The 57671-nt window shown below is 44.3% G+C and carries 52 protein-coding genes and 2 pseudogenes (1 of these 54 running past the window's edge); 41 read left to right on the top strand and 13 right to left on the bottom strand.

Annotation, left to right across the window (positions count from 1 at the left end):
* The 3 genes from BAZ21_RS19945 to BAZ21_RS19935 form a co-directional block, all read right to left on the bottom strand.
* Window positions 1-2111, bottom strand: the 5' portion of a protein-coding gene (locus tag BAZ21_RS19945; RefSeq protein WP_068504428.1) for an alpha-galactosidase. It extends 166 nt beyond the left edge of the window; 2111 of the gene's 2277 nt are visible here — the first part of the coding sequence; its start codon is at window positions 2109-2111; its stop codon lies off the left edge, out of view.
* 85 nt (window positions 2112-2196) lie between these two features.
* Complete coding sequence (locus BAZ21_RS19940; RefSeq protein ID WP_068504426.1) at window positions 2197-3183, bottom strand: LacI family DNA-binding transcriptional regulator; 987 nt, start codon at window positions 3181-3183, stop codon at window positions 2197-2199.
* Window positions 3184-3391: 208 nt separating this feature from the next.
* Entirely contained in the window at window positions 3392-4300 is a 909-nt protein-coding gene (locus BAZ21_RS19935) for an AraC family transcriptional regulator (protein ID WP_068504424.1), read from the bottom strand.
* Window positions 4301-4495: 195 nt separating this feature from the next.
* On the opposite strand from BAZ21_RS19935, the gene BAZ21_RS19930 reads away from it, so the two are divergent.
* From BAZ21_RS19930 to BAZ21_RS19915, 4 genes are all read left to right on the top strand, one after another.
* Window positions 4496-4702: a hypothetical protein gene (locus BAZ21_RS19930; protein WP_068504422.1), complete on the top strand. Its 207-nt coding sequence runs from the start codon at window positions 4496-4498 to the stop codon at window positions 4700-4702.
* A gap of 127 nt (window positions 4703-4829) precedes the next feature.
* Window positions 4830-5813, top strand: coding sequence for an aldo/keto reductase (locus tag BAZ21_RS19925; RefSeq protein WP_068504420.1), 984 nt, complete (start codon window positions 4830-4832; stop codon window positions 5811-5813).
* 63 nt (window positions 5814-5876) lie between these two features.
* Window positions 5877-6863, top strand: coding sequence for an aldo/keto reductase (locus BAZ21_RS19920; protein ID WP_068504418.1), 987 nt, complete (start codon window positions 5877-5879; stop codon window positions 6861-6863).
* Window positions 6864-7337: 474 nt separating this feature from the next.
* Complete coding sequence (locus tag BAZ21_RS19915) at window positions 7338-8849, top strand: glycoside hydrolase family 43 protein (RefSeq protein WP_068504416.1); 1512 nt, start codon at window positions 7338-7340, stop codon at window positions 8847-8849.
* A 15-nt stretch (window positions 8850-8864) separates the two neighbouring features.
* On the opposite strand, the gene BAZ21_RS19910 is transcribed toward BAZ21_RS19915, so the two are convergent.
* Window positions 8865-9725, bottom strand: a complete 861-nt coding sequence (locus tag BAZ21_RS19910; RefSeq protein WP_068504415.1) for a helix-turn-helix domain-containing protein — start codon at window positions 9723-9725, stop codon at window positions 8865-8867.
* Between the two features lie 217 nt (window positions 9726-9942).
* Here BAZ21_RS19910 and BAZ21_RS19905 point away from each other — a divergent pair, with 217 nt between their 5' ends.
* The 9 genes from BAZ21_RS19905 (at window position 9943) to BAZ21_RS19870 (ending at window position 19478) form a co-directional block, all read left to right on the top strand.
* The gene (locus tag BAZ21_RS19905) at window positions 9943-11646 is read left to right on the top strand and encodes an ABC transporter substrate-binding protein (RefSeq protein WP_068504413.1); all 1704 of its coding nucleotides are present in this window, start codon (window positions 9943-9945) and stop codon (window positions 11644-11646) included.
* Window positions 11647-11675: 29 nt separating this feature from the next.
* On the top strand, window positions 11676-11804 hold the full coding sequence (locus BAZ21_RS28650; RefSeq protein WP_256022025.1) for a hypothetical protein: 129 nt from the start codon (window positions 11676-11678) through the stop codon (window positions 11802-11804).
* Window positions 11805-11856: 52 nt separating this feature from the next.
* Window positions 11857-13029, top strand: coding sequence for a Gfo/Idh/MocA family protein (locus BAZ21_RS19900; protein ID WP_068504411.1), 1173 nt, complete (start codon window positions 11857-11859; stop codon window positions 13027-13029).
* 31 nt (window positions 13030-13060) lie between these two features.
* Window positions 13061-13789, top strand: coding sequence for a ThuA domain-containing protein (locus BAZ21_RS19895; RefSeq protein ID WP_068504409.1), 729 nt, complete (start codon window positions 13061-13063; stop codon window positions 13787-13789).
* Window positions 13790-13952: 163 nt separating this feature from the next.
* On the top strand, window positions 13953-15059 hold the full coding sequence (locus BAZ21_RS19890; RefSeq protein ID WP_068504666.1) for a Gfo/Idh/MocA family protein: 1107 nt from the start codon (window positions 13953-13955) through the stop codon (window positions 15057-15059).
* Window positions 15060-15199: 140 nt separating this feature from the next.
* Window positions 15200-15460, top strand: a complete 261-nt coding sequence (locus tag BAZ21_RS19885) for a YciI family protein (protein ID WP_068504407.1) — start codon at window positions 15200-15202, stop codon at window positions 15458-15460.
* Window positions 15461-15633: 173 nt separating this feature from the next.
* A complete protein-coding gene (locus BAZ21_RS19880) occupies window positions 15634-17388 on the top strand; it encodes a hypothetical protein (RefSeq protein ID WP_256022018.1) in 1755 nt (584 codons plus the stop codon).
* A gap of 413 nt (window positions 17389-17801) precedes the next feature.
* Window positions 17802-18842: an NAD(P)-dependent alcohol dehydrogenase gene (locus tag BAZ21_RS19875; RefSeq protein WP_068504662.1), complete on the top strand. Its 1041-nt coding sequence runs from the start codon at window positions 17802-17804 to the stop codon at window positions 18840-18842.
* Between the two features lie 243 nt (window positions 18843-19085).
* The gene (locus BAZ21_RS19870; protein ID WP_256022015.1) at window positions 19086-19478 is read left to right on the top strand and encodes an ester cyclase; all 393 of its coding nucleotides are present in this window, start codon (window positions 19086-19088) and stop codon (window positions 19476-19478) included.
* 94 nt (window positions 19479-19572) lie between these two features.
* Here the strand turns inward: BAZ21_RS19870 and BAZ21_RS19865 are convergent, their stop codons facing one another.
* The gene (locus tag BAZ21_RS19865; protein ID WP_068504402.1) at window positions 19573-20964 is read right to left on the bottom strand and encodes an aminotransferase-like domain-containing protein; all 1392 of its coding nucleotides are present in this window, start codon (window positions 20962-20964) and stop codon (window positions 19573-19575) included.
* Between the two features lie 107 nt (window positions 20965-21071).
* On the opposite strand from BAZ21_RS19865, the gene azlC reads away from it, so the two are divergent.
* A complete protein-coding gene (gene azlC, locus BAZ21_RS19860; protein WP_068504401.1) occupies window positions 21072-21803 on the top strand; it encodes an azaleucine resistance protein AzlC in 732 nt (243 codons plus the stop codon).
* Window positions 21784-22116, top strand: coding sequence for a branched-chain amino acid transporter permease (locus BAZ21_RS19855; protein WP_068504399.1), 333 nt, complete (start codon window positions 21784-21786; stop codon window positions 22114-22116). Before azlC ends, BAZ21_RS19855 begins: the two co-directional genes overlap by 20 nt.
* Window positions 22117-22226: 110 nt before the next feature.
* On the opposite strand, the gene BAZ21_RS19850 is transcribed toward BAZ21_RS19855, so the two are convergent.
* Window positions 22227-22577, bottom strand: coding sequence for a winged helix-turn-helix transcriptional regulator (locus BAZ21_RS19850; RefSeq protein WP_068504396.1), 351 nt, complete (start codon window positions 22575-22577; stop codon window positions 22227-22229).
* 131 nt (window positions 22578-22708) lie between these two features.
* Between BAZ21_RS19850 and BAZ21_RS19845 the strand changes: the two genes are divergently transcribed.
* Genes BAZ21_RS19845 through BAZ21_RS19825 form a run of 5 tightly spaced genes read left to right on the top strand, consistent with a single transcriptional unit; the run spans window position 22709 to window position 26632 of the window.
* On the top strand, window positions 22709-23332 hold the full coding sequence (locus BAZ21_RS19845) for an ABC transporter permease (protein WP_068504394.1): 624 nt from the start codon (window positions 22709-22711) through the stop codon (window positions 23330-23332).
* 9 nt (window positions 23333-23341) lie between these two features.
* Window positions 23342-24253, top strand: a complete 912-nt coding sequence (locus BAZ21_RS19840) for a glycine betaine ABC transporter substrate-binding protein (protein ID WP_084011771.1) — start codon at window positions 23342-23344, stop codon at window positions 24251-24253.
* Window positions 24254-24267: 14 nt separating this feature from the next.
* The gene (locus BAZ21_RS19835; protein WP_068504392.1) at window positions 24268-25038 is read left to right on the top strand and encodes an ABC transporter ATP-binding protein; all 771 of its coding nucleotides are present in this window, start codon (window positions 24268-24270) and stop codon (window positions 25036-25038) included.
* Entirely contained in the window at window positions 25035-25661 is a 627-nt protein-coding gene (locus BAZ21_RS19830; RefSeq protein ID WP_068504390.1) for an ABC transporter permease, read from the top strand. The genes BAZ21_RS19835 and BAZ21_RS19830 overlap by 4 nt, the downstream gene beginning before the upstream one ends.
* 5 nt (window positions 25662-25666) lie before the next feature.
* Entirely contained in the window at window positions 25667-26632 is a 966-nt protein-coding gene (locus tag BAZ21_RS19825) for a zinc-binding dehydrogenase (RefSeq protein ID WP_068504388.1), read from the top strand.
* A gap of 88 nt (window positions 26633-26720) precedes the next feature.
* Here the strand turns inward: BAZ21_RS19825 and BAZ21_RS19820 are convergent, their stop codons facing one another.
* Complete coding sequence (locus BAZ21_RS19820) at window positions 26721-28637, bottom strand: right-handed parallel beta-helix repeat-containing protein (protein WP_068504386.1); 1917 nt, start codon at window positions 28635-28637, stop codon at window positions 26721-26723.
* Window positions 28638-28754: 117 nt separating this feature from the next.
* Here BAZ21_RS19820 and BAZ21_RS19815 point away from each other — a divergent pair, with 117 nt between their 5' ends.
* From BAZ21_RS19815 to BAZ21_RS19790, 8 genes and pseudogenes are all read left to right on the top strand, one after another.
* Window positions 28755-29510, top strand: a complete 756-nt coding sequence (locus tag BAZ21_RS19815) for a helix-turn-helix transcriptional regulator (protein ID WP_068504385.1) — start codon at window positions 28755-28757, stop codon at window positions 29508-29510.
* 59 nt (window positions 29511-29569) lie between these two features.
* On the top strand, window positions 29570-29761 hold the full coding sequence (locus tag BAZ21_RS28645) for a hypothetical protein (RefSeq protein ID WP_141695007.1): 192 nt from the start codon (window positions 29570-29572) through the stop codon (window positions 29759-29761).
* 402 nt (window positions 29762-30163) lie between these two features.
* Complete coding sequence (locus BAZ21_RS19810; protein WP_068504383.1) at window positions 30164-32047, top strand: beta-glucoside-specific PTS transporter subunit IIABC; 1884 nt, start codon at window positions 30164-30166, stop codon at window positions 32045-32047.
* A gap of 26 nt (window positions 32048-32073) precedes the next feature.
* Window positions 32074-33501: a 6-phospho-beta-glucosidase gene (locus BAZ21_RS19805; protein WP_068504381.1), complete on the top strand. Its 1428-nt coding sequence runs from the start codon at window positions 32074-32076 to the stop codon at window positions 33499-33501.
* A 39-nt stretch (window positions 33502-33540) separates the two neighbouring features.
* On the top strand, window positions 33541-34455 hold the full coding sequence (locus BAZ21_RS19800; RefSeq protein ID WP_218061432.1) for a MurR/RpiR family transcriptional regulator: 915 nt from the start codon (window positions 33541-33543) through the stop codon (window positions 34453-34455).
* Window positions 34456-34937: 482 nt separating this feature from the next.
* Window positions 34938-35366: a DsbA family oxidoreductase gene (locus BAZ21_RS19795; RefSeq protein ID WP_256022002.1), complete on the top strand. Its 429-nt coding sequence runs from the start codon at window positions 34938-34940 to the stop codon at window positions 35364-35366.
* Between the two features lie 101 nt (window positions 35367-35467).
* The gene (locus tag BAZ21_RS29095; protein ID WP_176718182.1) at window positions 35468-35605 is read left to right on the top strand and encodes a hypothetical protein; all 138 of its coding nucleotides are present in this window, start codon (window positions 35468-35470) and stop codon (window positions 35603-35605) included.
* Window positions 35595-35989 (top strand): annotated as a pseudogene (locus BAZ21_RS19790) (nuclear transport factor 2 family protein). The gene BAZ21_RS29095 and the pseudogene BAZ21_RS19790 overlap by 11 nt, the downstream one beginning before the upstream one ends.
* 434 nt (window positions 35990-36423) lie before the next feature.
* On the opposite strand, the gene BAZ21_RS19785 reads toward BAZ21_RS19790, so the two are convergent.
* The 3 genes and pseudogenes from BAZ21_RS19785 to BAZ21_RS28095 form a co-directional block, all read right to left on the bottom strand.
* Entirely contained in the window at window positions 36424-37608 is a 1185-nt protein-coding gene (locus BAZ21_RS19785) for a MalY/PatB family protein (RefSeq protein WP_068504375.1), read from the bottom strand.
* 247 nt (window positions 37609-37855) lie between these two features.
* Window positions 37856-38044 carry a MarR family transcriptional regulator gene (locus tag BAZ21_RS29830; RefSeq protein ID WP_068504372.1) on the bottom strand — a complete coding sequence of 63 codons (189 nt, stop codon included), beginning with the start codon at window positions 38042-38044 and terminating at the stop codon, window positions 37856-37858.
* A gap of 118 nt (window positions 38045-38162) precedes the next feature.
* Window positions 38163-38510: pseudogene (locus BAZ21_RS28095) on the bottom strand (L-fucose/L-arabinose isomerase family protein); the annotation flags it as partial.
* Between the two features lie 581 nt (window positions 38511-39091).
* Between BAZ21_RS28095 and BAZ21_RS19770 the strand changes: the two are divergent.
* From BAZ21_RS19770 to BAZ21_RS29825, 9 genes are all read left to right on the top strand, one after another.
* On the top strand, window positions 39092-40891 hold the full coding sequence (locus BAZ21_RS19770; protein ID WP_068504368.1) for a cache domain-containing sensor histidine kinase: 1800 nt from the start codon (window positions 39092-39094) through the stop codon (window positions 40889-40891).
* Window positions 40869-42047: a response regulator gene (locus tag BAZ21_RS19765; protein ID WP_068504365.1), complete on the top strand. Its 1179-nt coding sequence runs from the start codon at window positions 40869-40871 to the stop codon at window positions 42045-42047. Before BAZ21_RS19770 ends, BAZ21_RS19765 begins: the two co-directional genes overlap by 23 nt.
* Window positions 42048-42265: 218 nt before the next feature.
* Complete coding sequence (locus BAZ21_RS19760) at window positions 42266-43750, top strand: DUF5605 domain-containing protein (RefSeq protein ID WP_068504658.1); 1485 nt, start codon at window positions 42266-42268, stop codon at window positions 43748-43750.
* Between the two features lie 19 nt (window positions 43751-43769).
* Window positions 43770-45047 (top strand): ABC transporter substrate-binding protein, encoded by a 1278-nt coding sequence (locus tag BAZ21_RS19755; protein WP_068504656.1) that lies wholly within the window; start codon window positions 43770-43772, stop codon window positions 45045-45047.
* A 90-nt stretch (window positions 45048-45137) separates the two neighbouring features.
* Window positions 45138-46013, top strand: coding sequence for a carbohydrate ABC transporter permease (locus BAZ21_RS19750; RefSeq protein WP_068504363.1), 876 nt, complete (start codon window positions 45138-45140; stop codon window positions 46011-46013).
* 24 nt (window positions 46014-46037) lie between these two features.
* Window positions 46038-46874: a carbohydrate ABC transporter permease gene (locus BAZ21_RS19745; protein WP_068504362.1), complete on the top strand. Its 837-nt coding sequence runs from the start codon at window positions 46038-46040 to the stop codon at window positions 46872-46874.
* A gap of 1047 nt (window positions 46875-47921) precedes the next feature.
* Entirely contained in the window at window positions 47922-49178 is a 1257-nt protein-coding gene (locus BAZ21_RS19740) for a cytochrome P450 family protein (protein ID WP_068504360.1), read from the top strand.
* A gap of 533 nt (window positions 49179-49711) precedes the next feature.
* Window positions 49712-51121 carry an MFS transporter gene (locus tag BAZ21_RS19735; RefSeq protein WP_068504357.1) on the top strand — a complete coding sequence of 470 codons (1410 nt, stop codon included), beginning with the start codon at window positions 49712-49714 and terminating at the stop codon, window positions 51119-51121.
* Between the two features lie 423 nt (window positions 51122-51544).
* A complete protein-coding gene (locus BAZ21_RS29825; RefSeq protein ID WP_007432370.1) occupies window positions 51545-51649 on the top strand; it encodes a DUF6254 family protein in 105 nt (34 codons plus the stop codon).
* A 429-nt stretch (window positions 51650-52078) separates the two neighbouring features.
* Here BAZ21_RS29825 and pdxR read toward each other — a convergent pair whose 3' ends face one another.
* Window positions 52079-53569: a MocR-like pyridoxine biosynthesis transcription factor PdxR gene (gene pdxR / locus BAZ21_RS19730; protein ID WP_068504355.1), complete on the bottom strand. Its 1491-nt coding sequence runs from the start codon at window positions 53567-53569 to the stop codon at window positions 52079-52081.
* A gap of 130 nt (window positions 53570-53699) precedes the next feature.
* Between pdxR and BAZ21_RS19725 the strand changes: the two genes are divergently transcribed.
* From BAZ21_RS19725 to BAZ21_RS28085, 4 genes are read left to right on the top strand one after another with little or no spacing between them, the layout of a single operon-like run.
* Window positions 53700-54500, top strand: a complete 801-nt coding sequence (locus tag BAZ21_RS19725) for a PhzF family phenazine biosynthesis protein (protein WP_068504353.1) — start codon at window positions 53700-53702, stop codon at window positions 54498-54500.
* Between the two features lie 56 nt (window positions 54501-54556).
* On the top strand, window positions 54557-55462 hold the full coding sequence (locus tag BAZ21_RS19720; protein ID WP_068504351.1) for a DMT family transporter: 906 nt from the start codon (window positions 54557-54559) through the stop codon (window positions 55460-55462).
* Between the two features lie 26 nt (window positions 55463-55488).
* Window positions 55489-55734 (top strand): alpha/beta fold hydrolase, encoded by a 246-nt coding sequence (locus BAZ21_RS30280; RefSeq protein WP_084011767.1) that lies wholly within the window; start codon window positions 55489-55491, stop codon window positions 55732-55734.
* A 52-nt stretch (window positions 55735-55786) separates the two neighbouring features.
* Window positions 55787-56047 (top strand): aquaporin, encoded by a 261-nt coding sequence (locus BAZ21_RS28085; protein ID WP_084011765.1) that lies wholly within the window; start codon window positions 55787-55789, stop codon window positions 56045-56047.
* Window positions 56048-56123: 76 nt separating this feature from the next.
* On the opposite strand, the gene BAZ21_RS19715 is transcribed toward BAZ21_RS28085, so the two are convergent.
* Both BAZ21_RS19715 and BAZ21_RS19710 read right to left on the bottom strand, forming a co-directional pair.
* The gene (locus BAZ21_RS19715; RefSeq protein WP_068504349.1) at window positions 56124-56603 is read right to left on the bottom strand and encodes a nucleoside deaminase; all 480 of its coding nucleotides are present in this window, start codon (window positions 56601-56603) and stop codon (window positions 56124-56126) included.
* A gap of 161 nt (window positions 56604-56764) precedes the next feature.
* The gene (locus BAZ21_RS19710) at window positions 56765-57670 is read right to left on the bottom strand and encodes an EamA family transporter (RefSeq protein ID WP_068504348.1); all 906 of its coding nucleotides are present in this window, start codon (window positions 57668-57670) and stop codon (window positions 56765-56767) included.
* Window position 57671: the final 1 nt, after the last annotated feature.

The raw sequence follows: 57671 nt of genomic DNA, 5'->3' as shown, positions 1-57671 counted from the left end.
TCTATAGTGCTGCCCGTTGCTCCGGTTTCGATGATATACTTTTTCTCCGGGTTAAGTCCTTTTAACGTTAATCTCCGTATTGGTCCGTTCGGCTCAGCCAGCACGCGGAAATAAGCGACAAAAGCTTCGGCCTGGTCCTCGCTAACAAACATCCAGGCCGTATCGCCTCGACCCTCAAACGGGCTCAGGAGTCGATACATATTCCCCTGCTGTACAAGGGAGCGAATTTCCTTATACTGGGCGATTTGTTTGGCAGCGAGCTCCTTTTCTTCTTTTGTAAATGCAGTGAGGTCAAGCTCGTAGCCAAAGTTGCCGCTCATGGCCACGTCACCGCGAATGGCGAGGGAGGTGATTCGTCCCACCTGGTGGTTCGGTACGCTTGATACGTGTGCCCCCATGGTGCTGGCCGGATACACGATGCTTGTTCCGTACTGGATAGCCAATCTTTCAATCGCATCGGTATCGTCGCTGGTCCATGTTTGCGGCATATAGTAGAGCATTCCGGGATCGAACCGTCCGCCTCCTCCAGAGCAGCTTTCGAACAAGATGTTCGGGAAGCGGGAGGTCAGACGTTCCAGCAGATCGTAAAGGCCGAGCATATAACGGTGCGCGGTTTCCTTTTGCCGTTCGCTAGAAGCTGTAGCCGAAGCAATCTCCGTCATATTACGGTTCATGTCCCACTTGACATAAGTAATTGGAGCGAGCGAGAATACCGAGCTAAGCGTATCGTACAAATAGTCGCATACTTCCTTGCGGGATAGATCAAGCACCAACTGAGATCGACCTTCCGTCTGCCGCCGACCTACAGCATGCAGGCACCAATCGGGATGCTTGCGATACAATTCACTATCAGGAGACACCATTTCCGGCTCTACCCACAGCCCAAACTGTAATCCTTGTTCATTAACTCGTTTGGCCAGGTCAGCAAGACCTCCGGGCAACTTGCGGCGGTCCTCAAACCAGTCTCCAAGCGAATTATCGTCATTGTCGCGTTTACCAAACCAACCGTCGTCAAGAACAAAGAGCTCAATACCAAGGGGACCCGCTTCTTTAGCAATCGCTTCGATTTTATCGGCGTCGAAGTTGAAATAAGTGGCTTCCCAATTGTTTACGAGAATAGGGCGCTCTTTGTCACGGTAAACACCCCGGCACAGACGTGTGCGGTAGAGTCGATGATAGGTACGCGACATGCCCCCAAGACCTTCTTCGGAAAAGACCAGTACGGCTTCAGGGGTCTGGAATGACTGACCCGGTTCAAGTCGCCAGGAGAAATCAAAGGGATTGATTCCGATACTTACACGGGTTTGGTTGAACTGCTCTACTTCTGCCTGTGCGACGAAGTTGCTGCTGTAGACCAGACTGAATCCGTATACATCTCCACGATCTTCAGTTGCATCAGGACGAAGCAGTGCGAGAAAGGGATTCATCTGATGACTGCTGGAACCCCGGCGACTTTCCAAGCGAATAGCCCCGGGCCCGAGGTCGCGGCGCTGGATATGTCTTTCACGCACCCAGGCTCCGGACAGGTAGAGAGCTTGGTAGTTGGAATCTCCGAAATCGACAGAGGCGCTCATGGCTTGCTCAATACTTATGACAGCGCTTCCTTTATGCTCAAAAAGAGTAGACCGCGCAATAGCGCTGTGATTAGCAAATACGGTATAGAGCAGTGTGGCCTTAAGACCCGAGTATTGGTCCTCAAGGATCAAAAAGAGGGTTGTCGCTTCATCATCCGATTCGGTGTAGACGGCAGGAAGCCCTTCGAGCTTTGGTTTACCCGGTACAATGCGGTAGCCGCTATATTTTAGCTCCGTAATCCGACTTCCGTCTGCAAGTGCAACCTGGTAAGCGGGCTGACGAAAGTCACTTGTTCCATACTGAGGATATTCCTGGGGAAGCGTGTCCAGGGAAATCGTGCGGTTGGAAGGCACAGGATTGGGGGAGAAGGAGCAGCGCTCCCTGAGCTCCAGTATATTTGCCAGACTTTTATCATGATGAAGTCGAGCCCCCCAGTAGACATGTGCGGGATATCCTTCTACAAGCTGGATAATATAGCTGCAATCTTTGGACTGCAGGTGGAACAAGCCAAGCGCCTCATTTACATGAATGTTCATGATATTCACTCCTTAGGGGTTCATCATATCGATTGTTTTACGTAAGGATACTTATCTATGACAAGAAGACTTTCAAAAACTGATGTTAGCTGTTTGCGGATGAGCTCTCCCGTATGACAAGCTTGGTCCCAATCACGCTGTGCGCAGGCGCTTCACGTCCTTCAAACCGTTCAGAGAGCAGTTGAACGGCAGCCTTTCCCATTTGTTCGGGATAGGCGCGCACAGTGGTTAACGGAGGCTGTACAAAGGCAGCCATATCAATGTCGTCAAAGCCGACGATAGCCATATCCTCCGGTACCTTGACTCCATGTCCATGAAGGGCGCGAAGGGCACCGATGGCGAGCGGGTCGCTTGCAGCGAAGCAGGCCGTCGGTCTTTCCTGTCCGGCAAGGAGCTCGTTCATCATCCGATATCCATCTGCGGTACTCCAGGCGCCTACACGGACGTATTGAGGATTGTACAACCCCCGTTCCCGCATGAACCGTTCAAAATAATGCGCCCGTCGCTCTCCGTCGCTTCTCCCGCCAATAAACCCGATTTGTCGGTGGCCCAGCTCGATCAGATGTCCGAGTGCCTGATCAACTGCTTGCCGGAAATGGAGGCGTACGGAATCGTACTCCAGCTGTTCATCGTACTGGTCGACCAGGACAATGGTGTCCTGGTCAGGATGCAGCTTGATCACCTCTTCAGGATCAACGCCGCCCACAACAATCAGACCGTCCGCCTTCTGCAAGGTAGCGATGGAAGAGCGGCCTCGCAGAGTCTGTCCCAGCGTCAGGCCAAGCTCTTCACAGCGCAGCTCAATACCACGGCGGATCGAGGCGTAGTAAGGATCATCCCGTTCCTCTTCAATGGAACACCAGAGCAGGAGGGAGACCGTTTTCCCGGCACGCTCCGTGTTCTGCTTTAATTGCCTCAACCGGGAAGGCTTGTATTCAAGTTGTTCAGCAATCGAAAAAATTCGATTCTTGGTGTCTGGACTCACGGACAGAGACAAATCGTTATTTAAAACCCGTGAAACGGTTGCGGCAGACACACCCGCTTCACGGGCAATGTCTTTAATGGTTGCCAAAGAGCTCACACCTTTTAGTTAATAATTTTACTAAAAATTTGATTTCATCCTAGCACATCCGAATGATCTTTTCAAGATGGCAGTTGAAACTTAAGATTACTTTTGATCTACCGTAAAAGGATAAATAATGATAAAAGCAATTGAATCTGGAGAATGATCGTAAAAAACTCCGCTGATTCAATTGCTTTTTACTTGTAGCGAAAAGCAGCTATTCGATATGAAAATGTTCCTTCAAACGCTTGATGTCCGCTCTCGGAGGAGAACCGAACATACGGGAATATTCACGGCTGAATTGAGACGCGCTTTCATAGCCGATCCGGAATGCGACATCAGCGGCATCTGCCGACTCGGATAATAAAAGACGACGGGCCTCCTGCAGGCGCAGCTGCTTTTGAAATTGGAGTGGACTCATGGCCGTTACCTCTTTAAAGTTCCGGTGAAATGATGAAACGCTCATACTGGCTACCTCAGCAAGCTCCTCGATCCGCAGAGGCTTATCATAATGATGAATAATTTGTTCAATAGCTTCTCTAATTCGGTACGTATTGCTGTCCTCCATAGCAATCTGTCCCAGTGTAACTCCATACTGCCCTTGTAAAAGCCTGTATAATATCTCCCTTACAAACAGAGGAGCCAGAAACGGAATATCCTTTGGTTGGTCCAGCAGACGGGCTAATCTGAGGATCGCATCCATTAAATCTGACTCCATCTGGCCGACAAACAGAGCCCGCTTCGCATTTTCCTTTGGCATAGGCTGGATTTCAGAATTATTTAAAACCTCTAAAATCTGACTCTGTGTAAATTCAAGCTTAAAACTCAAGTAAGGCGCATCGGGAGAAGCTTTGATGACTTGGCCGACCACCGGCAGGTTCATGGATGCAATCAGGTAATTGGCAGGGCCATACGTAAAACGTTCCTGTGCGAGAAATACTTCTTTCAAGCCTTTAGCTATAAAACAGAAAGAAGGCTTATATATTCTGTAGGCCGGCTCAGTCGTATGGGAATAGCGGATAAAAAACAAAGTTGGGATTGCCGTCTCATGAACTCCCTCCCGAAGACAGTGACGCTCAATCAGATCAGCCAGCTTATTTTGCTGCTTATGTATTTCCTCAGGCATGAATACCTCCTTATTCGTTGGTTAATGCTCATTATAAACAATCAATATGGATGATGCTATTGCCCATAAGAGGATTAGGCAAGGATTTAAGATAAATAAGATAACGGTTTACTTTTCAATTGCTGCATAATAAAGTTACACCTTATGAAATTATAAAAGCAATTGAAATCCTATATCCATTAGGAGCTGAATAAAATGGAAAAAATAATTCGATGGTATGAGAAAATTCTGATTAGAAGATTGCGAGTCCTTGTCGATTCAGAAAAAGAAGCGGTTTTTAGGGAGCTGTATCAGGAATATTTGAATCACCTTTATTCTAAATATGGTAGACCACCGCATCATCCAGAGTATGCAAAAGCCAGCATCAATAAGAATATAGGAGCGACAAGATCTGTATGGTGAGAAATCGATTATTCATCATATAACAATGTGTTAACGTCCTTTTTGTTTATGAATGCGTTCTTGTTGCTGTAGTCAGATTATGATGATCAGATTCATAAAAAATTATAACAGAGGAGTGTATAGAGTTATGGAATATGTAAAACTTGGCCGTACCGGCCTGGAAGTTTCCCGTTTGTGTCTGGGCTGCATGAGCTACGGAGTGCCTGAACGGGGAATAGCACCATGGTCACTGAATGAAGAAGAGAGCCGACCATTTATGAAGAAGGCACTCGAATCAGGAATTAATTTCTTTGATACTGCCAATATATACTCTGATGGAACCAGTGAAGAAATTGTCGGACGCGCTTTAAAGGAAATGACCCGCCGGGATGAGGTGGTTATTGCTACAAAAGTATTCTTCCGTATGCATGAAGGTCCAAATGGTGCAGGGCTTTCCCGTAAGGCGATCATGAACGAAATCGATAACAGTCTGAAACGCCTGGGTACAGACTATGTTGACCTGTACCAGATCCACCGTTGGGATAATACTACACCTATTGAAGAGACAATGGAGGCACTCCACGATGTAGTCAAAGCAGGCAAGGCCAGATATATTGGAGCATCTTCAATGTATGCCTGGCAATTCATAAAGGCACAGCATGTGGCCGAGCGCAATGGCTGGACCAAGTTTGTGTCCATGCAAAACTATTTGAACCTGCTGTACCGGGAAGAGGAAAGGGAAATGTTGCCGCTCTGCCGTGAGGAGGGAATCGGTGTCATTCCTTGGAGTCCGCTGGCAAAAGGGCGATTAACCCGGGATTGGGAAGAGACAACTGCGCGTTCAGAGATCGACGAGATTGGAAAGACACTTTACTCCAGAATGGCCGATGCGGATCGTAAGGTTGTCGAGAGAGTAGCCGAAATTGCTGCCCAACGCGGTATTCCGCGTGCCCAGGTTGCTCTTGCATGGGTGCTGCAAAAAGAACCAGTCACTGCACCAATCATTGGGGCGACCAAGCCTCATCATCTGGACGATGCGATTGCCGCACTGTCGGTGAAGCTGAGTGCGGATGAGATCGCGAGTTTGGAGGAACCTTATGTACCTCATCCAGTTATGGGGAATCTGAGCTAAAGAACGGGTGGCTACACCGCTTCGCTGTAATCGTCTAATTTTACATGGAAAGGAAGAAAAATGATGCAAAAGCGAGTACTTGGAAAAAGCGGTTTGGAAGTATCTGCAATCGGTCTCGGTTGCATGGGGATGAGCTATGGTTATGGCCCTGCTTCAGATGAGCAGGAGATGATTTCAGTTATTCGGGAAGCCGTTGAACGCGGCGTTACCTTCTTTGATACTGCTGAAGTGTACGGACCATACATTAATGAGGAGCTTGTAGGGGAAGCGCTTCTGCCTGTCCGGGATCAGGTGGTGATTGCCACGAAGTTCGGCTTTGACATTCAAGACGGCAAGCAGGCCGGAATGAACAGTAGACCGGAGCATATCAAAAAAGTTGCCGAACAATCGTTAAAACGGCTTAAAATCGAAGTCATTGATCTGTACTATCAGCACCGGGTAGATCCGGATGTACCGATTGAGGAAGTGGCGGGAGCAGTACAGGATTTGATCCGGGAGGGCAAGGTTAAGCATTGGGGGCTATCCGAGGCTGGTGTGAAGACAATCCGCCGCGCACACACGGTTCAACCGCTGGCCGCAGTCCAGAGCGAATACTCCCTGTGGTGGAGACGTCCTGAGGAAGAGCTGCTGCCGACCCTGGAGGAACTGGGTATCGGTTTTGTTCCTTTTAGTCCTCTAGGAAAGGGATACTTAACGGGTAGCTTCAATGCAAATTCATCCTTTGCGGATGGGGATCTGCGCCATATTCTTCCGCGCTTTACTCCAGAGGCTTTGACGGCCAATCAGGCTCTGGTAGATCTGCTGAAAGAAGTAGCTGAGCGGAAAAATGCAACTCCTGCTCAAATTGCGCTCGCTTGGCTGCTTGCTCAAAAATCGTGGATTGTTCCGATTCCGGGCACCAGAAAGCTGAATCGTCTGGAAGAAAACCTGGGAGCAGCTAATGTTGAGCTAACACCGGAAGATTTACATGCGATCGAGTCCGCAGCCTCGAAGATTACACTGGTAGGGGACCGATATCCGGAAGAGCTGGAAAGAAGAACAGGGCTCTAAGCGGAGGAAAACAGCAAGCAAACTTAACGTATGATAAGGGTAGAAAAGTTTCTCCTCATATCTAACGACATGGGGTCAGTCCCCTTTAACGATCATTTTTTCGCTGTAGCCTTTTTAAGGACAAAATCCCTCCTTTTGTAACTCTATTTCAACTTGGTCTAAATAACAAAAGCATGGCTGATAGGTGCTTGTTAGAGAAAGTTAATATTCCTCAAACCTGTAACTGCTCTCGTCGAGAGCAGTTATGCCTTTATTAGGGCTAATCTCAGCGTATAACCTAGATTTTGTCTACATAGTGCTATACTCATGACTTGATTCTTATGGTTGAACATAAAACAGTGAAATAGAATAGTAAAAGGGTTCGGACCAACAGAGCATAGAAAGCGATGGAGATAGATAGTAATAGTAAATAAGTAAATAAGTATATGTTGAGATTCGAACAATAAAATTTGTGATGGTTAGGAGTTGTATTGGATGCAATATAACAATCCCGTAATATCGGGCTTTTACCCCGATCCGAGTATTTGCAGGGTTCGCGATGATTATTATCTGGTTACAAGTTCATTTGAATATTTTCCCGGTGTACCTATTTTCCATAGTAAAGACCTTGTCCATTGGAACCAGATTGGTCATTGTCTCACTTCAGAACAACAATTGCCTTTGGCCAATGCCTGGAGTTCAGGAGGCATCTTTGCGCCGACAATTCGATATCACAACGGCTGGTTTTATATGACAACGACCAACACAAGCGGGATTGGGAATTTTTATGTGAAAAGTTTGCAGCCAGGCGGTCCTTGGTCTGATCCGATAAAGGTTGATCAGTCCGGCATAGATCCGTCCCTTTTCTTTGACCAGGATGGTCGTGTGTATTTTCAATCATCAGCCACGGAAAGTGAAGGTCATGGCATTTATCAATGTGAGATTGATATTGAAACTGGAAGAAGGCTGACAGAGACTCGGCTGATCTGGAAGGGAACGGGTGGGGCACACCCCGAGGGACCTCATCTCTACAGAATGAATGGGTATTATTATCTCATGATCGCAGAAGGCGGGACAGAGTATGGCCACATGGTGACGATTGCGAGAAGTACAGATCCGTATGGCCCATATGAGCCATGTCCGTACAACCCTATTCTTTCAAATCGAAGCTTGCATAGCAGCATACATGCGACCGGGCATGCAGATTTGGTACAGGCACATGATGGCAGCTGGTGGGCTGTTTGCCTGGGGATCAGGCCCGTTTCATATCCTAGGCGTCATCATTTGGGCAGAGAGGTATTCCTTGCACCGGTTAACTGGACAACGGACGGCTGGCCTCTTCTAGGTAACAATGGAAGGATTGAACCTGTCATGGACGCACCGCAGCTGTCTGCGTTCCCATGGGCCAAAAATATAATAAGAGATGACTTCAATCGTTCAGACTTGGACATGGAATGGATATTTTTGCGAAATCCCAAGCCAGATAGCTGGACGTTGAAAGAGCATCCCGGATATCTGACCCTTCGTGGTAACGAGATGACTTTGGATGATACGGGCTCTCCTGCATTTGTAGGTCGTCGGCTTTGCCACTTCACATGCCATATTGCAACCTTGTTGGAGTTTGAACCTGTGAACGATGGCGATGAAGCGGGATTAACTGTCTATATGAACGAAAAATACCATTATGATCTTGCCATTACTTTAATGAATGGACAGAAAAAAATGGTACTCCGCAAAACCGTAGGTTCATTGCAAGTGGAGAAAACATATGATTGCCTGCAAGGGCCTGTCATTTTGCAAGTAGAGGCTCAGCCCGAACAATTTAAATTCTCTTTTTGTCATCCGAAGCTTGAAGCTGTTGAGGTGGGAAAGGGGGAAAGCCATCTGCTTTCAACCGAGGTTGCGGGCGGTTTCACTGGAATAATCATTGCCATGTACGCATCTTGTAAATCCGGATGGCCTGCTCCGGCACGATTTGACTGGTATGATTATGAACCCATAGAGTAAGCGTTTGCAGGCATGTTATTGATTTTTTCGATATGATATTGGTGACATGCCATAGTTTTTTCTAAATTGACGAGCGAGATAATTGCTGTCATTGAACCCACATTGGTAAGCGATCTCTGTAATGGAAAGGCAGGTATTTTTCAACAGCATACAGGCTCGCTCCAACCGAAGTCGTTGAAGGTAAGCAATCGGTGAAGTCTGGTAATCGTTTTTAAAGATTCGGTTCAAATGCCTCACAGAGATCTCGGATTGGCCTGCAATTTCGTCAAGCGTAATGGATTCGAGATAGTGATCTTCAATATAGGAGATCGCGTTGGCCAGATGCATCAGGTGACTCTGTACGCCTGTTTCCTGATGATCATATTGCCTTGACAAATAAACGATGAGTTCCATAAATCGTGAAGCCAGCATGGTTTTGTAGCCCTGATGTTTCTTTTGATATTCTTCAACCATGATGGATATTAGCGAGGTAACGTACTCCAGGCTCGTAATACTCAAGTTTAGCTTGCTTTCAAATGAGTGGATATTGCGATAATGTGGTTCTAGGATGAAGAGGGCCTGAAAACCTTTTAAGGTTCTAAGATCAGGTCCTGCAAGTTTAAGCATTTCAGGTCTAAACATAATGTTACAGATTTTCAGGTCATGAGGATCTAGATAAGCATGAGAAGTTCCGCCATTAATAACGAAAACATTCCCCTTTTTGATAAATGAGGTTTCGTGATTCACGACATGTGTAGCATTGCCATGGAGCACGATCACAAGCTCAGAGAAGTCGATATGTCTATGCTGCTCTGTATTTTCCTGATGTCCGCCGTATTGTATAAAAAAAGGAAACTGTTCATCGGTTGTAAACCATTCCAGATATACGTTGTTCAAAATTAAACCACCCAATGTTGTCTGATGTCTATATCATGCTATAAAAGGGACTTAAAAATCAAGGTTTAACCGCGGAGCGTCAATTATATTTTACATATAACTGGTATTTGACAGTGTATTCTATTATCAGGCGGTCCTTTTTTTATTTCATTGTAAACGCATTCATTAATGGTTTAGTGGTTCATCATTCAGACCAAGACAAGGAGGAAAGATAGTCATGAAGGAGATCACCAGAAACAAGCTGGTAATGTTACTGCTGGTCAGTATATTAATCGCTTCTGCAGGCTGCAGCAGCTCAGGGGATAAAGCAAGGCCTGGAAATTCGCAGGAAAGCAATGATTTGAGTCCAATCACGTTTACATTCTTTGGAGCAGATGCAAGTCCGAACTGGAATAAAATGCAGGATGCCGTAGGCAAAAAAATTACAGAGCATACGGGTGTAACCATTGATGCAGAGTATGATATAACAAGCGCCGGGGGAAACGACCGAATTTCATTGATGGCGGCTAGCGGAGATTACCCGGACTTGATATATCCTAAAGGCAACTTGTCCAGATTGGTGGATGCAGGTGCGATGATTGATTTAACGGATTTAATTGAGAAGCATGCGCCTAACCTGAAAAAGGTGTACGGAGAATACTTTAATCGTCTAAAATACAGTAATGATGATCAGGCTATCTACTGGATACCGACGAACGGAGCTGTGAATCAGACCTCATTTGATGCTAGAGGTGGATTTTCCATACAACATCGAGTAGTGAAAGAACTCGGGTATCCCCAAATGAAAACGATTGAAGATTTTGAAAACATACTTCGTGAATTTTACAAGAAAAATCCGACAACAGAAGATGGACAATCAACAATTCCTCTTACCTTGGTTGCTGATGGGTGGAGAAGAATGGTTACCGTTACAGATCCGGCGGTTGATGCCACCGGTGCACCGGGAGACGGTGAGTATTATATAAACCCGCAAACTTACGAAGCGATGCTGCATTACAAACGTCCTGAAGAGAAGAAATATTTTCGGTGGCTGAACAAAATGTTTAATGAAGGGCTGTTGGACAAAGAGAGCTTTGTTCAGAAAGATGACCAGTATAAAGCCAAAATTGCCAGCGGTCGTGTTCTGGCTCTTATAGATCAAGACTGGGCTTATGGTGATGCAGAGAATGCGCTGAAAGCTGCTGGCAAGGATGATAAGACTTATGGACACTATCCAGTCTCACTGGATAAAAGTTATAAACGGACTGATTTCCAAAAGATTGGTTTTGATGGTTACGGCATAGGAATAACTGTAAATTGTAAGGACCCTGTACGCGCCATTAAATTTCTGGACTGGTTGGCTTCCGAGGAAGGACAAATTTTGCGTAATTGGGGTATCGAGGGCGAACACTATGTGGTCGAGAATGGAATCCGGAAAATTCCGGAAGACATTCAAAAGCGTAAAAATAAAGACAATAGTACTTTTTCTCGGGAGACTGGTATCGGGTTGTATTATGTATTTAGTGCGCATTATGGAGACGGAGTCAAGGATTCAACGGGCAATTATTACACGACAAACTTCCCTGAACAAATTCAGGCCAATTACTCTCAAGCTGAAAAAGAAGCTCTTGCTGGATATGGAATCAGCACATGGAAAGAGTTGTTTCCTTCAGAAAGAGAATTTCCGGTAAAAGAGTGGGGGGCCGCTTACAATATGCCTGTTCCAACAGATAGCGGTGACTACAATGTTATTTATCAGAAAATCCAGGATATTATCCAAAAACGCATTCCTGAAGCTATTGCCTCATCTCCTGGCCAATTTGACACCATTTATGACAATATGCTAAGTGAGATCGACAAGGTAGGTGCAGTTAAGATGGAGCAACAGTATACAGAGTGGATCAAGGATAGGGTAAGACTCTGGACGGGCAAGGATATTTAAAACATCGCTATAAGAGCTATGGCTAGCATATGCTGGCATCGAAGCTTATACCGGATTTTCTGGACCTTATTCCAGCCCTGGAACTGACCGGAAGCGCCTCGGTAAGAGAACTCCTGTCCACAGAGCTGATTATCAGGGCGTCATCCATTCGTCAATAATCCCATTCGTCAAAAATCCGTTGGAACTCAGACCCATAAGGAGGATAACGACATGTCTAATCGTCTTCGTATCGGAATGGTTGGCTACAAATTTATGGGCAAGGCTCACAGCAACGCTTACCGCAGTCTGCCCATGTTCTTCCCAGATGCCCCGCTGCAGCCGGAGATGTCCGTCATCTGTGGACGCAACGAACAGGGGGTTCAGGCGGCTGCCCGCCAGTTCGGCTGGACCGAGAGTGTTACCGATTGGCGTGATCTGGTGAAACGTAACGATATTGATCTTATTGACATCAACGCCCCGAGTGATGCCCATAAGGAAATTGTCGTTGCGGCTGCCCTCCATGGCAAGCATCTGTTCTGTGAGAAGCCGCTTGCGCTCTCGCTGGCGGATTCCCGTGACATGCTGCAGGCAGCAGAGGAAGCGGGTGTCAGACATATGATCGGCTTCAACTACCGCTTTTCTCCGGCTGTCCAGCTGGCAAAGCAGCTAGTCGAGAGCGGTCGTCTGGGCAAAATCTATCATTTCCGTGCCTTTTTCCTTCAAGACTGGGTCATGGACCCGTCCTTCCCGCTAGTATGGCGGCTGCAAAAGGAAGTGGCCGGTTCTGGCGCTCATGGTGATCTTGGCGCCCATCTGATTGATCTCGCCCGGTTCCTGGTCGGCGAGTTCCATGAAGTGATCGGCATGAGTGAGACATTCATCAAACAACGCCCGCTGGCTTTGGAGATGAGCGGACTGAGTTCCAAGGGGAGCGCCGAGGCGAATGCACCGATGGGAGAAGTGACAGTCGATGATGCCACGCTGTTCCTGGCACGCTTCGCCGGAGGTACGCTGGGCAGCTTCGAGGCCACACGCTTTGCTGCCGGACATCGGAGCACAAATTCATTCGAGATCAACGGGAGTCTGGGCAGTGTGCGGTTTGACTTTGAACGAATGAACGAACTGGAAGTGTATTTCACACAGGATGAGGAGAACGTTCAGGGCTTCCGCCGCGTGCTCGCCACCGATCCGGCACACAAGTACTCCGAAGCCTGGTGGCCTGCAGGACATACGATCGGATTCGAGCATACCTTCACCCACGAGATGCTTGAGATGTTGAGTGCCATCTCCGAAGGACGGCAACCTGTGCCGAACTTCCACGACGGTGTCGCTTGTCAGGCCGTGCTTGAAGCGGTGGAACGATCCATAGAGGAACGACGCTGGGTATCCATTGAAGAAATGTAACATTACATTCCGAAAGGTGAGTGGATTTCAGATGAGCAAGGCACTAATTGTATGGGGTGGATGGGATGGACATGAGCCAGAGCAGGTGGCGGCCATTTTTGAACGTATTCTGAAGGAAGTGCGGTTCGAGGTAGAGGTGTCTAATACCCTTGAAGCCTACCGGGATGCGGAGAAACTGCTTGGCCTGGACCTGATCGTTCCGCTGTGGACCATGGGACAGATTGAGCAGGAACTGGTCAATAATGTCTCAGCAGCGGTTCAAAGCGGCATAGGTCTGGCAAGCTGCCATGGCGGCATGTGTGATGCCTTCCGGAACAATGTAGACTGGCAGTTCATGACAGGCGGGCAATGGGTTGCACATCCCGGCAATGACGGGGTGGAGTACATGGTGAACATGAAACGCGGCTCCAGCCCGCTTCTAGACCATATTGAGGATTTTCAGGTCAAAAGCGAGCAGTACTACCTCCACGTAGACCCGGCAGTTGAAGTGCTGGCAACCACACGCTTCCCGGTCGTACCAGGACCACATTCGGCCAATGGGCAAGTGGATATGCCTGTTGTATGGACGAAGCGCTGGGGGAACGGCCACGTCTTCTACAATTCGCTGGGACATCACGCGGATATCATAGATATGCCTCAAGTGACCGAGATGATGCGCAGCGGGTTTCTGTGGGCTGCGGCAGGCAAACAGGCGGCGGCTGCTCGGGGTAGCTCCATGGCAGAGGGTTATACGGGCATGGCAGACAGCCAGCAGCAGTAGCGTGAACAGGATGAAGTGGCAGGCCACTGGCAGAGATTTTGGCGGCCTGTATCCTCCATGGTAGGAAAGGGACTGAGTGCAGAAGGGCAACAGACAAGACGGTATCGGATGCAGTAAGGGAATGCCATTATCCATTTTTTCTGAAGGAGAAGGGAGTCCAGGCATGAACAAAATGAAAGTGGGCATTATCGGTTGTGGTAAAATCAGCGGGATTTACATGGAAAATTGCCATCGCTTCGACATTCTGGAGCTGTCTGCAGTAGCGGATCTGGACCATATCCGGGCAGAGGAGCAGGCGGCAGCGTACAACGTTCCGAACGTATATTCGGTAGATGAGATTCTGGCTGATCCGGAGATCGAACTCATCATTAATTTGACCATTCCGGCCGTTCACGCCGACGTAAGCCTCAGAGCCCTTGAGACAGGCAAGCATGTCTATGTGGAGAAGCCGCTTGCGGTCACCCGTGAGCAGGGCCAGGCTGTTTTGGAGCTGGCCCGCCACAAGGGACTGCTTGTCGGCTGCGCACCAGAGACCTTCTTCGGCTCCGGGATACAGACGTCATTGAAGCTGATTGAGGACGGGGTTATTGGCAGTCCGGTAGCTGCTACGGCCTTCATGATGAGCCGTGGACATGAACATTGGCATCCCGATCCTGAATTTTATTATACTGTCGGCGGTGGCCCGATGTTTGATATGGGGCCTTATTATTTGACGGCCCTGGTGCAATTGCTTGGTCCGATTGCCACTATCTCCGGCATGACAAGCAAGGCGATGGACCAGCGTACTATTACGAGCGAGAAAAAGAGAGGGCAGACCATCTCGGTCGACATTCCGACCCATGTGGCCGGATTGCTACGCTTCGAGCAGGGGGCTGTCGGCACGCTGATTACCAGCTTTGACATCTTTGGTGGAAGCACTCTGCCTCCGATCGAGGTATATGGTACTCATGGCACGCTGCAAGTGCCTGATCCGAACACGTTCGGAGGGCCGGTTCGCTACAAGCTGCTGGGCGAGCAGAAATGGACAGATGCCCCGCTGCTGCCGGGCTACCAGGAGAACACACGTGGCATCGGCGTTGCCGATATGGCCTACGCTGTCCGCACCGGACGGCCTCACCGCGCCAGCGGTGAACTGGCCTACCATGTGCTGGAGGCGATGTGGGCGTTCCATGATTCCTCCGATGAGCAAACGTTCTATCCGATGCAGAGCACATGCCTGCGCCCGGCTGCTTTGCCGGAAAACCTGCCCTTGTATACGTTGGATGCATAAAGTATCCTATTATTACCAGAATTTTGGACTGGAAGAAACGGAGTGAAGCGAACGCGACGGAGCTATCTGAGTTTGATATGTCCGCCATGCATGTAAAAATGTGTGGTTTATAAGGTATGTTTATCCGGGGAGGTGTAGAGATGAAATATTATGCTGTGTTTTTAACTATGTTGGACCAGGAAAAAAGCCAAGCCCATCGTGACGAACATCTTGCTTATTTGGAGGAACAACGCTCTAAAGGACGCATCTTTGCAAACGGCCGCTTTGCAGATGGATGGGGAGGTATGGTTATTTACAAGTCGGAATCAATCGATCAAGTTCAAGAATGGGTGGAAAATGATCCTTACGTCATCCGAAAAGCGAGACGTTACGAGATGCATGAGTGGGAAATGGTAATTTGATGTTATGTGGCATGAAAAACTGTCCGATCTTCCGGCGATATCGATTAGCCCCGAATGGTATTGCTACCCGGAAAACAAAAGGCCTTGAATCTCAGAGAGAGTGGATTCAAGGCCTTCTCTATTCGTTTTAAAATGTTAAGCCCGATCAGAAAACCATGAGTAGGGGGATTAAAATGACGATAAAAGACACAGTGGCCCGAGCGATTGCCAGGAAAGCAGACGCTAAAGTAGGAGAGATAATAGGTAAAACTACCACCAAGGTAGCTGAGGAGATTACAACCCCGATACCTTCCGATTGGGCAATGGGTGGACTGACCAGCGCTGGTATGGAGACGAGCGTTACGAATAGTTATAGGTCTGGATACATCGACGTGTCTAAGGTGAAGAGACTCAGACTGGAAAATAACACAATTATGTATAGGATTAACTTGTACAACGCGGTGAAGCAGATGCTGCGGCAAGCTGCGTTTGATATTAATTATTACACTGTCGATGATGACGTTTACTTTGTAAGAATTGTAGTTGCCGGTACAAGTAAAACATCTTACCAAGTCTACGCCATAGACATCACAACTACGACAGAATCTATATTTGTACCTAGCGCACTTAAATTTGGATTTATGCCAAGTAATGATGCGGCAACTAACGCGGTTGCACTACAAAGGGCCGTTGATGCGGGAGGCACGATAAGGGTAGAACAGGCAGGCATCTACGATATCGATAGAGCGATAAAGATCGGGGACAACGTCACTCTAGATTTTGGTCCAGGTGTCTTTTTAAGGCGCACCACATCAAACGGGTACGTACTCGTCAATAAAGGGGCATTTACTCGTAGTTACAATAAAAACATTGTAATTAGAGGTTTAAAGCTAATATGCAACGGTAAAGAATCCACTGCGGGCTCAGACTTAATTACGGGATTGAGAGGTCAAATCTCTTTTTTCTACGTTAAAAATCTCACAATCGAAAACTTCGAATGTCTCGACCTCCTATCCTATAGTTATTGCGTACAGATATGCACCTTCGAGGATGTGACCATAGACAAGATACGAGTAGAGGGCGGCAAGGACGCGGTACACTTTGGTAGAGGCAGTAGCTTTGTGGTCCGTGATGGAAAATTTAAAACGTACGACGATCCTATAGCGCTTAACGGGCATGACTACGATACAGGAAATCCACAGCTTGGTTGGATCGAGAATGGCTTAATAGAAAACTGCTACGATTTAGCCGCTGCATCTACGACTGGATACTTCTTACGTGTTCTCGCCGGCGCTTGGGTTGATTGGTTTTCCGGCATGGAGCTGCAAAAGTCAGACACAGTGGTAAGTAATGGGCGATTGTACCGAGTTGTCGCAAACCCTGACGGCACTAAGTACACATCCATGACGGCACCTACACACACAAGCGGGACGGTTACACTCGACGGTAATATTAAATGGGCAATGATACAGGACGATGTTACCTACACGGCAGGCTGTAGAAATATCCACTTGCGAAATATCTATCTACAGAAAAATAGACCCGTTGCTGTTAGTATCCACTTTGACAAAGACAATTACTCCCGTAGTTACTACCCAAACGCAATACCACCCATCCAAAAGAGTATCATTTTGGAAAACATACACATGCAGGCTGACGTGCCCCGATTAATCACAGCTACTACTCCCGTCGACACAATAAAGCTTATAAATAGTGAGATAATGAATACATCAATCGTGCTTAATAATATAATCACCACTGGTATGACTTACAGCAACACCAACCTTATTATGATGGGTGTGACGTTCAAAGGTACTGGAGGGCAGAGGTTAGTAAATTGCGCGGGCGGCAGAACGGTATCTGTTAAGATAGTCGGGAGCGTCGTAGAGAATGCAACCTACGCACCTACTTTTTCGTCTGGCGTTACGATCATATCTAGGGATATATAGGCCACAAACTAAGCGGCCAGCTAGAATTTAGCCGACGGGTGAATGTCGGCGCGCAGATTTGCATGAGCGGTGAAGGTGATGGTTGAACCATCGAAAATGGACGGAACAGATCGAGTGTACCGTACTCGTGTGTGAGGCGGAGAATGACCACTTTTTTGCGGGCCAGCCAGAGCGACTCTATCACGCTTTAAAGGGACCCAAAACGTATCAAATCTGGTCCCTCTCTTTTCGTTGTCACAAATTTGCTCCTTCGGTTGTCTATAAATTCTTTGTTGTTAAATTCACCAATTGAATTCATTTAACAACTGATAATATAATGAATACAGACTGTAGGACAAGAGAAGAATCGATCAATGTGTGTCTATCTTAACCAGTCGCCTCATTTTTCAAAGGCAAAGGAGCTGAGGAAACATATGTGTACAACCCATGTTCTAAGTGTTCCAAGCGCAAAAGCACCTTTCGAAAAGACAACTATTGAGCGTAGAGAATTACGGCCTAACGACATTTTAATCGATATCAAGTATTGCGGGATTTGTCACTCAGATATTCACATTGCCCACAATGATTTTGGCAATGGGGTTTATCCAATGGTACCAGGGCATGAGATTGCAGGGATCGTGACAGCAATAGGAACAGAAGTTACAAAATTCGTTGTTGGGGATCGCGTTGGTGTCGGTTGCTTTGTTAACTCTTGCGGAGAATGTAAATTCTGCCTCAGAGGTGAAGAGCAATTTTGTACAAAAGGCGTAGTTATTGTATTTAATTCAACAGACTACGATGGAAATCTTACTTACGGTGGATATAGCCAAAAAATTGTTGTAAAAGAACATTTTGTTGTTCGTATCCCAGACAGCTTGGATCTGGCTGTAGCAAGCCCGTTATTATGTGCCGGTATCACCACTTACTCTCCATTAAAGCACTGGAACGCAGGTCCTGGTAAAAAGGTGGCCATTCTGGGGATGGGCGGACTCGGTCATTTAGCCGTTCAATTTGCTCATGCCATAGGCGCTGAAGTTACTGTCTTGAGTACAAGTACGAGTAAAAAAAATGAAGCCTTGAGCTTTGGGGCAGATCATTTCTATGCTACCACTGACCCCGCAACATTTAAGGAATTGGCTGGTCACTATGACATCATCATAAACACAGTGTCTGCAAATATTGATGTTGATGCATATCTATCCCTGCTTGAAGTAGATGGATCACTTGTAAATGTTGGTCTGCCAAACAAACCAGAACAGTACAATATTTTCTCCCTATACGCAGGACGTCGCAGCATTACTGCTTCAAATGTTGGTGGAATTCAAGAAACACAAGAGATGCTCGATTTTGCTGCTCAGCATGGTATTGCTCCTAAAATAGAGGTAATCCGTGCCGATCAAGTGGATGAAGCATTTGACCGTGTGCTGCACAACGATGTGCGTTATCGGTTCGTGATTGACATGGCCACTTTATAAATAATTAAAAGAGCCCGTAAACATAAAATATTCGTGTTAAACATCAGCATTATGCTGATTTTGATTTTTTCGAATATATGGTTGATGGAATGAATGAATAAGTATTATTAGTTACCAAATGGTTAGTATAAAACATTAAGGTGCCTACTTCACAAATAACACGAGTGTACTTATTATGGATTTGAAAACCAAGTAGCAGGTGAAAGGAATTGGACGATGACAATTGAAGCGAATAAACAACAGATGCACCGGTTTACAGAGTTCATTAATACAGCTAGCGTAAAGCTGGCAGAAGAACTCATTGCTCCAGATGCGATTTTCTATGTCCCCGTACAGGAAGATGCGATGAAAGGACCGGATGGATATCTTGCAATTATCCAAATGATGCGAACTGGCTTCCCTGATATCCAATGGACACTGAAGGAGATGGTTGCTGAAGGCGATACGGTGGCTGCGCGATTCATTATGCGAGGTACACACCAAGGCAGTTTCTTCGGTTTTCCTCCAACAGGGAAAACCATCGAGGTTCAAGCGATGAATTTTTATCGATTCTCTGGTGGACAAATTGTAGAGGAATATGGTCAACCCGATATGCTTGGATTACTTCAACAGATTGGCGCTGTTCCAAGGCCGTAAAACATTTGTTCGTCTTAAAATGGAAGGCTGCAAAGAAAGCCTTCCATTTTAGACGAACAGCCCTTGAATGAGCTATACGCATCAAGACATCGATTCATTCGAGGCTCTCTCTTAAAATCTCCAATCCTCTTCTTAGTTCCTCTAAAGAACTAGTGGATGAAAGCGCTATTCTTAGATAGTTATCTTCCGCATTCCCCCCGCTCAGAAACCGATTGGAATGAAATACACGAATCCCTTTTTCCAGGAAAAAACCTTCAGAATAAGCTTCGTCCATAACTTTTGGTAAAGGAAGCCATCGATAAAAACCCAATGGATGTCCCCCGTGGAGAGTATTTGGGAAGAATTCAGCAAATAACTGATTGGCCGTCTGGGCCAGTTGTTTTTTCTCTGCAACTATCGTATTCGCTTTTCCTGACAAAATCAGCTCGGTTATGATCTCTGCGTCCAAAGAGGATGTCTTGACGTTGACGTTGTATATGGCCTTCATCATTGTGTCTTTGAATACTTCGTTAAACACGATATAGGCCACTCGAAGACCTGAGCAGATGGATTTGGCGGTGCTACAAATATAAACCGTTTGTTCAGGGAGCAGCTGATACATCGGCTGACCATAATGATCTATAATGCCCGCTGACAAAAAGGCATGAATGTCGTCCTCAATCAGGATCAAACGATGTTTTTGAATGACCTGAGCTAATTCTTTTTTTCGCTTTTCCGGAATTATAATGGTCGTGGGATTAGCGCAGGAAGGCATCAAAAACACACCATGTAAATTCGATTGAGAACATTGGTCTTCCAGAGCTTCAGGTAACATCCCATACTCATCACCGGCAATGGGGACTAGTTTGATACGAAACATTTTGGAGACTTCAATAAAATTGGCATACGTATACAGGTCAACCGCAATTCGATTTCCGGGTTCAAACAGTGCAAAGAGTGTAATAGCTAATGCATTTTGCGCTCCCGAAACGATGGCCATATGTTCAGTATCGGCCTGGATGCCAAAAGCCTTCATCCAATTGAGTGCAGCCAGTTTCTGATGCGGGATACCTGCAGGATCATTGTAATTCAATAGCTGCTCCAGATAACTTTTCTCCACCACGTGCTTTACGGCCTCAGTTACCAGATCATTGGTTTGCTCAAATGAGGCAACAAAGCCAAGGTCAATATATACGTTCGAAGATGGATCTTTTGAAATGGTGACCGACCGAGCCGCGTTGGCTGAAACAAAGGTGCCGCTTCCGGTCACGCCATGAATTAAGCCTTTAAGTTCGCAAAGCTTGTATGCGCGTGTAATCGTTGTGAAGTTCACATCCAAAAAGTCGGCCAGCTCCCGCTGCGGGGGAAGTTTTGTACCCGGAGCCAAAAATCCATGTCTGATGTCATGCTCCAGCAATAGGGCGAGAGAGCGATAAAGCGGTCGTTGCAATCTATCCCTGTCAGGTTTCCACGACATCGGATAATGTTCAAACGAATTAAATGGCATAGCACACCTCACAATATTGTAATGCATACAATTGTATCATTGATTGTATGGATTTACATTGCTAAACTAACGAAGAAAAGTAAACTTGTCAAGGAGATGTAGCAAACATGATACACAGAAGTAAGCTTCAATTGGCCTTTAAATCAGCTTTTCCTCCCACACTTCCCATACTGGCTGGATTCTTGTTTTTAGGGATTGCCTACGGCATTCTTATGAATATATCTGGCTTTGGTGCGGGGTATGCGATCCTTATGGCCCTATTTATTTTTGCTGGATCAATGGAATTTGTTGCAGTGCATTTACTGCTCGGTCCGTTCAATCCACTAGGTGCCCTGCTAATGACCTTAATGGTGAACGCCCGGCATTTATTTTATGGCATATCCATGCTTGAAAAATACAGAGGCACCGGATTCAAAAAGTTCTATCTGATTTTCGGACTATGTGATGAATCGTTTTCAATTAATTACACGGCAAAGATCCCCAAAGAAGTGGATAAGGGATGGTACATGTTTTTTGTAACCCTGCTTAATCACAGTTATTGGGTACTTGGCGCTGCCATTGGTGGAATTTTCGGATCACTGGTGCGCATTAATATGGAGGGGCTTGAGTTTGTGATGACAGCGCTTTTTGTTGTGATCTTTATTGAACAATGGATGAAAGAGAGCACACATCACAGTGCATTATTGGGTTTGGGAATTTCGATCCTTTGCCTGCTTATTTTTAACAGCGAGAATTTCATTGTTCCATCCATGATAGGTCTGCTCATCGTGCTCTCCTTCATGAGAAAATCACTAGATAGAAAGACAGGTGAGACACATGATGTCCATGACTTTGCTTGAGAACATCATAACGATAGGGATGGTCGTCTTGGGAACGATGATGACCCGATTCATTCCATTTATTTTGTTCCCTTCGGGGCGTCCCACACCCAAATATGTGCAGTATCTCGGCAAAGTGCTTCCCTCGGCTGCTTTAGGACTACTGGTCATTTACAGCGTTAAGGATGTTACTTTTCTCTCTGGGTCTCATGGTGTGCCCGAATTGATTTCCATTGTCGTCATTATGATGCTCCATCTCTGGAGAAGAAACATGTTGATATCCATCGCTGGCGGTACACTGCTCTATATGTTCCTGGTCCAATTTGTATTCTAAAGTGGAACGGGAGAACTACACTCACCTAATGGGACAACCCAAGCAGCAGTAGACTTTATGAATCAGTTCATTGTGAAAGAGGTGATTGCTAAAGCTATATTCAAGGCAGCTTATTCCTTCATGTTACGGGGAACTTCCTCATTGAGCTTTTGATATTCCAAGCCCCACGTTTCCATCACATTAATGATGGGTCTTAAAGTATTCCCTAAATCACTCAAGCAGTATTCGACTCTAGGCGGTACTTCGGCATAAACGGTTCGAATGACGATACCATCCTCTTCCATAGACCGCAAATTTTCGGTTAGTACTTTTTGACTGATTTCCGGAATACTTTTACGAAGTTCACCAAAACGTTTGGTTCCTTTCAATAGGTCTCGCATTATAAGCAACTTCCATTTGTTGCCTATTAACCCAACTGTTGTCGCCACGGGACAAAGAGGCAACTCTTTTTTTGTAATCATTCAGTCTAATCCTCCAATAGTTACTTTTTGGTTCCTACCTAATAAAAAGGTGCCTACTTTCAAAACGATTATATTGCTTATATTATAGAGCGGGCAAGGAAAAAGCAAATTGAACGAAAGGTGGAGAAACCTTGGATGACAGCTTATGGGTGGTTTTTTTAACTTCTGGGAAAGAGCATATCATAATAAGTTTACTAGCTTTGCTTTGCTCTGCATCCATTGGAATTGTGTTGGGTTACGTAACCCTCAAGTACAAACGAACGGAAAAATGGATCGTATCCTTATTCCAAGTTCTACGGATTATGCCTAGTTTAGCTGTTCTACTCCTTTTGATTCCTATTATGGGGACGGGAACAAAACCAGCTTTAATTGCCCTGATATTGTTAGGAATTCCCCCTGTATTAATGAATATGATAGCCGGTTTAGAGACTGTTCCCTCTTTTTTACTTGAGGCTGCTCATGGAGTGGGGATGTCAGATCGACAGGTAATGTGGCGAGTCAAATTCCCACTAGCTGCGCCAATGATTCTGACAGGGATCAAAATGGCTGCCATTGAGGTCATTGCGAGTGCTACCCTGGCTGCCAAAATAGGAGCTGGTGGATTGGGGGAAATCATCTTTATCGGTTTAGGACTTAATCGAGTGGATTTACTTTTGGTTGGTGGGTTTTCGGTGGCAATTTTAGCAATTACAGTTGGGGTAATGCTTGATATGTCCGAGCGTATTTTGTTTAAATATAGATTTTTGAAAAGGTAGGCAAAAGATATGTCTAGAAAAAAGGGAAAACTGTATTTTTCAACTTCAATTTTTCTTGTTTTGTCGCTCATTCTAAGTGCATGTGGTGATAAAGCAGAAAATGCAGAAGATAAAGGAGCAACGATACGGATCGGTACGAAAGATTTCACTGAGAATTTGATTGTGGGTGAACTTTACGCTTTGGCTTTGGAGGATGCGGGGTATAAGGTAGAGCGAGTACCCAATATTGCGGGCTCCGTTATCCATTCATCCATTGTTAACAACGATATCGATATGTATCCAGAATATACGGGTACCGGTTTATTAAGCATATTGAAAATAGACATGATCACCGACCCTGACGAAGTTTATAAGAAAGTTAAGGAAGAATATAAAAAGCAATTTAAAATTACGTGGCTAGATTACTCTAAGGCAAATGATGGGGCAGGGCTTGTTATTCGTTCGGAAGTTGCTAGAAATTTAGGGATTACTACAATTACGGATCTGCAAAAACATGCAAGTAAGCTTCGATTCGCCTCACAAGGAGAAGTTGACCAACGTGCAGACGGAATCCCAGCCCTGGAGAAAGTGTATGGTAAGTTCAATTGGAAGTCATCTAAAGTATATGATAACAGCTTGAAATATGAAGTACTTAAAAACAATGAAGCGGATGTTGCTCCAGCGTACACAACAGAAGGGCAACTAGTTAATAAAGATCAGTTCACACTGTTGAAAGATGACAAACAAGTATGGCCTCCATACAACTTGGCTCCTGTTGTTCGTGATCATGTACTGGATACAAATCCAGAGATAGCTGAGGTTATTAATAAGGTGAGTGCGGCACTGAATACGGAAACCATAACCGCCTTGAATGCAAAAGTGGACGTGGATAAAAAAGAATATGAAGATGTGGCAAAAGAATTTTATGACTCAATGAAATGAGTGTGGAGGATAACATGAGTCTTATAGCAATTGAATTCCAAAATGTGTGCAAAACATATCCAAACTCCAATGACTTTGCTGTTGATCATGTCAATCTGTCCATTAGGGAAGGCGAATTTATAACCATACTGGGTTCGTCCGGATCAGGAAAAACCACACTATTGAAGATGGTAAATCGTTTAGTTGAACCTACCCAAGGGAAAATAAAACTATTTGGTGATGACATTGCTGAAATCGATCCTGTAGCGCTGCGAAGAAGGATTGGCTATGTTATTCAGCAAGTGGGGTTGTTTCCTCATATGACCATTGGACAAAATATTGCTACTGTGCCCCGGCTTTTGAAATGGGAAAAAACGAAGATTGATGAAATGGTGCACAAATTGTTACTTTTGGTTGGGTTAGATCCAGAAAATTACCCCAATCGTTACCCTTCTCAACTATCGGGAGGCCAGCAACAGAGAATTGGACTAGCCAGGGCCTTGGCAACCAATCCTAATATCATGCTGTTGGATGAACCTTTTGGAGCTATAGACGCCATTACTCGTCTAAATTTGCAGGATGAACTTCTGCGAATTCATGGGGGAGTTAAGAAAACCTTTCTATTCGTGACGCATGATATCAATGAAGCATTTAAGCTGGGAACCAGGGTTATGATCATGAATCAAGGCAAAGTGTGTCAGTTTGATACGCCAAGAGAAATTGTTGCTCATCCAGCAAACGAATTTGTCGCATCGCTTATTCAATCTTCAAGAGAGCAAGAACGCTTCTGGGAGGGTTTAGGGTGATTGACTATGCCATTAAGCATCCGGATAAGTTAGGAAGTGCATTACTGGAGCATGTGGAGATGCTAATTGTAACCATGCTGATCTCCATTGTCATCGCAGTACTCTTATCGATTTTAGCCCTGACCTCAAACACGGTATCCAGGTTATTCATTTATATCTTTTCGATTCTTTATTCAATTCCCAGCTTGGCGCTGTTCGCAATCATGATACCCGTGACAGGTTTGGGTAAAACGACAGCGATCACGGTGCTCATTGCATATAACCAATATATCCTGCTACGTCAGTTTATCGCAGGTTTGAATCATGTTGAACAGTCTATTATTGAGGCAGCCACTGGGCTTGGTATGAGTCGTATTCAGGTATTGCTTTATGTTCGGGTGCCTTTGGCAATCCAAGCACTTTTTACAGGATTAAGGCTAGCATCCGTATCTACGATTGGAATGGCAACTATAGCGGCGTTTATAAATGCAGGTGGGTTAGGCACGATATTAAATGATGGCTTGAGAACCATGAATATATATAAGATTCTGTGGGGGAGTGTATTGTCAGCGTGTCTCGCTATTGGAACGAATGCATTATTCATTCAGTTTGAAAAACGAATCTACGTTGGATCGGAGAGATAACTTTTATGAAGGCTGTTGTACTGGAAGGGGCCTGTAAACCTGAAGAATTAGAGATAAAAGAAGTTCCCGTCCCCAAAGTTAAACCAGGTTGGGTACTTGTTAAGATCAAAGCTTTTGGAATAAACCGCTCTGAAATGTTTACAAGACAGGGACATTCTCCATCCGTCAAATTCCCACGGATTATTGGTATAGAATGCATAGGGGAGATCGAAGATCCATCGGACAGTTCATTTCAAAAAGGGGAGTCTGTTGCTTCATTAATGGGGGGATTAGGCCGAGAATTTGATGGAAGTTATGCTGAATATGTTGTGATTCCTTCAAAACAGGTTTATTCCATTCCCATTGAAATGAAATGGACTGAACTCGCTGCAATTCCAGAAATGTATTATACGGCGTATGCGTCCTTATTCGAATGTCTCCAATTAACTGCTGGCGAAGTGCTTCTCATTCGCGGTGGGACGAGCTCTGTTGGTCTGGCTGCCCTTCAGCTAGCCAAAAGTGTAGGCGCCACAGTCATTTCGACCACTCGGAACAGCGGAAAGCTAGCATATCTTCAGCAGGCGGGGGCAGACTTTGCTTTACTTGATGATGAGTATTTTACGAAAGAAGTTTATAAAATCGCTCCAAATGGCGTAGATAAAGTCCTGGAGTTGGTGGGTACCGTCACATTAAAGGAGTCATTGCAACTGGTTTCCGAGCAAGGAGTCTTATGCATGTCAGGGATACTGGGAAATGAATGGACACTTGATTCCTTTGAACCGTTAATTGATATACCGACAGGTGTTTATTTTACGGCATTTACAAGTGAAGTTATCAAAGAAAACGTACTATTCGACCTGTTCAATCATATTAAAGACCATGGAATTGTTCCGCCAATTGCTAAAGTTTTCAAGCTAGAAGATATCCGGGAAGCTCATCTTTTAATGGAGAGCAATAATGCGAATGGTAAGATTGTAATTTTGAATGATTAGTGCAATATATTAAGGTTTCAAGCGTTATCAGTGAAAGAAAGCCTTACACCATGATTTATAAAGGTGTAAGGCTTCTTCTATAAAAGAATTACCAAACTTTAATATAATTCTTACCTTTTTTCAAAAGTGCAATCGGCCCTAATGGACTTTTTTCTACTCTCTGCAGATCCAGCAAATCAGTATCCAGGATCACTTCACCGCCATCGGGACGCTCAAATTCAGCGTCAACAATACGTACACGTGCTAGTGTTGCTGTTGAATGTACTTCACCGAGAAAATGATCAAAATTTTCGGGCAGTTCACAGGAAAGATAAACTTCTTCTCCCTTATCAACTATACTGAAGTTTGGATGAAAGCTTTTATCAACTAATTTGTCTTCTTCTCTTTCAAACGGCTCTGCTCCAGCAAAATACGCATTGTTATTAATATAAACAGGTTGTTCCACCAAGTTAAATATTTCAGCATCGCCAGGCTTTTTGTGTACGCTTTCAATATACTCTTCTAAAGATGCCGTGTAGCTATTATAATGGGACGTTCCGACTCCTTCCAATCCATCAGCTCCAATGAAAATATTATTATAAAAACGGTCATCTCCTCCGTAAACAAAAGAAAAGCCTGCGATTTTGGTGCTATGCGGGAGGTGATACTGTGTGGAACGAGTCATTTCTTTCCAATGATTCATCTTGCCGCAGATTAGGTTGTTTATATAAGCTCCACCCTGTGACACATTGTCCATGGCATACTCAGAAGCCAATATATTGTGATCAACAATATATGGCCCATGGCTTACTTCTACAAACAAATCACGGTTATTGCTGTAGAATACATTCCTACTAATCTTTGTTCCCTGTGTCTGCCAATCTGACCATAATCCTAAGGAGCAGTCATGGATACGGTTATGATGAATCTGGACATCAATGGCTGCATGGAGCTTGATTCCTGCAATTTCGTGACCGTAGAATTCACGTTTCAGAGCAATATTATAAATATGGTTGTGATGGATCTCACTAAAGACACCGCCTAAGTGGCCCACAATTCCATTTTGACCGCAATCATAAATCGTATTATTACGGATAATATGGGAACCGATTTTTTCCTTGCACCAGCCATTACGTTCAGCAGAAAAGACAGATTCCAGCTGGTACTGGTATCCGGGTTTGTCTTTGCGGACGGAGCGATAATTATGCCCGGTGGAGGCTTCTTTACCAATACTGATGGCACTGCATTTTGCATCATGAATGATATTGTTTTCAATAATCCAGCCCTTGCTCCAATTGGCGCCAAGCAGTCCAGGCTGATCCGCTGTCGGAGGTGCCCATGGTGTTGCGGCCTGCGCCATTTCAAAGCCTCTTACCGTAATATAATCAATCCCTGTCTCTTGGGGATAGAAACAAGATCTGCGAACGTTAATCTCAACAAATTCCTTGTTCGGATCAACGCCTTGGAAATTTGCATATATGGTTGTATTGTCAGCATTCACTTCTGCAAACCAGACATATTTTGTCTGTTCCTGATTATGAACAGGGACAATTTCTCTTGTCCAGTGGTCCAATATTTCTGTTTTGACCTCCGGATCAATCAGTTGTTCAAAGCGGCTGACTTCATAAAAGGACATACCATTTAAATAAACGTCTCCTAAATGCTTGGTTTCCTCAATTGTGACGAGCCAATCCCCGGATACTTCAAGAGCATATGGGTTGTAGTTGCTGAAAAACTCATTCGGCAATACAACCTTCCAAACGTTCCCTTCGGCATGCTGCCAACCTTGAATGTGCTCTGAGCCTTTGATGATTACTTTTTCACCTGCTGCGGCTTGATACGTAATTCTTCTCTTGTTGCTTAACCCTTTAAACTTTGGTTTTACCCATTCACGATATACCCCTTCATGGACAATAACCGTGTCACCTGCCACAGCAGCAGAAGCTGCTTTATTTATTGTCAGAAATGGATCTTGCTGACTCCCCTGGCCGTGATCTGAACCAGTTTTTGCTACATGATACTCCATAGTCTTATACCTCCTTTAAATTCAATTTATTTTATTGTAGGAAATAATATTTGTTAGTTCTATCCAAAATGTAGTAAACTTTAAGACAATATTAGTGTTCTGGCAAAGGAGGATTGTATGGTCTTATTTGAAAAACATGGAGTGGAGGGAAAAGAATTCTTTCATTTTTTTCCATTGAAAAATTATAACTTTCCCCTTCATTTTCACCGCGCATATGAAATGATCTATGTTAACGATGGACAGCTATATGTATCCATTGATCAAAAAGAGTATCTGTTGAAGGAAAATGATTTGGTCTTTATCTTTACAAATCAAATGCATGAATTTAAGACCATTGATTACTCTGATATTACAATCATCCTTTTTTCTCCAGAATTGATCGGCGACTTTTTCATGAATTTTAAAGGCTTAATTCCAAATGACAGTGCACTGCATTTGGAGAGAGCGATTGACCTTAGTAAGCTGAATTCGATCTATAGCCAGAAAAGTTTTTTATATGCAGTTTGTGCTGATCTGATAAATCAGAAATCGTTTACCCAGGTTAAGCAATCACCTCAAACAAAGGTGCTCTATAAGATGCTGCTCTATGTAGAGGAAAATTATTCTACTGATTGCACATTAAAAGACGTTGCAAAACATCTGCAGTATGACTATCCTTATCTATCAAAGTTGTTTGTTCAACAGATGAACATGACCTTCACGGACTACTTAAATCATTATCGGATTTCACAGGCATGCTATTTGCTGAAAAATTCCCAGCAGGCGATTGGTGAAGTTGCAATCAAGTGTGGTTATAACAATTTAAGAACCTTTCACCGTAACTTCAAGGAAATAACCAGTAAAGCGCCTAGAGAGTATCGAGCAATGGAATAAGAAAGATAAAGCGGGAACCTTGTGGAGCAAGATCAGCCGTAGCGGAGGGCTGTTCATTTATGATTCAAAGAAGAAATCAGCCTGTCGGTTGTTTTGAGGACTTAAGGCTTGATCGCTGCCCGCCAGAGCCGGGCGGTTTGCCGCAGCTTTGTTTGCGGATGCATGCAGCTACCTGCAAGAGCAGTGGCAGCAGCAGGAACAGCACGAAAGTAACCAGTAAATCGCCCAAATCCCACAGAATACAACATTGAATCAACAGAAGATTACAGCGATGTAATGTGGCTACTTATGTCAACGACAAATAAAATATCAGAAATATGTGTTGAGGAAGTTTTCCTGTTTGATTGTGTTATTCATTTTCAATCGAACAAGAAAGCTTCTTTTTTATTATCAAGGCCTTAAAGCTAGAAAAATCACGATTATACAAAATAGGAAATACTTCAAGTATTCACCCATGAATTTATATTTTGTTTCATGTTATTTCGAATTATTCAGAATCCGTAAGCGATTTCACGAAACGCCGTTCCAATATGCGCACGTATCATAAAATCATCTTGAATGCGCTTACGATTGTTGCTAAGTTATATCCGTAACTGATAGAAGTACTAGGTAACTTTACTCACTCACATCTAAGGGAAAGAAAGGAAAATTTTATGAGTAAAAAATATGAAAAACTCGCCCAGCAAGTTATTGAAAAAGTTGGTGGTGAGAAGAATGTTTCATCATTGAGCCATTGTCAAACTAGACTGCGCTTTATTCTAAATGATGATAAAAAAGCGGACAAAGATGGCGTTAAAAAGTTAGATGGTGTTGCAAATGTTGTTGAAAGCGGTGGACAATTTCAAGTCATTATTGGTACGCACGTGGAAGAAGTCTATGAAGAAATTGTTAAGTACACAGGTGTATCGATTGATGGAGAATCAACTACAGTTGAAAAGAAGAAACCAAATGTATTGAATCGAGTGATTGATTTTATATCAGCTACGTTTAGTCCGGTTATTCCTGCAATTACCGGGGCGGGCATGATCAAAGCGTTTCTTGCCTTACTGCTATTATTCCGTTTAATTTCCAAAGAATCACAAACTTATTACATCATAAATTTCATGTCTGACGCAGTTTTTTATTTTTTGCCTTTTTTCCTTGCTTACAGTGCAGCTCAGAAGTTGAAAGCCAGTCCATTTTTAGGAATGTTTTTAGCAGGGGTTCTATTGCATCCGAATTTTATTCAGTTGCAGGGAGCTGGGGATGATGTTCATTTATTTGGTCTGCCAGTTAGAATCGTGAGCTATAGCACTTCGGTTATTCCTATATTATTAATTGTTTTTGTTCAGTCCTATATAGAACGTTTCCTGAAAAAGATTATTCCGAATGCGATAAAAATTATTTTTGTTCCGATGTTTACTGTTTTAATCACTGGAACATTAGGTTTAACGATTATCGGCCCGATTGGTTCGTATATCGGAGATTATATTGCGCTCGGATTTGATTGGCTGGCGAGTTATGGCAATTGGATGATAATCATCATTGTTGCAACATTATGGCCAATTATGGTTATGTTCGGTATACACTACAGTATTTCTCCACTGAGTCAAATGCAACTAGCAACAACAGGACTAGAAAACATAATTGGTCCTGGAGCGCTTCTATCAAATATCTCACAAGGTGTTGCAGCGCTTATAGTGAGCATCAGAGTGAAAGATTCAGTTCAGAAACAAGTGGCTACCTCAACGGGTACCACTGCATTAATGGGGGTAACCGAACCTGCACTCTATGGCATTAATTTACCAAAACGTTATCCGCTAGTCGCTGCGATGGTTGGGAGCGCGTGTGGTGGTGTATACGCAGGTTTTACGAACGTTTTTCGCTATGCGACAGGGGCCTCAGGGATACCGGCTATTCCTCTTTATCTGGGCGAGAATATTTGGAATTTGTACAATATATTAATTGCTTTAGTTATTACGATTGTCGTAACAGCGGTTTTAACTTACATCCTCTCCATCAAATATGAAAAGAATGCACCGGAAGAGACCGTTATGCCAGATGTTGCGAAAGAGACTGATGAAATGAAACCTTCAGTACAAGATAGTTTGATGACAAGTCCGTTAAAAGGGATGACGTTGCCACTTACAGACGTTGCCGATGAGGCATTTGCTTCAGAGAGCTTAGGAAAAGGGATTGCTGTTGAACCAAGTGAAGGTAAAGTTGTAGCACCATTTGAAGGTAAAGTTACAGCAATTGCTCGAACAAAACATGCTATCGGACTTCTATCAGATGAAGGAGTAGAAGTGTTAATTCATATTGGTATAAATACAGTTAAGTTGAAAGGTCAATATTTTGAGACTTTTGTAGAAGAAGGGCAAAGAGTAAGACTGGGACAAGAATTAGCTTCATTTGATATTGCTAAAATCAAAGATGCGGGCTTTATCACGCAAGTACCCGTCATAGTGATAAACACATCCGATTATTCCAGTGTAACTGCAACCACTGAAAAAGCAGTAGATTTTAATGCACCACTGCTAACATTAGTAAAACAATAAATAGAGATTAGATGAGGTGAAACAGGATGGGATTGGATCCAAACTTTCTGTGGGGCGGTGCCACCGCTGCGAATCAATGTGAAGGCGGATATAATTTAGGTAATCGTGGTTTATCAAATGTTGATTTAATGCCAACAGGCGAAGATCGAGCAGGAGTAATGGCTGGAAAGATTAAAATGCTTGAGTTTGATGATCAACACTTCTATCCTGCCAAAGAAGCAATTGATATGTACCATCATTATTTTGAAGATATCAAGTTATTTGCAGAGATGGGTTTTAAGACTTATCGCATGTCGATATCATGGTCCAGAATTTTTCCAAATGGAGATGATGAGAAACCGAATGAGGAAGGTTTGAAATTTTATGAGAATATATTTTTAGAATTACGAAAGTACAATATCCAGCCACTAGTCACTTTAGCTCATTTCGATGTGCCAGTTACTCTTATTAAAAAGTACGGTTCATGGCGTAATCGTAAAATGATTGATTTTTATGAAAACTATTGCCATACCGTCTTCGAACGCTACAAAGGGCTAGTAAAATATTGGTTGACCTTTAATGAAGTCAATATGATATTGCATGCACCTTTTATTGCCGCAGGCTTGTGCTTTGAACCAGATGAGAATGAAGAGCATGTGAAATATCAAGCTATGCACCATCAATTGGTAGCTAGCGCCGCTGTAACTAAAATAGCACATGAAGTGGACCCTGAGAATCTGATTGGCTGTATGCTGGCTGGAGGAAATAACTATCCCTTTTCTTGTCATCCAGAGGATTATGCCAAAGCAATCGAAAAGGATCGAGAAAATTATCTTTTCATTGACATTCAATCTCGGGGTGCCTATCCGAATTATGCGTTTAAAAAATTCGAACGAGAAAATATCCATATTGAAATGGAAGCAGGGGACCAAGAGCTTTTAAAACAGTACACGGTTGATTTTATCTCTTTCTCCTATTACTCTTCACGGGTTGTTGCCACAGATCCAGCTGTTACTCACGAAACAGCTGGAAATATATATAAATCCATTAAAAATCCCTATTTGGAATCTTCCGAGTGGGGGTGGCAAATCGATCCAATGGGATTGAGATCAGCGCTGAATGTTTTATATGATCGCTATCAAAGACCAATATTTATTGTAGAAAATGGCCTTGGGGCAGTGGATACTCCAGATGAGAACGGCAATGTAGAAGACGATTATCGGATCGATTACCTGCGTGAGCATATCAAGGCATTCAAAGCAGCGGTCGAAGAGGATGGCGTTGAGTTGATGGGGTATACAAGTTGGGGATGTATTGATCTGGTTAGTGCCAGTAAGGGCGAAATGAGCAAGCGTTACGGATTCATTTACGTTGATCGTGATGATGAAGGGAATGGGACACTGAAACGCAGTAAGAAAAAATCCTTTAATTGGTATCAAAAGGTGATTCAAACTAACGGTGAAGATTTAGCATAACCATTATAATTGTAAAAGGTACATCAAACTATGTTATAGTTGACTAAAGGTTGTGATGGGTTTATGTATCTTTTTCAACAAATAGAAGAAGTTATTTTAAAATATAATGATACAAGAAGAGCCGTTGGCGAATTTGTACTCAAAGAAAAATCGAATTTACGCCACATGAGTATGAATGAAGTCGCAAAAAAAACGTATACATCGAAAGCGACTTTAGTGCGATTTGCTAAAACAATCGGATATTCTGGCTGGCGTGAATTTATCACGGCGTTTATGGAGGAAGTTTTGTATGAGGAGAGATCTCGTGCAGAGGTAGATCCCAATTTTCCATTCCAAGAACAAGATTCCTACGAAAGCATTGCGAATAAAATTGGAGTCTTACAAACAGAGAGTATTTCAGATACGATCAATGTTCTTGATATAAATATGCTGAATCAAGCAGTGAACATTTTGATCAATGCCAAAACCATCACTTTATTTTGTATAAGTCCCTATATTTATTTAGCAGAAATTTTCCGGCGCAAAATGTTAAGCATTGGGGTGATTGTTGAAATTGCCAATCCTCTAGAGGCAAGATTGTCAGCACAAGTATTAACAGAAAGCGATTGTGCCATTTTAATATCTTATTCTGGAAATAATGAAATTCTAGAGCCCATCTCGCACATAAGTGCGCTAAAAAAACGTGGTGTAAAGATAATTGGTATAACCAGCGTTGGGGATAATTATATTAGGAAAAATGTTGATTGCGTGCTGACGATGTCTTCTAGAGAAAGGTTATATAGTAAAATCTCAAATTTCGCTACTGAAGAATCTGTACATTTTCTCTTAAATGTTTTGTTTTCCTGCTACTTTAAGCAAAATTATCAAGCAAACCTTGACCATAAAATCTTTAATGCGAAAGAAATAGAACGTCAAAGGTTTTCAACACTTAATAATATCAAGGAGAATCCTTAATTAATAAATGCCATTGACAAAAAGGAGGGACTAATCCCTCCTTTTGATGTTTAAAGAGCACCCGGTATAAATTATATCCAGGGAAATAGTAGTTAAATTTTTTTACATAAGTGTAGCCGATCCAATCTCAACCCAAGCAGTCCCGATGTAGGAATCTCTCATCGGGACTGCTTGGTTTTTTATAGATAAGTAGGTGGAACAATGAAGACTCTAAGTGAGCTTTTCGCTACTGGCATCTTCAGTTCGGGCGCATCATTTTCCTCCATCAGTCGAAGTATCAACTCAATTATTCGTTCCTCGATCTGTGGATTGATCAACGGTGCAACTGACGCGGGTCCTCCCACACATCAAATAACAGCGTTGCGTATGTGTACATCCTTCCGAATTTTCATTTTGAAGTAGATACTGTTCTAAAAAACTTGACATGAAGCACAAAGTGTAACTATATTAGTTGCATAAAATAAATTGTAACTGAATTTCAATTGACCAACACGTTTGATGCCCACCGCTTGGCGAAGTACGCATCGCAGCAAGGAAAAGAAGGTATATTCCAAGATTTTTTCAGGGCATACTTTACGGATGGTCGACATTTAGGCGAGCATGAAACATTAATAGAATTAGCTGTACAGGCAGGACTAAACGAGGATGAGATTCGCCATATTCTTGCCGGAAATGACTATGCTGCAGAAGTCCATGCAGATGAGGAAGAAGCACAGCGACTTGGCGCAACTGGAGTTCCTTTCTTCGTCATTGATCGAAAGTACGCCATATCGGGAGCACAATCAAGCGACGTGTTACTACAAGCTCTGAAGACAGCGTGGAAGGATTATCAGCCCTTGCAAATTTTAAATGGCGCTATGGATTCAGAATCTACTGATATTTGCGGGGATGGTGCATGCACCATTAAGTGATGCAGCGATCCGCAACGTGTGCATATAGGTTAAGGCCATTCCAACAATAGGCCACCACCGTAGACTTATAAAAAATCTCATAATTATAGGAGTCAAAAACCATGTCTAACTTATCCATTGAAATATTCACAACTGATCAAATCATTGCGAATGTGAAAGCGCGCTTCCCTGAGCTGCACACTGTAGAAATCGGATTGATTCTTGCTACCAAAGCTTTCGGGGTGAACCATGCCGAGTAATCTGGAGATCATTAAAAGCACTTATGAAGGGGATTCCAAAGAAAACGGCCTGAAATACCAGACGTATCTAGCGGAAAATGCCGAGTGGACGGAAGCCGCAGGATTCCCTTATGCTGGAACGTATGTGGGCTACGATGATATTTCTAAAAATGTATTCTTCCGCTTGGGGAGCGAATGGGACGGGTACAAAGCAGAAGTCAGCCAGTTCTACGAAGATGGCGATACCATTATTGCAGTAGGTGCATATTCAGGAACGTATAAACAAACAGGCAAGTACTTTGAAGCAGATTTGTGCATATATGGAAGCTAAAAGATCAGAAAATTGTGAAATTTAAGCAGTATGTTGATAGTTATTTGGTACGAAATGTCATGATATCTGAGTAAGTAAATCACAATTTACAAATAGATTAAGAATAAATCGTTATCAATATATAGAGGACAAATCATAGTCGTATTAGAAGTCGCCTAAATGGCGGCTTTTTTGTTTTAAGGGATCAAGTTCTTGTCAAAACCAAATGAGAAGAACTTGATCTCATTCCCGACGGATCTTTATGAAGTGAAAAAGGAGGATATAAGAAATCGTAGGTGCTCAGGAATACTGATTAAGCACTGTAATATGTTACAACGCCTAGACGCTGTTGAGCACGAGAGAAAAGCAGGGGATGACGCATGATGTAGTGCTGAAAGAAATGGAGCCGTAGCTGGTGTTGTCTTATCGACACTTGACTGCCTGCTCAATATTTGGACTCAGGTGAGGAAACGGCCAACTGCAAGAGCTGGCCGAGGAACCAAATAGTTTTGAAAAGAGGAATGTCATTTTAAGCAATACCATTTAGGCTTTTTTCAATACTCTCCAATGCTTGTTGTAACAGGGATCTGGGGCAAGCAAAGTTGATTCTTTGGAACAGCTCTCCTCCAGCACCAAAAATATAACCATCGTCCAATGCCACTTTTGCTTTTTTCTGCATCAATTGCTGTAGTTCAAGATCAGAGAATCCGAGTTCGCTAAAGTCAAGCCATGCCAAATAGGTTCCTTCTGGTTTAATCAATTTTACTTTCGGCATGCGCTCTTGCACAAAGCGATCTATATAATTAAGATTCTCCGCAAGGTAAGTAAGAAGTTGCCCAAGCCACTCTTCACCATCATTATATGCAGCGATCTGGGCCACAGACGCAAAAGAGCCTGGATCAATATCAATGGCAGTTAGTTTGTGATTAAGTTCATTTCTAATTCTTTCATTCGGGATAATTATATTTGATACTTGTAAACCTGCCAGATTGAATGTTTTTGATGGAGATGTACATACTATAGAGTTCATTCTGAATTCTTCGGAAATTTTCCCAAATGGGGTATGACGATTAGGCTGAAAGATCAAGTCAGAGTGAATTTCATCGGAAACGATCAGTACATTATTTTTAATACAAATCTCACCCAATTGTTTCAATTCTGCTTCTGTCCATACGCGTCCCACAGGATTGTGTGGGCTGCACAAGAACATTAATTTAGTTCTGCTGTCCTGTGCGATTCTTTCTAATTCAGCAAAATTGATTTTATATTCACCTTTGTCATAGATCAACGGGTTGTTTGCTATATGGCATCCATTACTTGTAATAATGTTTAGGAACGGGTAATAAACGGGGCTTTGAATAATTACTTTATCTCCTCTATTGCAGAACGTCTCAACAATAAAGTTCAGTGCGGGAATGATACCAGGTGTGAATAAAATCCATTCCTTTTCAATATCCCATCCATTTCTCTTTTTCTGCCAGTTAACGGCAGCTTCTAAAAATTCTTCGCTTTTGTGACCATAACCATAAATACCGTGTTCCGCTCTGCCAATTAAGGCATCAATAATAGGTTGAGCTGTCTTAAAATCCATATCGGCAATCCACATCGGAATGCTGTTTTCATCGTTGAAGTTCTCTTTAAGATGCTTCTTTGACCATTTAATCGAATCTGTTCTTTTTCTGTCGATAATTTCATCAAAATTGTATGTTGTCATGTTATTCCTCTCTCACAAATAAGTATTTTAGTCAAAATAGTATAGTACCTGTACTATTTCTTTTCAATATCTGTCTATACATCGCGGATCAAATACTGGATTACTTTGTTCGAGGAGAAACTAACAGTTCAGAATACCGCTGCATTACGTTGTAAAAAGCATCTACTTCTTCGGAAGTAAAACCTCTCGTGTAGAGTTTTGTCGGCCCACATGAGTTCCCTAATATCGTATAATTTGTGGGCTCTGCTCAACGCTGCTCCAGTTTTATCACAATTTGCGAAGCTGCCCCTTTTGTACGATTCCACTCTAATGCAAGCTTAGCAGCAGTTATTCCTGGATTTTCTTCAATCATTGTCAGTGTATGCACTTCGACCATATTAATATGGTCGCCAGTACCGTAATCACGAGTAGCTTTAATATAATCGCTATATGTCATAACAAACTTGTTGGTTTAGGTGCGGTGGATACGCCTGATGAGAAAGGGTATGTTGAAGATGATTACCGGATATCTTATTTAAGTGAGCATATTCGTGCGATGAGAGATGCCTTAGTGGCAGGCGCATGCCGTCCGCGAGCGGAGCTTCATCACACGGTCCCCACAGCAGTACGGGCTTGTCAAGCACCTTTCCTACACGGGCCACCGTATCCTCCGTGCCAAAGTTGCAGTGCGGAAAAAAGACGGCGTCAACCTCTTCATCTTTAAAACGCTTAACAATCAAGTCTGCATTGATGTGATCATCGTAGGGCAGCTCCTCCTGATTCAGGCCTTCCAGATCGACGATGTCGATGTCCATGCCAAAGCTCTCAATCTACTGGCGAATGGCGACTTTGTACTTGAATGCATCTTCGGCGCTGAACGTAAAACAGCATGGCGGAGCATAACCCAATTTCAATTTTTTCATAGAGCATGTCTCCTCTTGGATGGATAATGTGAATAGAATGGTTTTGTTTTGTTTAGTTAATTTAACCAAACAAAATACTTGTTTTGTATTTACGATGCCATCCTATCATTGAAAGAAGGCGGTGCCAACAGCTTATTTAGTTAATAAAACGCAATAATAACTAGATTAATATATTAATTTTTATAAACATTGCAATAATGATAAGTGCGATGTAAACTTCATGTATCTATACAGGGGGTTGGAAGAATTGATGTAACTAAAATTCCAGGTAACAGAAGGTAGTTAGCAGGAATGGCCATATGATTTCAATTCTGTAGCATTTGCTTGCTGCGGATGCTCCCGTAAAGAGTTAGCATTTAGCCATAATGGCAGAAACCAGACGTGGCAGAGGAAATATTTACGCTCTCGAACACCATATCGTATGGTACGTGAAAGATCGACATCAATTCTTCTCTTAATGAAGTTGAAACCAGGTTAACGGAATTCCCGTTCTGCTCCCTCTTTGGCGATGCAGGCGGCAGACAATAAATAATTTGAATAAAAACGGTGCGTTCAAGACCGAGACATCCAGAGGTGAGAACATGCAGAAATTGTCCAACATCCGGTTTCAGACAAAGCTTTTTGTTGTGTTCATTCTTTTGAGCAGCATTCCGGCTCTGCTGATCGGGACGATGGCCTACCGCAAATCCTCCATGATGCTGCAGGCCCGGAATGAGCAGGATCTGAATGTGATTCTGGCCCAGCTAAATACATCGATTGAACGCCAGGTCAGGGATTTTGACCGGTTTACAATGATCCCGTACTATTTGCCGGACACATTCAGCTTTTTAAATAAGCCTTATTTGGCCAAGGAGCAGTGGGGGACCGCGGAAATCCATGCCCAGAGAACGATGGCCCGGCTCATGGGGGCCTATCCTTCCATCAACTCCTCGATCAAGGGACTGATGATCTACGGCATGAACGGAACCGTCAACGGCTACCGAATAAGCGGGAATACGGTAATTAATCCCAATGAAAAGGTAATGAATGAGGATTGGTACCAACAAGCGCTAGCAGAGCGGGGCGGTTTTGTCATTACCGGGGTCAGAGAGATCAACCAGTTTAAAGACGGGGCCTTCCCTGCCCTGATCGGCTCCCGTCTGCTGATGGACGAGGAATATCAGCCGCTGGCTGTCATGGTCATCTTCATCAGTCCCGATTTTATCCCCAAATTTGTGGAGACGCTGGAGCTTCCGACCGTTAAGGTCACCGTCCTCGATCAGAACCGGAATGTCATTTACGCATCCGATCCTGCCCTTGCGGCCAGACAGCTGTCCATCGGTGCCAACGAGCAGCGGGGCAGATGGGAGGCTGACGTGTCTACGAATCAGGGGCAGGAGGGATATAGCGGCGTTTTTCTTGAAAGCGGTTACTTGAAATGGAAGGTATACTTGGGAGTCAATCGTGAGGAGTTGCTGGCAGGCAGCCGTTCCATCAGCTATTTTACTTTCCTGGTGGCGGTGGCCGCGGTGATTTGTTCAGCCGCCATTTCCTGGCTGCTTGCGAGAAGGCTGTCGAGGCCGATCAACCGCTTAATCCGCTCCATGCGTGAGGTCGAGCAGGGGAATTTTAAAGCACCTGTACCCGTAGGGGAAGACAACGAAATGAGACGGCTGGAAAGCAGCTATCACAGGATGGTCAGCCGTCTCGACAAGCTGGTGCATTCTATTGAGGAGAAGGAACGCCAGAAGCGCAACGCCGAACTCTACGCATTGCGGGCACGCATACAGCCCCATTTTCTGTATAACACGCTGAATTCCATTCGCATGCTGGCCATACTGCAGCGTTCGTCCCATATTGCCAAATTGCTGCAATCGCTGGCCAAGCTGCTTCAGGCGAATATGAAGCTGGACAGCGAACTGGTACTGCTGGATGAGGAGATTCGGCTGCTGAAAGATTATGCCGCTTTGATGGATTTAAGATACACTGGTGTTTTTAGGGTGCATTGGGTTATTCCACACGAGTGCTTGCAAGTGCCCATTCCGCCCATGCTGCTGCAGCCACTGCTGGAAAACGCGATCTTTCACGGGGCCAAAGGGCTGGACAGAACTCTGCGCATTTTCATAACGGCCAGACAGGATGCGGAGAGCGGGACGCTTTTCATTGAAATTGCGGATGACGGCACAGGATTTACCGGAAAAGAGATTCTGCTGCGGGAAGAGAGCGCTGACCATATAGGTTTGCGTAATGTGCACGAACGGATCCTTCTCAGATTTGGCGAGCCGTACGGATTGTCGTTAATTCGGACGGATGATCTCACGAAAGCTATTGTTAAAATACCACTGAAATTAGAAGCATCAGAGACAGGGGGGGACAGAGATGTGGAATCTGTTGGTCGTTGATGATGAATCCATTGTCAGAATGGGACTGCGTTATATGCTTGATTGGGAAGGTTTGGGGATATGCTGGAAGGCCGAGGCGGCCGACGGGGAAGAAGCACTGCGTATTTTGGAAGAAGAGAACATTCACTTTGTCATGACCGATATTCGGATGCCCGGTATGGACGGGATCGAGTTGGCGCAAAAAATCAGGCACAGGAACCCGGAGATCCAAATTGTTTTCCTGAGCAGCTATGATACCTTTTCCTATGTAAGGGAGGCCCTTCGGCTGGGAGCAGCTGATTATCTGCATAAACCTACCATGGATGAAGATGAAATTGCGGACACGATGCAAAAGGTCATCTCCCGTTTTAAATTGCCCTCAAATGAGCCGCCGCAGCGTACGGAAGAAGAAAGAAACGAGCTCTGTTTATCGCTGCTGGATCCTTTTACGTTTCCGACGAAGCCTATGAAGCTCCTGCCCGAGCTCGCGGACGAATCTTATAAGGAAGGTTATGAACTTGCGATTATCCGCAAAAGATACGACGCGGTTCAGGAGAATGAAGATTCGGAACAACTGCGTTTTCTTTCCATTCTGCACCTTATCAGCAATCTGGCAGCAAAGGACTGGGGAGGTTTGGTCTTTCACCGGAATTTCCGTGAAATGATTTGGATAGCTCCCGTCCGTTCTCTAACTGGGAATAGCGATATGCCAAGTTATTTGAACGGCTTGCGGCAAAAGGTGCTTGAGCTGTTGAATGTCCGGCTGATCTTTGCTTGCGGCTCTTCTGCCTGCAGGGATATTTCCAGCCTGCCGGGCGCCTATATGTCCGCGCTTTTGCGTTTTCCCCGCAATGAACAGAGCGACAGCTTTATTGTGCGCCGGGCTAAAGAATATGTGGACCGGCATCTGCTGGAGGATGTCACGCTGGCCAAGGTCGGGGAATCCATTCACGTTAGTCCGGGATACTTGAGCAGGATTTTTCTTAAGGAAATCGGTGAAAACTTCAGTGATTACATCATACGCAACAAAATGGAAATCGCCCAAAAAATGCTGCGCGAGACCAGCCACAAGGTGTATGAGATCGCGGCCGATCTCGGATACAGCAACCCCTATTACTTCAGTAAGCTGTTCAAGGACCGTACGGGACTCACCCCTCTTGAATACCGCAATCAATGAACCGGAGCCGGCAAGCATACCGAGCGAAAGTTAAAAAAACGTATGATTTTGCAAAAATCATCTATTGCCATGACCGGAAGCATCCGCAGGATCTGTGTACACGTCAAAATCGTATATGAAAAAGCCGATTCGCCCGCTACTATCACCAGGAGCTAATCATTAGAATGAATGGTGCAAGAGGTTGAATGACCAGTAGAGAAAGGGGCGAAACAAGTATGATGCAGGAACTAGCGAAAGTGTCGGTAATTGAACGCTGGGGGAGATTTGAACTGTCCCTTCCCGGCCCGGAGGACGGTAATCCTTTTACGGAGGTGGCGTTTGGAGCACGCTTCCGTCAGGGACACCGGATCGTTGAGGCAGACGGTTTCTATGACGGGGAAGGCTGTTACCGTGTGCGTTTTATGCCGGATACTTTGGGGATGTGGTCTTATGAGACGGTCAGCAATGTGCCTGAATTAAATCTGGTTCAGGGCATGTTCACATGCGTTGACCCTTCAGCAGGAAATCACGGACCCGTTGGAGTGGATCGCGAAGTCCATTTCGCCTATGCCGATGGCAAACCCTTCTTTTCCTTTGGAACTACAAGTTATGTATGGAATCACCAGGATGAAGAGCTGCAGGAGATTACCCTTCGCAGTCTGGCTGAAGCGGGTGCTTTTAATAAAATTCGAATGTGCGTTTTTCCAAAGCACTATGATTACAATTTGAACGAACCGGCATTGTACCCGTTTGCAGGGTCTCTGGAAGAGGGCTGGGATTTCACGGCATTCAATCCCGCATACTGGCGGCAGCTTGAACGCAGGATTGAGGATCTGCAAAAGCTTGGCATCGAGGCCGATCTCATCCTTTTTCATCCTTATGACCGGTGGGGATTTGCGGAGATGACCTCCGAGACTGACGATTTTTATCTGCGTTATGCCGTCGCCCGTCTCTCGGCGTTTCGCAACATCTGGTGGTCGCTGGCCAACGAGTTCGACCTGATGAAGGCCAAAACGATGCGGGATTGGGATCGGTTCTTCAGAATTATTCAGGAGCGCGATGCTTACGGTCATCTCCGGTCCATTCACAACTGGCACCATCCGGGCATCCATTACCGCAGCAACCTGCATTGGTATGACCATGGCAAGCCATGGGTTTCACATGCGAGCATCCAGCATCATGATCTCCATTTTGTCAGCGAATGGCAGGAGACCTTCCGGAAGCCCATTGTTGTGGACGAGTGCCGTTATGAAGGAAATCTGAACCACGGATGGGGGAATATCACGGCGGAACGGATGGTGGAATGCTTCTGGGAAGGCGTGCTGAATGGCGGTTATGTCACGCATGGGGAAACTTTTCTGCATGAAGACAATATCATCTGGTGGTCGCACGGAGGAACACTGCACGGAGAAAGCCCGTCCAGAATCCAATTTCTCCGCCGTATTATCGAAGGCGGGCCGCAGCTCGGCCGCCTGAGCGCTGACTTTCAATGGGATATCGCGGCGGGCGGAGTGGACGATGAATATTATCTTGTGTATTTCGGCTCAAGCCGTCCGGGATTCCGCATGTTGCCGCTGCCTGAGGATATCACTTTTACCATTGAACTGATTGATACATGGAACATGACGATTACTCCGCTGCCGGGGGCATATGAAGGAACATGCCGCGTGGAATTGCCGGGCAAGCCTTACCAAGCACTGCGTATTCAAGCTACCAACCAATAAACGTAGGGGGGCATACATGATGAAAAAATGGGTTGCATTGCTGGCTAGTGTTCTGCTTGTTGTTACAAGCGTGGTAGGGTGTTCATCGGATGCAGGTCAAAGCCAGGAGGGCACATCCTCCGGCAGCCCCAAGGTCAGTATTTCCTTGTGGACACTGAATACAGGGTGGGCATGGCTGCAGTCGGCGGTTAAAGATTTTGAAAGCGCTAACCCGGATGTTGATGTGGAGCTTACCCAGTATGAGGTGGACCCGTTCAAAGAAAACCTCAAGGTGGCGGCAAGCTCGAAGACGCTGCCAGATATGTGGTTTACATGGGGCGGATCGCTGGGATCCTTTTACCCGGAAAATGGCATGACCATGGATTTGACTCAGGTGGCTAAAGACCATAAATGGTCTGAAAAATACAATAAAACCGCTATTGATATGTCCACTTTTGACGGGAAAATTTCCGGGATTCCGATGCACTTGAATGTACTGGGCATGTGGTACCCGAAAGAGCTGTATCAGAAGCTAAATTTGAAAGCGCCTTCAAAATTTGCCGAATTTGAGTCCCAATTGAAAACGCTAAAGGATAACGGGGTTACCCCTTTGGCTTTCGGCAGTAAAGGCGGATGGCATACGATGCGGCTGACCGAGCAGCTGCTTGAGCATTTTGCCGGTCCGGAACTACATGACAAACTGAACAGTCTGGAGGCGTCATGGAACGATCCGGCGGTCGTTAAAACCTTTGAAAAGATTAAAGAATATACGGACAAGGGTTACTTCCCGATGGGGTATTCCTCATTGGATCCAAGCGAAGCCGAAATGCTGTTTTACCAGCAGTCGGCGGGCATTATTAACGAGGGAACCTGGTTTGACGGCAACATTACTGAAAATGGCTTTGATCCGGCAAAATTTGATGTATTCAATTTTCCGACAGAACAAACGCCGACACGTGCATCCGTGTTCGCGGAAATGCTGCAGATCAACGGCGCATCCGACCCTGCGAAGCAAGAAGCGGCTATCAAGCTTGGCGAGTATTTAACAAGTGTTGAGGTGGTCAATAAATATATCAATGATTATGGTTCGCCGGCTACACTAGGCTTCACTGTCTCGGAAAAGACACCTCATATTCAGCCGCTGCTTGACAGCGCGAAGGATGGCGGTTTCCTGATTACTGACCAGGCTCTTCCGCAGGAAGTTGTACAGAAGCTGTTCGAAGCACAGGATAAAGTGGCGCTGAAGGAGTGGACACCGCAGCAGGCCGCCGAAAACATGGAGAACGCCGTGTCTGCGTACAAAAGCAAACAGAAATGATGATCAGGACCTTACCGCCTGGACTGAATCGAGCAAGGCGTCAGCAGGAAATTTCTGCTGACGCGATTTATGTGGAAAGGGGAGAATGGCATGACATCAAGAATGCTTAAACCGTGGCTGTTCCTGCTGCCTGCTTTAATTATTTACTTAACGGTTATTTTTGTGCCGGCGGTATACACCTTTTTTCTCAGTTTTTTCAGCTGGAATGGAGTTGCTCCCCATAAAGAGTTTGTGGGCTTGGGCAACTATGCCGAATTGTTCACGCAGGATACCGTGTTCATGAGAGCGCTGAAAAACAATCTGTTCTGGATGATCGGTTCTCTCACACTGATTATGGGGGCAGGTCTGGGATTGGCGCTGCTGCTGAACAAAAAGCTGAAGGGGCGGATCTTTTTCCGCGGTGTATTCTACTTTCCGTATGTATTGTCAGGTATTGTTGTTGCCACCGGATGGACCTGGCTCTACAATCCAACGCAGGGATTTGTCAATAAAATGCTGGCTTTGCTGGGGCTAGAAAGCTGGCAGCACGCCTGGCTGGCAGAGCCGGATATCGCGCTGTACGCTGTTTTTGTAGCGGCCATGTGGCAGGGCATCGGACAGCCCATGGTTCTTTTCCTGGCAGGGCTGCAGAGTATTCCGCAGGACCCGTATGAAGCGGCTTTAATCGACGGAGCGAAACCGTATCAGTCCTTTTTCTATATCACGCTGCCGCTGCTGCGCGAAACGTTTGTCATTGTGGTGGCTACGACGCTGATTGCTTCCATGAAAGTTTATGACATTATTTACGGCATGACCGGCGGCGGCCCTGCCGAAAGCACCCAGGTGCTCTCGTCATGGATGTACAGTCAGACATTCAAGTTTGCGAATATCGGAATGGGTTCGGCAATCGCCTTTATTCTTGTATTGATTTCCATGACCATCATCATTCCTTATGTTTATTTCACGACCAGGAAATCCCATGTATAACGTGCAGAAAGAGAGTGGTGCAGCATGGAGGAATTGAGAGTCCATCCGGCAGTAACGGTATTACGGTACGTATTCCTGATTATTTTTGCGGCCATATTTTTAATCCCGGTCCTGTTTATCGCCTTCACTGCGCTGAAATCGAGAGCGGATCTGATGACCAGCCCGTTTTACGCGCTGCCTGAAAAATTTCAGTGGGATAACTTTCTGAAAGCGTGGGACCAGGGCAAAATGAGCATGTATATGAAAAATACGCTGTTCATCTGTCTCGTCAAGGTACCGCTGGGTATCCTGATTGAAGCGTTCGCTGCGTTTGCCCTGACCAGGCTGAATTTTAAATGGAGTAATTCGATGTTTGCCTTTTTCCTGATCGGCATGATGATCCCGATGCAGGCCACACTTGTGCCCTTGAATATACTTCTCAACAAAACGCATCTTATCAGCACGTATCCCGGAATCTTTCTCGTGTATGTCGGATTCGGCATTCCGTTCGGTATTTTGATTTTGCGCGGCTTCTTCCGCACCATTCCGAAGGAAATCGATGAGTCTGCCTTGATTGACGGATGCGGAGACATGGGGAAATTTTTTCGGATTATATTACCCTTATCCATGCCGGCTATCGCAACGCTCGTCATCTTTGACTTTATGGCAACTTGGAATGAGTTTTTGCTGGCGCAGATTTTTATCACCAAGGATACGATGAAGACCATTACAACCGGGCTGCTTGCCTTTAAAGGCGAGCATTCGACCGATTATACGCTGCTGAACGCCGGTGTGCTGATCTCCATTATTCCGACACTGTGTGTCTACCTGTTATTCCAGAAATACTTTGTTTCCGGCCTAGCAGGCTCGGTTAAGGGCTAATGTTCATATCCGCAAATCATGAGGCCGCAACGAGGAGACCATTTGGTTCTGCATCATGCCAGCGCCCTATTTTTTCCAAAATCCCGTTAATTGTGCGTGGATTTAAGCGACCATCTGGTTTTCGTCTGGGTTGGTTTATAAAACTCAGGAATAAAGCTTTATTTTCAAGCGGCCTTTCCTTCATTAGATACATGGCCAGAGCGGAATTCTAAGCGCTATGGAGTCGTTTCCTTACCTGATTGAAGGTTTAGACATGCTGAAACAAGTCAGTCCAATTGTCAATATATACGCTTAAGAAGCCGCCATGATGGCGGCTTTCTTGTGTTATGGAACAAGTTATGGTCAAAACAATTGACAATAACTTGATCGCTTTTCCGACAGATATACAAACTAGGGTTATTTCATATGTTTGGGACGCATTAAGTAACTCATTCGTGTATCGCCCAGGGAGTACTCGTGATGGTGATATTCACGTCGTTATTTATTTGTAAATTTATGTAATTACTTCCTAAAAGGGCATGATTATTTGCCCTTTAGAACGATGTGGCGATGGATTCTAATCTATAAAATGAAAGCAGTCAAAGAAATACATTATGAAATAGGAGGTAATTAGCCAATGTCAACAGATCAGAGAAAAAGAACGTCTCGACGTGAAAACTGATTTTAATGAACGAAGTTTTTATCCAAGTCAGGCTAAATTAGGTACAAAAAGGTGCTGCTAAATGATCCTGTATATTATCATCAAAAAACAGATGCCTAAAACCATGAAATATTTTCAAGCGAATGCATAAGAAGCGCGGAGCTATTGAAGCGAATAAACTTCCTTTCCGGTATGAGAAAACTTGTTCCCTATTGTTAGCAACTCGTAGCCATAGATTCAACAAATTACGTATAAGCTATTAGATGTTTATGTTTTAGTTAGAATATAGAATTTAAGTAAACTTTAAAAAACAACATTGTGGATAAATCGGAAAATAAATGGAAATAATAGCGAATTAAACAAAACTTTTGTATATGGCTTCTTAAGAAAGGAAAGGTAAGCACATCATGAATAATTCAAATCGAACGGTACCAGAGAAAGAAGTATTGAGTGTGTTCAATGGGGAAAGCGGTGAGAACCCATTTCCGTTATTCGCAAAGTTACGGGCAATGGGAGCCGTTATTCCTATCCCGTTTCCGATGGGAGGAACAGATCGTCAAACCTGGATGGTCACTCGTATGGAAGAGGCAATGCAGGTGCTTAAAGATCATGCCCATTTTACTGTAGACCGGAGATTGATTAATGGTAGTAGTAGTGATGCTACTCCAACTGGCAACACTGACCCATCTGCTTCCACTAACTTCCTTACCGAGTCGGTCAATTCTGTCGATGAGCCTGATCATCGACGGTTGCGTACGTTGGTGTCCAAAGCTTTCACTCCCAGATATATGGAAAGTTTACGCCCTCGTGTGCAGGAGATTGCTGATGAATTACTCGACCAGGTACAGAAAAAAGGCGAGATGGACCTCGTCAAGGATTATGCTTATCCTTTGCCAATCAACGTCATTTGCGACATGATTGGAGTACCTCAAGCAGACCGGGCACAGATTCATGTCTGGTCTTCAGCGATCGCGCACGGTCTGGGGCTGGGAAGGCAAAAACCGGAGGTCTCGGAGCATCTGCGAGCTTTCGGTGAATACATCGTACAGCTTGTGGATGATAAACGCCAGCATCCTGCTGATGACTTGATCAGCCAACTGATCGCGATAGAAGAAGAGGGGGATCGGCTCAGTGAAGCAGAACTGCTCTCCATGATCAAGTTATTGATCTTTGCCGGACATGAGACAACCTCAAATTTGATCGCGACCGGCACTTTGATGTTGCTGGATCATCCCGATCAACTGGAGAAGCTCAAATCTGACCTTAGTCTGGTCCCTTCGGCTGTCGAAGAACTATTGCGCTTCAATGGGCCTTCCACAATTGCGGGGCCGCGTTTTGCCACTGAAGATATCGAGCTTGCCGGGCAGCAGATCAAGAAGGGAGATATGGTCATTCCTGTATTGAAATCAGCGAATCGGGATGAGCGTCAGTTTTCAGAGTCAGAGGAGTTGGATATTACTCGCAAGATCAATCGTCATCTCGCTTTTGGACATGGAATCCATATGTGCTTAGGGGCACCACTGGCCCGCGTGGAAGGAGACATTGCGTTTACCACCCTGCTGAGGCGCATGCCCAACCTACGACTCAACGTCCCTCGCGAGAACGTCATTTGGAGCTTCATGCTTAGCTCACAAGGGTTAACGTCCTTGCCCGTCGCTTTTTAGCTGAGGGTAAGAATTTATTGAATCGCGTGAAGGGGCAAACCCGACGAAGTGAAAAGTACGGCTATCTGTATCTCGCATTGGAAGAGTCGACGGGTAAGGAGCTCGTCTTCAACTGCGGGTGAAGCAGACATTAATATTAAAGGAAAATAGGAGGCACCTACTCTTCGTGGAGCAGGTGCCTCCTAAGTTAGATATCAAGGAATCCTTTATCTAGACTACAAGCTACCGCGTTGTACTCGAATAAAACCGGAAGAAGAACCATTGAAATGGCGGGAGAAGCTTTGACGTTCTCCAGATTTTTAATTTAGAGCTGCTAAATTGCACTGGTCTGATAAGTTTTGATTCTACGCTCCTGCCTAGATGGAAGGATAATTGGACAATTTGACTACAAAGTGTTTTTGGGGAATGGTATTGAATGATCATAAGTTGTTTGGTAGATTTATGGAATTTCATTGTGGCTAGTATGGATTTCCGTAACTGATCTATTAAAGTAAAGTATTGGAAAACAAACAATTTTAGTGGGTGAATAGTATATGCAGACAACAAGAGTTACTGAAAATCAAGCTGTTAGCATCATTCAGGAAGAAAATAGAAAACTTACTCTCCGCGAGAAAGTAGCCGTCAGTCTCGGAGGAGGGATTGGAACACTCCATTCTCAAATGATTGCGATGTTCTTGCTTTTTTTCTATACGGACATGATGGAGATCAGTCCAGCCTTTGTAGCAGGGTTATTTCTGGTTGCTCGTATTATTAGCGCTGTTTTGGTACCATTGTTTGGGATTTTTATAGACAAGGTGAGCACCCCTTGGGGGAAATATGTTCCATGGTTTATGATACTTGGGGTGCCTACTGCTATTTTGGGGTGGTTAACCTTTTCTGATTTTAACCTAAGTCCTACTGGTAAGTTAGTATATGTGTCTGTAACTTATCTGCTATACAGCATATTTGCTGCACTTCAACAGGCACCAGGTAATGCAGTCGGTCCTGCCATTACAAAAAGAGTAGATGACCGGATATCAATGGGGCAGATTGGGTTTTTCTTCATCATGATAGGCGCAATTGTTGTTTCAGTAGGCGCTCAGCCTCTGTATAAAGCTTTGGGGGGCGGTAATGACACAAAAGGGTTCTCAATGCTAATGGGAGCAATCGCTATTATTGGTATATTGGCATCCGTTTTTCAAGTAAAGTCCTTAAAAGAAAAATATGTTGCAAAACCTAAAAAGGAAGAAAAGAGGCCTTCACTGAAGGAGATGTTCTTGGCTGTATTCACAAATAAAGCAGCTGTTATTATATACGTATACGTTTTGGCGATAACCTTATCAAAAGGAATTAGAGATGCTATCATGATCGATTATTTAAAATATTACTTCCATAATGAGAATCTAATGGTGATTATAGGGTTTATCAGTTTTGTGCCAACAATTATAGGTACCCTGTTAGCTGCTCCAATAACGAAACGATTTGGCATTAAAGCTAATATCCTTACTAGTGCGATTATGAGTGTGGTGACTTCGGCTGCCATTATGTTCGTTCCTGCCAGTTCCACCGGTGTGACCCTTTTCCTTGTTTTGAGGGCAATTGACGGTTTCTTTATGGGACTTTCTACCCCAGCCCAGACTACAATGATGCCGGCTGCAATGGATTATACCGAATGGAAAACCGGTATGAATGTAAATGGATTCATGGGTTCCATCCAAGGTGTCATGACAACTATGGCTACAGCTATTGCAGGCTCGTTAACTGCAGGAGGACTGGCTTTGGTTGGGTATGTACCAGGAGTAGAGCAAAGCAGTGAGACAATATTTGGTCTAAAAATGTTAGTGGGAGTTATTCCGGCTGTTGTTCTACTATTTACAGTATCTGTGGCCTGGTTTGATCTAACAGAGGGAAAACAGGTACAAATTGCGAAAGATCTGGCAGAACGCAGGAAACAAAATGCTTAATAAAATCAAGTATTAAGGGTCCCCACGTTACAATGCATTTGCCTAAACTAGACATGCTCTGGGTCAATTGTTCGATAAATAATCGAATCTGGATTAATTGTTTTTTTTAAATAATTCCATTATGGAAATGATGGTTCATTCAGTATTGGTGGCCTTTGGAGGCATTGATGTGTTATGTGCTAATGCTGGTATTGGCCCTTGTTCAACCGGTGTATGAAAGGTATAAGGTCAACATGGCCGAAATGCGCCAAAAAATAAGCCTCAGCTATGTCCAGCTACTTTGGAACTGTAAAAGAGGGGCAGGTATCACCCTGAGCTATAACAAAAATCCAACGAATTTTTAGTTTTATGAATGAACAGAGCCGAGAGATGACAACTTAAGGAAGTGGTATACATCACAATTTCCAAAGGAGGATATCTGTTATGGCTCACCAGAAGAGAAGGAAAGAAGCTGCCTGGAAGTCACAAAAGCAAGAACAGCATCCCCATGGTAAAATCAAATCGCTTAAGGAATTGTCGAGCGAATAGAATTGAGGAGTATACTACTTGGAAGAGAAGGACTGCCGGCGAAATTTACGGCAGTCTTCTTTGTTGTAATAATCTTTCTGTGACAGGAAAGGTCAATATTGCTAATTTATGGTGTGAGAGCATGACGGCCCCTTAATACTGCAACTGGATTTGTTAACAACCATCCAGCCAATGGTTATAAGCCTTTCGGATTGATATATAAATGGTAATCACTTGATCAATATCTAATATAAGCAAAGGAACCCGGTGGCCGCTAAATGCTTCGTTATACACAAGTCGGACATGCTCATCAAACTCGACCGCGAAGGGGAGTAGGGAAAAAGAGCTTGGGCTAGGTACAACAGGTCTAAAGTTCGCATCTTGGCCGTTGCGAGCCGTCAATTGCTAAAGGTTGATTTCTGTTGTGACTACTTTTACAGGAAGTTTTATTTAGGTAACAATAAAATTGGAAGAATGACCTGATATATTTTTATCCAAAATCACAGAGTGAAGAATATTACATAATATAGCAACGCCCTCGCGAAGTAGCTCCACATTCATAAAGGAAAAACTTAATCGAATATGATGATTTTCATGATCTACAGGGAAGCAAGCCGAACCAGGTAAAAATGAGACTTGCTTCTTTTTTGCCTCGAAAAGAATATGGTGGGATTGCATCCATGAAGGAAGACTGATCCATAAGTTAGGTCCTCCACCTGGAATGTACCATGACACCCCTTCGGGACAATGCTCAGAAAGAATTTCAATAACCAGGTCACGTCTGACTTTTAGTGTGTTTCTCAGTTTGTCCATGTGATCGACCATTTTAGGAGACTCAATAAAGGGCAATAACAGCTTCTGTGTAATTAAAGGAGTCCCTAGGTCTGTATTGGCTTTAGCTGCAAGTATCCGCTTAAAGATGGAACCCGAAGCAGTCAGAACACCTATCCTACAACCAGGAGCCAATGTTTTACTCAACCCTTTTAAATAAATGACATGTCCATATTCATCCATGCTCTTAATAGGAGCTGGTGGCTTTTGATCATAATACACCTCACTCCATGGATCATCCTCAATAATAATGGTTTGCATAGCTTGAGCAATATCCAGAAGCTGTCTTCGCCTCATGCTACTCAACACGGTGCCCGTTGGATTATGAAACGTTGGGACTGTATAAATGATCTTGGGGCGATACCTATCACATAGATGCTGAAGGATGTCCAATCGCATACCATCGTTATCGACCGGAACTGTCAGGATTGTGACGCCACGACCCCGAAATATATCAATTGCTCCGGGATACGTAGGCGCCTCCAGCACAACCACATCGCCCGGCCCGACAAATGTACGTGCTATTAAATCTATGGCTTGCTGTGAACCACTTGTAATCAACAGATTCTCGGGCTGTGTAGGAATACCTTTTTTTAGTAGATAGGCTTGCATGGCCTCTCTAAGCTGCATATCTCCTTGAACTTCCCCGTATCTAGAGAAAAACGTACCACCCTCTCTAATAAGATGATGCAACTCGCGTTCTAAAAGTTGATTTGGAATCAACTCTGGATCGATCATCGAGGATGACAAGTGAATTTTTTCCGGGACATAGTGAAATTGAGCAAACTGAGATCGTGGCAAATAATCCTGGACAGACAACTGCCAGTCCTGTGTAAGTTTTTCCTCAGGATATTTTTTCGATGTATCTGTCGACTTTACATGGACAAAGGTGCCTTTGCCCTGCACGGAATGAACATAACCATCCTGCTCAAGTTCTTGGTATGCTTTGACGACAGTCAGAAAACCTACACCGAGTTCCTTGGAGAGGGAGCGGACAGAAGGCAACTTTTCCCCTCCTTGTAAAAAACCCGAGAGAATTTGGTCCACAATCGCCAACACAATTTGCTTGGTTATGGAAATGCCCTTGTTTCGCTGAATATCGATATACATTCTTAACCACCTTGTAGTGTTATAGTTGAATGTTGAGTGTTATACACATCTAAAGCTTATAATACTCATATTGTTATCAAATATTATAACATTAAGGCGTCTGTCTGGTGAAAACAAGGAGGAATAATGTATGAAGTATTACGTTGTCGATGCGTTTGCGGAACACGTTTTTGAAGGTAATCCGGCAGGGGTCTGTATTCTGGATAAATGGCTTCCAGACAACACTATGCAAAACATTGCAGCCGAAAATAACCTTTCCGAGACGGCATTCGCAGTGAAAGAAGGTGAACATTACCGGCTAAGGTGGTTTACACCTGCAGCAGAGATTGAGCTTTGCGGACACGCCACACTGGCGACTGCCTTTGTCCTTGCTAGGTTTTATGAACCCGATGCAGAGCAGTTTACGTTCCATACCCTAGGGGGTATATTAATTGTCCTAAAGAAGGGAAACTTGTTTGAAATGGACTTTCCGAGTCGTCTGCCTGAACCATTCAAATTAACCAATGACATGATTGAGGCACTCGGGGTGACACCTGTAGAAACTTATCTGGGCCGGGATCTAATGTTTGTACTGGAAAATGAAGATCAGGTTCGCCAACTTTCGCCTGACTTCTCAAAGCTCAAAGATTTACCAGATGGGTTGGGTGTAAGTATTACAGCAGAAGGGGGAACCTTTGATTTCGTTTCCAGAAGCTTCTTCCCCAAATTGAATGTCAACGAGGATCCTGTATGCGGTTCTGCACATTGCAACTTTATTCCGTTTTGGGCAGGTCGATTGGGTAAAAACGAACTGGTAGCCCGTCAGCTGTCCAAGCGAGGCGGTACTTTGTACTGCCTTTTGGAAGGTGATCGCGTGAAAATTAGCGGGACTGCTGTGTTGTATGCAGAAGCTGAATTGCAAATAGATGGTACAGGTCAAAAAAATATGTAACGTTTATGGACTGTTCTTTACGTCCAAGTTCAACTTATCAGTTAGGATGATTATCTATGCTCAACAATCCCAAAAAAGGGATAGCCCTATTGATTATAGCCACCTTATTCTGGTCCGGAAACTACATCTGCGGGCGATATCTAGCTCCAGCTTTGCCTCCAATGTTGCTGAATACCATTCGCTGGGGAGTTTCTGCCCTTATTCTGTGGGGGCTGCTACGAGCAAAAAAACAAAGACTTCCTTTACTTGCTAAATGGAAAGAATTTGGGACACTCGGGTTTCTAGGTATCTTTGTCTTTTCCACTCTAACCTATGAGGGATTGACGCAAGTCAGTGCTTCCAGGGCCGGAATGATTTCAGCATTGATTCCTATGTTTATTCTGCTGAGTACCCCGCTCATTTTAAAGGAAAAAGTGACGTGGCGGGCTTGGCTCGGATCATTGATTTCTATTGCTGGCGTCTATTTGTTATTCCAGAGCAAGACATCTGATCCGAGTAGTGGGACCCTTGAAGGGGATGTCATGATTTTTCTATCTTGTGTGGCTTGGAGCTTTTATACTGTGCTTGGAAAGAAGTATGGGGCAACTACCGATCCACTTACTCTGACCGCAGGTGCTGCAGTTTATGGAAGCCTCTTTAGTGCGATTAGCAGCATTGGGGCAATTGGTTCAGCATCTATTCATATTACGCCGACCGCCTGGCTATGTATTCTTTATGTCAGCACATTTGCTTCAGTTGTTGCCTATTTTTGTTGGAATGCAGGTGTAAAATTGGTTGGTGCGGCGAAGGCAGCCCCATTTATTAATCTGTTGCCAATATGGACTGTCTTGTTAGGGGTTGTTCTCCTCGGAGAGCAAATTTCAGGGATCGCTTTAGCCGGCGGAGGCTTAGCCATGATGGGAGCCATTTTTGCTAGTGGTAGAACTAACAGACAACATAAACATGGTGGAGAAACTGGATAGTGAATGCCAAGAGAGTGTAGTTTGATATAAAAAAACAATATACAAAGTTCAATCCAAGCGAGGAAAAGTACGCAAAAATCACTGCGCCTGTGTTGCTAATTCATGGTGATAGAGATGTCGTTACACCATTGGAAACTGTTACAACTGAACTGCACTCTTATATACCGAATTCTGAACTTGTGGTGCTGGAGGATGTAAACCATTTTCCACCAACAGAAGCTCCCGAAAAAGTTACTTCTCTAATCAAGAAACATCTTGAAAAGTGCTTTTAATTATAAGTAAGAAGATCGAGGTTTAACTTCACCACTTTTTTTAAAATTAAATATGTATCTGGTGACTTACATCCCCTTGAGTTCAAGGGGTATTTTTTATCTATTGAAAGGAAGTTATGCATACAATCCTGGATGGACTACTATTAACATTGCCTGGGGATTGGCAGTGACGATGGCTGTTTATGCGGTTGGTAATATAAGTGGCGGACATCTAAACCCAGTATTAACCTCAGCTTTTGCATTAAATGGTTCTTTTCCGTGGAATGAGGCGCCTACTTATATTGCAGGCCAAATACTTAGATCCATAGGATAAAGAAAGACGCTTACGCTATTGAACGTAATCATAACGCCTTGACGCTGTTGAGCACGAGAGAAAAGCAGGGGATGATTCATAACCGACCATGCATTTTACGGTGCAATACCCTAACTTGCTCCGCTAATTCAGGAACGGGACCGTCAACGACCACATCGCGAATGGCCTCTTCAATCGGTAGATTACGCACACGGGTCGGAGCAACATCCATTTCATTAAACCATTGTACCAGCTGAGCAGAGAAGCTCGCATAAACAATTCGTCCTAATCCCACCCAGCCATGAGCTGCAGCGCACATGGGACAATGTTCACCGGAAGTATACACCGTTGCTTTGATACGTTCCTCAGGTAACATATGATTAGCTGCCCAACGGGCCAGAGCAAACTCGGGGTGCTGAGTATGATCGCCGCCAGAAACATGATTATAATCTTCCGCAAGAATGTCGCCGTTTGGGGCAACGAGAAGAGAACCAAAGGGTTCGTCCCCATTTTCAAGGGCAACTTGGGCAAGGTCAACACAGCGTTGCAAGTACTTCAAGTCCAGATCAGTAATCATAAGTTATCCATCCTCCTAAATATTAGTAGTCATTGAACGATAGTGCGCATATACCCCGTAAGATAGAAGAAGGTTAAGTGTATACCTACTCCATTTAGCCCTTTTCACAAAGGGGGGCCGCGTTCATTGATGTGCTCAGTTAACGAAGTCAGTGTGTATTGTTAAAAAGTCGTGCTCTTCTGTATATTCAAAGATTGCTGCTCCGAATCCCTACGCCGGATGTTGCTACCAACAATCCCTCCTAATATAATTAGGACTCCAATCCACTGAGGTAAACCTACATGTTCTCCTAGCACCAGAGAGGACATTAAAATCGCCATCGGCAGTTCAGAAGCTGTCAGAATGGTACCCATTCCTGATCCAACATGAGGCATTCCAATGGAGTACAAGAGAGGTGGAAGAACAACTCCAAATACACCAAGAAGCAATCCATAAGAACTCAATCCTGTTAATACATCAAAGTTAAACAAAAATGTTGGCGGAAATACGACAAAAACGGTTATGACAGCTCCGGTAGAAAGAAGAGCGCTTTTTAATATAGGCGGAGTATCCTTTTCAACAGAGCCACTCAGAAAAATGAACATTGTAAAGGATAACGCAGCTAAAAATCCCCAAATGCTTCCTTGCCATGAAAGAGTTACACTTTCCTGAAACATGACATTTGCAGCTAAAACGGAACCAATCAGAAGTACTCCGATGGATATAAGTTTCTCCTTGGTCGGCCTTCTCTTCTGGAATACCCACTCATAAATTGTCCCAATCCAAACAAATTGGAATAAAAGAACAATGGCCAGAGAAGCATTTAAGGTTTGTAGGGATTGATAATAAAATAAACCTGTCAAACCAAACGGAATTCCCGATAGTACTAGCTTTGAAGTTTGTTTATAAGTTAATTTTTTCTTTTTTGTAAATAAAACCACAATCCAACTCAGTACTGTACCAAAGAAATATTGCGCACCCGTTACCTCTGTTACTGTAAAACCTGCAGAGTACGCCAACTTAACAAAGGTTGACAATATCCCGTAACAGCAACCTCCCAAGAAAACAATGAATGCATAATGCCACAGT

It is taken from the genome of Paenibacillus kribbensis, assembly GCF_001705305.1.
Taxonomy (GTDB): Bacteria; Bacillota; Bacilli; order Paenibacillales; family Paenibacillaceae; genus Paenibacillus; species Paenibacillus kribbensis_B.
This window is presented reverse-complemented; position numbering and strand designations above follow the sequence as displayed.

Coding starts and splice junctions, on each gene's coding strand:
- BAZ21_RS19875 (WP_068504662.1), top strand. CDS start 17,802: ATGTGTACAACCCATGTTCTAAGTGTTCCAAGCGCAAAAGCACCTTTC.
- BAZ21_RS29095 (WP_176718182.1), top strand. CDS start 35,468: ATGTCTAACTTATCCATTGAAATATTCACAACTGATCAAATCATTGCG.
- BAZ21_RS19755 (WP_068504656.1), top strand. CDS start 43,770: ATGAAAAAATGGGTTGCATTGCTGGCTAGTGTTCTGCTTGTTGTTACA.
- BAZ21_RS19835 (WP_068504392.1), top strand. CDS start 24,268: ATGAGTCTTATAGCAATTGAATTCCAAAATGTGTGCAAAACATATCCA.
- BAZ21_RS29830 (WP_068504372.1), bottom strand. CDS start 38,044: ATGACATATAGCGATTATATTAAAGCTACTCGTGATTACGGTACTGGC.
- BAZ21_RS19815 (WP_068504385.1), top strand. CDS start 28,755: ATGGTCTTATTTGAAAAACATGGAGTGGAGGGAAAAGAATTCTTTCAT.
- BAZ21_RS19810 (WP_068504383.1), top strand. CDS start 30,164: ATGAGTAAAAAATATGAAAAACTCGCCCAGCAAGTTATTGAAAAAGTT.
- BAZ21_RS19915 (WP_068504416.1), top strand. CDS start 7,338: ATGCAATATAACAATCCCGTAATATCGGGCTTTTACCCCGATCCGAGT.
- BAZ21_RS19880 (WP_256022018.1), top strand. CDS start 15,634: ATGACGATAAAAGACACAGTGGCCCGAGCGATTGCCAGGAAAGCAGAC.
- azlC (WP_068504401.1), top strand. CDS start 21,072: ATGATACACAGAAGTAAGCTTCAATTGGCCTTTAAATCAGCTTTTCCT.
- BAZ21_RS19870 (WP_256022015.1), top strand. CDS start 19,086: ATGCACCGGTTTACAGAGTTCATTAATACAGCTAGCGTAAAGCTGGCA.
- BAZ21_RS19750 (WP_068504363.1), top strand. CDS start 45,138: ATGACATCAAGAATGCTTAAACCGTGGCTGTTCCTGCTGCCTGCTTTA.
- BAZ21_RS19825 (WP_068504388.1), top strand. CDS start 25,667: ATGAAGGCTGTTGTACTGGAAGGGGCCTGTAAACCTGAAGAATTAGAG.
- BAZ21_RS19925 (WP_068504420.1), top strand. CDS start 4,830: ATGGAATATGTAAAACTTGGCCGTACCGGCCTGGAAGTTTCCCGTTTG.
- BAZ21_RS19760 (WP_068504658.1), top strand. CDS start 42,266: ATGCAGGAACTAGCGAAAGTGTCGGTAATTGAACGCTGGGGGAGATTT.
- BAZ21_RS19855 (WP_068504399.1), top strand. CDS start 21,784: ATGTCCATGACTTTGCTTGAGAACATCATAACGATAGGGATGGTCGTC.
- BAZ21_RS19715 (WP_068504349.1), bottom strand. CDS start 56,603: ATGATTACTGATCTGGACTTGAAGTACTTGCAACGCTGTGTTGACCTT.
- BAZ21_RS19920 (WP_068504418.1), top strand. CDS start 5,877: ATGCAAAAGCGAGTACTTGGAAAAAGCGGTTTGGAAGTATCTGCAATC.
- BAZ21_RS19840 (WP_084011771.1), top strand. CDS start 23,342: ATGTCTAGAAAAAAGGGAAAACTGTATTTTTCAACTTCAATTTTTCTT.
- BAZ21_RS19850 (WP_068504396.1), bottom strand. CDS start 22,577: ATGATTACAAAAAAAGAGTTGCCTCTTTGTCCCGTGGCGACAACAGTT.
- BAZ21_RS19805 (WP_068504381.1), top strand. CDS start 32,074: ATGGGATTGGATCCAAACTTTCTGTGGGGCGGTGCCACCGCTGCGAAT.
- BAZ21_RS19745 (WP_068504362.1), top strand. CDS start 46,038: ATGGAGGAATTGAGAGTCCATCCGGCAGTAACGGTATTACGGTACGTA.
- BAZ21_RS28085 (WP_084011765.1), top strand. CDS start 55,787: ATGTATCTGGTGACTTACATCCCCTTGAGTTCAAGGGGTATTTTTTAT.
- BAZ21_RS19725 (WP_068504353.1), top strand. CDS start 53,700: ATGAAGTATTACGTTGTCGATGCGTTTGCGGAACACGTTTTTGAAGGT.
- BAZ21_RS19785 (WP_068504375.1), bottom strand. CDS start 37,608: ATGACAACATACAATTTTGATGAAATTATCGACAGAAAAAGAACAGAT.
- BAZ21_RS19820 (WP_068504386.1), bottom strand. CDS start 28,637: ATGGAGTATCATGTAGCAAAAACTGGTTCAGATCACGGCCAGGGGAGT.
- BAZ21_RS29825 (WP_007432370.1), top strand. CDS start 51,545: ATGGCTCACCAGAAGAGAAGGAAAGAAGCTGCCTGGAAGTCACAAAAG.
- BAZ21_RS28650 (WP_256022025.1), top strand. CDS start 11,676: ATGCTGGCATCGAAGCTTATACCGGATTTTCTGGACCTTATTCCAGCC.
- BAZ21_RS19905 (WP_068504413.1), top strand. CDS start 9,943: ATGAAGGAGATCACCAGAAACAAGCTGGTAATGTTACTGCTGGTCAGT.
- BAZ21_RS19865 (WP_068504402.1), bottom strand. CDS start 20,964: ATGCCATTTAATTCGTTTGAACATTATCCGATGTCGTGGAAACCTGAC.
- BAZ21_RS19935 (WP_068504424.1), bottom strand. CDS start 4,300: ATGCCTGAGGAAATACATAAGCAGCAAAATAAGCTGGCTGATCTGATT.
- BAZ21_RS19735 (WP_068504357.1), top strand. CDS start 49,712: ATGCAGACAACAAGAGTTACTGAAAATCAAGCTGTTAGCATCATTCAG.
- BAZ21_RS19890 (WP_068504666.1), top strand. CDS start 13,953: ATGAACAAAATGAAAGTGGGCATTATCGGTTGTGGTAAAATCAGCGGG.
- BAZ21_RS28645 (WP_141695007.1), top strand. CDS start 29,570: ATGATTCAAAGAAGAAATCAGCCTGTCGGTTGTTTTGAGGACTTAAGG.
- BAZ21_RS19740 (WP_068504360.1), top strand. CDS start 47,922: ATGAATAATTCAAATCGAACGGTACCAGAGAAAGAAGTATTGAGTGTG.
- BAZ21_RS19895 (WP_068504409.1), top strand. CDS start 13,061: ATGAGCAAGGCACTAATTGTATGGGGTGGATGGGATGGACATGAGCCA.
- BAZ21_RS19770 (WP_068504368.1), top strand. CDS start 39,092: ATGCAGAAATTGTCCAACATCCGGTTTCAGACAAAGCTTTTTGTTGTG.
- BAZ21_RS19930 (WP_068504422.1), top strand. CDS start 4,496: ATGGAAAAAATAATTCGATGGTATGAGAAAATTCTGATTAGAAGATTG.
- BAZ21_RS19765 (WP_068504365.1), top strand. CDS start 40,869: ATGTGGAATCTGTTGGTCGTTGATGATGAATCCATTGTCAGAATGGGA.
- BAZ21_RS19900 (WP_068504411.1), top strand. CDS start 11,857: ATGTCTAATCGTCTTCGTATCGGAATGGTTGGCTACAAATTTATGGGC.
- BAZ21_RS19885 (WP_068504407.1), top strand. CDS start 15,200: ATGAAATATTATGCTGTGTTTTTAACTATGTTGGACCAGGAAAAAAGC.
- BAZ21_RS19720 (WP_068504351.1), top strand. CDS start 54,557: ATGCTCAACAATCCCAAAAAAGGGATAGCCCTATTGATTATAGCCACC.
- pdxR (WP_068504355.1), bottom strand. CDS start 53,569: ATGTATATCGATATTCAGCGAAACAAGGGCATTTCCATAACCAAGCAA.